We start from the raw sequence: 57416 nt of genomic DNA on the forward strand, positions 1-57416 counted from the left end.
CGGCGGCACGGTGATGGAGCTGCGCTACGCCAAGGCGGTGGAGCTGACGCAAATCCGCCATGAAGTGGATGCACTCAAGTACGGCGAGGCACAGGTGCAGGCGCTGGGCACCACCCGCGACGTGATGGTGCGCCTGCCCAACATCAAGACCAAGACCAGCGCCCAGCTCTCCAACGAAGTGATCGACACGCTGAAGAAGAACCGGCCCGACGTCGAGCTGCGCAAGGTGGAGTTCATCGGCCCTTCGGTGGGTGATGAACTGGTCAGCCATGGCCTGACCGCCATCACGCTGGTTTGCGTGGGCATCATGATTTACCTGGCCATCCGTTTCGAGTGGCGCTTTGCGGTGTCGGCGATCATTGCCAACATGCACGACGTGGTGATCATCCTGGGCTTCTTTGCATTTTTCCAGTGGGAGTTTACGTTGACCGTGCTGGCTGCGGTGCTGGCGGTGCTGGGTTACTCGGTCAACGAATCGGTGGTGGTATTCGACCGGATCCGCGAGAACTTCCGCAAGCCACAGATGCGCGGCAAGACCGTACCGGAAATCATCGACAACGCGATTACCGCCACCATGAGCCGTACCATCATCACCCACGGTTCCACCGAGGCGATGGTGCTGTCGATGCTGGTGTTCGGCGGCCCGGCGCTGCATGGTTTTGCCACTGCGCTGACCATCGGCATCCTGTTCGGCATCTATTCGTCGGTACTGGTGGCATCGCCATTGCTGCTGATGTTCGGCGTAACGCGCGAGAACATGATCAAACCGGTTGCCGTGAAGGAAGAAGCGGTCGTATAAGCCGGCAGGCATTGCCTGCAACGTTGCCGGCGCATGCTTCCCGGCACCGCCTGCAATGCCGCGGCACCGCTCATGCAACTGTTGATGCGCCGGCGAGTCATACGCCGGCGTTTTCTCGTCAATCGCCCTTCAACCCCTTTTCAGCCCAGGTAGACCGCAATGGATTTCATGACGATTGTTGATATTTTTCTGCACCTGGACACCCATCTGACCGAATGGGCTACCCAATACGGTACGCTGATCTACTTTCTGCTGTTTGCAGTCATCTTCTGCGAAACCGGGCTGGTGGTGATGCCGTTCCTGCCCGGTGATTCGCTGCTGTTCGTTGCCGGGCTCGTGGCCGCACTGGGCAAGATGGACCCGTTCATCGTCGCTGGCGCCATGGGCGCTGCGGCCGTCCTGGGTGACAGCACCAATTACCTGATCGGCCGCACGCTGGGGGAAAAGCTGTTTTCCAATCCCAACTCGAAAATCTTCCGCCGTGATTATCTTGAGCGCACACATGCCTTCTACGAAAAGCATGGTGGCAAGACGGTCACACTGGCGCGCTTCCTGCCTATCGTGCGTACCTTTGCCCCGTTTGTGGCCGGCGTGGGCGAAATGCCTTACCTGCGCTTCCTGGCGTTCTCGGTATTCGGCACCATCCTGTGGGTGGGCGGCCTGGTGACACTGGGCTATTACTTCGGTAACGTCGAATTCATCCGCAAGAACCTGTCGGTGCTGATCATTGCCATCATCGGCGTCTCGTTTATTCCGGTCATTGGTGCCGCACTGAAAGAGCGTTTCCGCAAACAACCCGCATGAGTCAGGCCAGCAACGAATCCTTCTATACCGACAAGGCGGCCATACGCGCCAGTTTCGACGCGGCCGCACACAGTTACGATGCGGCCGCGGTACTGCAGCGCGAAGTGGCCGACCGCATGGCCGAGCGGCTCGATTACATCAAGCTGCAGCCGCAGGCCATGCTCGATGCCGGCTGCGGCACCGGCTACATGGGCAAGCCATTGCAGGCGCGATATGGCAATGCGCAACTGATCGAGCTGGATCTGGCGCCGGCCATGTTGCAGGTGGCACGCGGCAAGCACGAGGGGGGCGGGCTCAAGGGCCTGTTCAACCGTTTGAGCGGCCGCCGCGCGGTGCAGGTGTGCGGCGATATCGAAGCGCTGCCACTGGCCAGTGCATCGGTCGATCTGGTGTGGTCCAGCCTGACCTTGCAGTGGTGCAATACGCCGGATGCGGCATTCCGCGAATTCCACCGCGTGCTCAAGCCCGGTGGCCTGCTGATGTTTTCCTCGCTGGGGCCCGATACGCTCAAGGAGCTGCGTGCGGCATTTGCCGGTGTGGATGGCTACAGCCACGTCAACCAGTTCATCGACATGCATGATCTGGGTGATGCGCTGGGGCACTGCGGCTTTTCCACGCCGGTGATGGACATGGAAATGCTGGCAATGACCTACGCCGACGTGCGCGGCGTGATGGACGACCTCAAGGGTATTGGTGCGCACAACCTCACGCATGGCCGCCGCCAGGGCATGATGGGCAAGACTGCCTGGCAACGCGTGCTGGCGCAGTACGAGCGCTTGCGCAATGCCGATGGCCTGCTGCCGTGCAGTTACGAAGTGGTTTACGGCCACGCGTGGAAGCCGGAAGCGCGGCCCGCCAAGGTGCTGGCCGATGGCAGCCAGGTAATCGAATTCCGCCCGCGGCCCAATACCTGACCGGCCAGCGATGAGCGCCACACGCTATTTCATCACCGGTACCGATACCGAGGTGGGCAAGACCGTTGCCACCTGCCAACTGCTGCGTGCACTGGCAGCACAGGGCTTGCGGGTGGCGGCGATGAAACCGGTGGCCTCCGGCTGTGAATGGCGCGATGGTGCGCTGTGGAACAGCGATGTGGCCGCGCATGCTGCCGCGGTGAACGTGTCTGTGCCGGCCGGCTGCGCCAGCCCTTACCGCTTCGAGCCTGCCATTTCACCCCACCTGGCGGCACGCGAAGCGGGTGTGGTGGTGGACATGCCGCATTTGCTTGCCTGCGCGGACCAGCTTGCCGGGCGCTGCGACGTATTGCTGATCGAAGGTGCCGGTGGCTGGTTTGCCCCGCTGAGCGACGAGGCCAGCATGGCTGATCTGGCCCGGCAACTGGCGGCGCCGGTGATTCTGGTTGTGGGCTTGCGGCTGGGCTGCATCAACCATGCATTGCTCAGCGCCGCAGCCATCCGCGCCAGTGGTTTGCCGCTGGCCGGCTGGATTGCCAACCATATCGACCCGGCCATGGCGCGGGTGGATGAGAACCTGAACTACCTGGCGTTGCATCTGAATGCGCCACTGCTTGCAGAAATCCCTTATGCTGCTGACGCAGCCGCCGGGCGGCTGCATGGGCACTTGGTCAGTCTGGTGGGCCAGGGCGCTTGCGCCATGCCCGATGGCGCGCCAAACTGACGATCAACGTGGTAGCAACCTTGACTGAATCCATGAAACGAAATGTGCGACGCTGGTGTTGTTTCTCGCTGCTGATATTGCTGGTTGCCTGCGCACGGCCGGTATTCCAGGGCACCGACCTGACCGGCGCCAATTTCGGCGGTGATTTCCAGCTGACCAGTCATACTGGCAAACCGGGTAAGTTGTCCGATTTCAAGGGCAAAGCAGTGGCGCTGTTTTTTGGCTACACGCATTGCCCGGATGTGTGCCCTACCACGATGAGCGAGCTGAAAGCCGCCATGCAACAGCTGGGCGACAAGGCTGGTCAGGTGCAGGTGCTGTTTGTGAGCGTGGATCCGGAACGGGATACGCAGGATGTGCTCAGCCACTATGTGCCGGCGTTCGATGGCCGCTTCATCGGTCTGACCGGCACCTTGCCCGAGGTGGAGAAAGTGGCCGAGCAATACAAGATCGTCATACAGAAGCAGGGCAGCGGCGCAAACTATACTGTGGATCACAGTGCCGGCACCTATCTGCTCGACAAGGAAGGCAAGTTGCGCGTGCTGGTGAATTACGGTGCGGGACCGCAAGCATTGGCAAACGATCTCAGCCTGCTGATCAACGAATAAGCATTTGAGCCCAAGCATGAGCGAGAACGTGCCCAGCCCCGCGCAGGCAAACGAACAAGCGGCACCCGCCAGCAGCCCGATACCGGAAGGTGCGGATATTGCCCCCTATCGGCTGGAAAACCCGCTGGAAGTAGGAGCGGTGTTGCGCCAACTGGCCAGCCGGGGCGATTTCATTACCGTGTACTTCAATGAAGGCCAGCGTTTTTTGCTGTCCCGCGTGCTGGAAGTGGATATCAAGGGCCGCACCTTCTGTTTTGACTGGGGTGGCCAGGAAGCCACCAATCGCGCCTTGCTGCAATCGGGCCGCAAGCTGTTCGTGGCGATGCCTGATGGCGTGAAAGTACAGTTTTCAGTCAACGATGTCTCGCAGCAGGATTTCGAGGGCAAGCCGGCATTCATGTCGCCGTTTCCCGCCGACCTGATCAAATTGCAGCGGCGCGAGTTCTTCCGGCTGGAAACGCCGCTGGGCAAACCCTACAAGGCCAGTTTCACCTTGCCTGATGGCAGCCGCCACGCCATCAACCTGCATGATCTGTCGCTGGGGGGCGTGGGTTTGTCGGCCAGTGCCAAGGATGGCGTGCTGATCGATCTGGGCCAGACCCTGCCGCAGGTGCAGATGGACCTGGGATCGGGCGGGGTGCTGGTGGCGGACCTGGAGGTACGTTCCAAACGTGCTTACCACACCAATCTGGGCGAGCAGTTTCACATCGGTTGCCGCTTCGTCAATCTGTCACGCGCGGCGGAAGCCAACTTGCAACGCCTGATGGCGCAGCTGGAGCGCGAGCGCAAGGCGCTGACAGGCTGAGGCCAGCCGCCCATGACAGCCGCAACGCCGCCAGTGCTGGCGGCGTTGTCGTTTGCGCGTGCGTCATGCCTTGCTGGCGGCGAGGAAGGCTTCCGCAGTTGGCCAGCGCAGCTGCAGCCGCAATTCGGCCTTGATGCGCCGGTTATCCAATCGGCGTGATTCATTCAGATAACTGAGCAGGCCGGGCGAGATCACATGCTGCGCATCGGCCCGGCTGATGCGGGGCGGCCGTGGCAGCGCCAGGTGATCGGCCACCTGGTCGAACCAGTCGCCCATCCGGTGCGGAGCATCGTCACTGGCGTTGTACACCCGCAGCGGCTTGCCGCGGAACAGCGCCAGGCAGACCGCATGCGCCAGATCATCGGCATGGATGTGGTTGGAGTAGCTGTCCTCTGCCGCGGCAATTGCCGCTTCGCTGCGCTGGATGCGCGCCACCGGCAGGCGTTCTGCCGCGTAGATGCCGGGGGCGCGCAGCAGCGCCAGTTGCACCTGCTGGCGGCGTGCCCACGCGCGCAGCGTGCGCTCCGCACTGGCGCGGCGGCGCGCGCGATCGGTATCGGGCGCGGTGTTGCGGGTTTCCTGTACCCAGCTGCCATGGCAGTTGCCATAGACGCCACTCGTCCCTATATACACGGCACGGGCCGGATGCACGCTGGCACCGCGGCGGGCCGGGGTGGATGCGTGTGGTAAAATCGCCTGTTGGCTGGCACGCCTGAGTGCCAGTGCCGCCAGCAGGCGACGGGTGCGCAGGTCGGATGGCCCGTTGTTGGCGGGCGGGGCGCTATGCACCAGCCACTGCGCCACACCGGCAAGGCGGGCAAGGCCTGTACGCTGGTCCAGATCGGCTGCAACCGGCATTACGCCCAGCGCACGCAGTGCCGCCGCTGCCTCGGCAGAGCGGGCAGTGGCGTAGATGCGGAAGCGCTGTAGCAACCAGGGCAATGCGCGTTGCAGCACATCGCCACAGCCGACGATCAACAGCCGTGGCCGGCGGATATTGTTTTGTTTAATCACTGATTTGAATGCGATCGCGTTAATGTCCAAGCAACTTACCATTCAGCCCTCGGGCCAGCAAATCGTCATGGATGAGCATGAGTTCATCCTCGATGCGGCCGTGCGCAGCGGCTTCAGCATGCCCTATGGCTGCAAGAATGGCGCCTGTGGCGCCTGCAAGGGGCAGGTGCTGTCGGGCGAGGTCGAGCACGGGCCACATGCGGATTCGGCCTTGTCGCGTACCGAGATGGAGCGCGGCATGGCGTTGTTCTGCTGCGCGAAGCCACTGGGTGACGTGGTGATCGAATGCCGCGAGATCGCTGCCACCAAGGATATCCAGATCAAGACGCTGCCATGCCGGGTAGAGAAAATCGACAAGGTATCGCACGATGTAGCGGTGCTGTCGCTCAAGCTGCCGGCCACCGAGCGGCTGCAGTTCCTGGCCGGGCAATACATCGATATCCACACCAAGGATGGCAAGAAGCGCAGTTTCTCGATCGCCAATGCGCCGCATGATGGCGAGCACCTGCAGCTGCATATCCGCCATGTGCCCGGCGGCGCGTTCTCCGAATACATCTGGAACCAGATGAAGGAGCGCGAAATCTTCCGCTTTACCGGCCCGCTGGGTTCGTTCTTCCTGCGCGAGGACAGCGACAAACCGATCATTTTCATCGCCACCGGCACCGGCTTTGCACCGGTGAAAGGCATCATCGAGCACGCCATTCACAAGGGCATACAGCGCGAGATGATCCTGTACTGGGGGGCGCGCAACCTGTCCGAGCTGTATATGCCGCACCTGGCAGCGCAATGGCAGACCGCAAATCCCAATATCACCTTCATCCCGGTACTATCCGATCCGTTGCCGGAAGACCAGTGGCAGGGCCGCACCGGCTTCGTGCACGAGGCGGTGCTGGATGACTTTGCCAACCTGTCCGGCTGGCAGGTGTATGCGTGTGGTGCGCCGGTGATGGTGGAGGCAGCGTACAAGCATTTCGTTGCGCGGCGCCTGCCGGAGGACGAGTTCTTCTCGGATGCGTTCTTCACCGCCAAAGATCTGGGCAAGAAGTAAACACATGGCGGCAAGCAGGGTACTGATCGTTGAGGACGACGCCGAAATCGCCGCCAATCTGTACGACTATCTGGCTGCGCGCGGTTACGAGGTCGATGCCGCGCCCACCGGCCTGGTGGCGCTGCATCTGCTGGAAACACAGCTGTTTGATGCGGTGGTGCTGGACGTAGGGTTGCCGGGCATGGACGGCTTGACGCTGGCGCAACGCCTGCGCCGCGATGCGCGCATTGCCATCCCCATCCTGATGCTGACCGCCCGCGATACGCTGGACGACAAGCTGGCCGGCTTTGAAGCCGGCGCCGATGATTACCTGGTCAAGCCGTTTGCATTGCGCGAAGTGGAAGTGCGCATTGCCGCGCTGGTGAAGCGCGCGCAGGGACGCGTGGTGGAGCAGTGCTTGCGCCTGGGATCGCTGGAGTACGATCCGGTCAGCGGCAATGCGCAATGGCAGCAGCAGCCGTTGCGGCTGCCGCCCAAGGCGATGCAGTTGCTGACCTTGCTGCTGGCGCAGCCGGGGCGCCTGTTTAGCCGCGAAGAGCTTGAAAGCGCCATCTGGGGCGAGGTGCAGGACAACAGTGATGCACTGCGCAGCCAGTTGTCCTTGCTGCGCCGTGCGCTGGCACTGCCGGATGGGCGTAGTCCGCTGGAAACCGTGCATGGTCGTGGCTACAAGCTGGTGGCGCTTGATTAGGCGGTTTGGGCCGGAACGGCGGCGCAGCATGCGCTGGCGGCTGGCATGGTCGTTTACCATCCTCACTGCAGTGGCGGTGCTGGTGCTGGCAGTGGCGGTCTTCTGGGCCAGCGAAGAGCTCGAGGAAGACCTGATCGACGAGATCGTCAATACGGCGCTGGAAGACGTGATCCGCCACCCGCAATCGCCGCCGGCGCTGCCGCCACACATGCAGCTGTTCCATGCGCCGGTTGGCGTGGCACCTGCCGGCTTGCCGGCGGAAGTTTTCACCATGCACCCGGGCAATCATGAGTGGTTCAATGCTGAAACGGAGTTTCACCTGGGCATCCGCGATCAGGGTGGCCAACGTTTCTATCTGCTATACGACACACGCGAGCACGAGGCGCGGCTGGCCTGGTTGCTGACGTCGCTGGTAGTGGGCGTGCTGGTGCTAAGTGTGCTGGCACTGTGGTTTGGCCAGTGGCTGGCTGGCGTGCTGCTGCAACCGCTGGCACGGCTGACGCAGGGCGTGCGCGAAGATCACCCGCAGCCATTCAGTGCAGCAGGGCAGGATGAGGAAGTGGCCCTGCTGGCAGAAGCGCTGGATCGTTACCGGCTGCATAACCGCAACCTGATCGCCCGCGAGCGCGAGTTCACCGCCAATGTCAGCCATGAGCTGCGCACGCCGTTGACGCGTATCCGCACCAGTGCCGAGCTGCTGGCCGATGCGCCGGCGGTCGCCGAGCGCGCGCTACGCATCATCGCCGGCGTGGATGCGCTGGAGCGGCGGTTGCAAGGATTGCTGTTCCTGGCGCGCGAGGGTGCGGCGCCGCATCCGCAGCCCGTGCAACTGCAAGTGCTGGTGGCGCAACTGCTGGGGCCGCACCAAGCGGTGGCAGCCGCTCGTGGCCTGCTGATCAGCAACCGCGTGCCGGCAGACGTGCAACTGCATGCCGACCCGGCGTTGCTGGCGATGGTGATCGACAACCTGCTGGGCAACGCGGTGCGCTACACGCCTGATGGCGAAATCGTCATCGATTGCGCCGATGGTGTGCTGAGTGTGCAGGATAGCGGCGAAGGCATTCCGCCAGAGCAACTGCCACATGTGTTCGAGCGCCATTACCGTGCCAGCCGGCAGCACGATGGCAGTGGCCTGGGGCTGGCCATCGTGGAGCGGGTAGCCAGCCTCTGCGGTTGGCGTTGCGCCATAGACAGCACACCCGGCGTTGGTACCACGGTGCGCGTGCACTTCACCCCGCAGCAGTAGCGGTGATGGCCTGCCGCAGATGAGGTGCGGTACCTGTAGCGCGAGTTCGCAGCCCTGCTGGCGCTGGTTCAGCGCATTATCGGGGCCTCACAAAAACGTCACAGATTCCTCCCGCTTCGCTCACAAGCCCCTCTTTACGCTGTGCCCTTTGCTGATGTCTGCATGGGGTATTCGATGTTGTCGCGTCTTGCTGCATTGCTGCGCCGTTCACCGGCGGGAAGCAGGGTACTGCGGCCCGAGCTGGCTACGCTGCTCATCGCGGCGTTTTTCCTGCTGTGCTGCAATCTGCCGTTCTGGCGGCATCTGTTGGTGGTGGAGGCACCGGTGGGTACAGGTGATTGGGGGCTGCTGGCCGCGGGATTTGTGTTCCTGTTGCTGGTGCTGAATGCACTGCTCACCCTGCTGGCCTTCCCCTGTGTATTCCGGCCGGTGGTATCGGTGTTGCTGATTGCGACTGCGCTGGTGGCGTATTTCATGAACCAGTACGGCGTGATGATCGATGCGCACATGGTGCAGAGCGCGGTTGAAACCGACTTGGGCGAAACGCGCGATCTGCTGACTATCAAGATGCTGGTCTACCTGCTGCTGCTGGGTGTGCTGCCGGTATGGTTGCTGTGGCGCGCGCCGCTGCGCTGGCGCCCGGCACCGCGCGAATTGCTGGCCAAGCTGGTGGTGCTGCTGATCTCTGCGCTGCTGATTGTCGGCATTGCGCTGATGGCCTACCAGAACTTTGCCTCAGTGGCGCGTAACCACCGCGAGCTGCGCGATCTGCTCACCCCCACCAATTATCTGCAGGCTTCGGTACGCTTCCTGAAGCAGCGCTACAAGACTGCGCCTGCAGCGCTCACGCCAATCGGGCTGGATGCAAAAAGGCCCGCTGCCGGTGCAGCAGCGCGCCCATCGCTGACGGTGATCGTGGTGGGGGAAACTGCACGTGCCGATCATTTCTCACTCAACGGCTACCCGCGCGATACCAACCCGCTATTGCGCAAACAATCCGGCCTGATCAGCTTGGGCAATGTGCATTCCTGCGGGACAGAGACAGCGGTATCGGTGCCCTGCATGTTCTCCGGCATGACGCGCGCGCAGTACAGCGATGCGCAAGCACACAGCCAGCAGGGCTTGCTGGATGTGCTGCAACGCGCCGGGCTGGCGGTACGCTGGCGTGATAACCAGGCAGGCTGCAAAGGCGTGTGCGACCGGGTGCCGAACCAGAACGTCAGCAATGCGCCGGCGTCTGCACTATGCCCGGAAGGGGAGTGCCTGGACATGGCATTGCTGGCGGGGCTGGGAGATGACATCGACAAGCAGCAGCACGATGCCGTGCTGGTGCTGCACATGATGGGCAGCCATGGCCCGGCGTACTACAAGCGCTACCCGGCAGGCTTCGAGGTCTTCATGCCGGCGTGCCAGACCAGCCAGCTCGATCGCTGCACGCAGCAGCAACTGGTGAACGGTTTCGACAACTCGCTACGCTACACCGATCACGTGCTGTCCAGCTTGATCGACCTGTTGCGCAGCAAGGCTGCTACGCACGATACCGCGATGATCTATCTATCCGATCATGGCGAATCGCTGGGCGAGCACAACCTGTATCTGCACGGCACGCCTTATCTGATCGCGCCGGAAGAACAGAAACATGTGCCCATGCTGCTGTGGTTTTCCGATGGCTACCTGGCCGATTTCAGGCTGGATGCCGCATGCATGAATGCGCATCGCAACGATGCTTATAGCCACGACAATCTTTTTCACTCGGTGCTGGGTTTGCTGTCGGTGCAAACCGCCATTTACCAGCCCGGGCTCGATCTCTTTGCAGGATGCCGCCGATGATCCCGTGGTTGAAACGTATCGCCAGCCAGCAGGCCGCGCGCGGCCTGGGTGGCCGCTTCTGGTTGCTGCACCTTGGCATACCGCTGCTGGTGGCCCTGCTGATGATTTATGCCTATCCGGCCAGCCATCTCGATACCGTATTGATGGCGCCATACTTCGATGCGGCGAGCCGCCAGTTTCCCTGGCGGGATCAACCGCTGCTGGCATTCGGTATGCACACGGGGCTGAAAAGCCTGGTGGTGGCCATTGGCGTTGGCGTGGCGCTGCTGTGGGTGCTGTCGTGGCATGTTCTGCCGCTGGCCGCATGGCGACGTAGCCTGTTGTGGCTGGTGGCTGGGCTGGTCGCATCCACTACCGTGATCAGCATGCTCAAGTCGAACAGCGTGCATCATTGCCCGTGGGATGTGGTGGACTACGGCGGCTACGCGCCTAGGCTGGCGCTGTTTCAGTCCTTGCCCGCCAATATCAGCCCCGGCCGCTGCTTTCCGGGCGGGCATGCATCAGCCGGGTTCGCGCTGATGGCCTTTTACTTTGCACTGCGCGAACGCAAGCCCCGCCCCGCCCGGCGCGCGCTGCTTGCCGGCTTGGCGCTGGGCATGGTGATGGGTTGGTCGCAGATGATGCGCGGCGCACATTTCTTCTCGCACAATGTATGGTCAGCTTGGTGGGTATGGATGACTTTGCTGGCGCTGTATGCCGCCTGGCCGCCCAATCAAAGAAAAAGTTCACAAACTTGAAAAGACGGGTTATTATGCGTGCCTTCGCCGATGTAGCTCAGTTGGTAGAGCACCTGACTTGTAATCAGGGGGTCGCGAGTTCGATTCCTGCCGTCGGCACCAGTAAGATAAAAAGGCCCCAGACTTTGTCTGGGGCCTTTTTGTTTTTGCGGAAGGAGTTGGCCCGCTGAGCACCCGCGCGGGCCTCGTGCGGCGCTACAGGATTTCGTAGTCACGCCAGTCATTCTTACAAAGCCATCGCGCGGTACAATCGGGGGAAATCGTTGATTCCCTGACCTGGAGCATGAGCATGACCAAACTCTTCATTGAGGATATCCCTCTCGCTGGCAAGCGCGCACTGATCCGCGTGGACTTCAACGTGCCGGTCAAGAACGGCGTGGTCGAAAGCGACAAGCGCATCCGTGCCGCGTTGCCGACCATCCGTTACGCGCTGGCGCAAGGCGCATCGGTCGTGCTGATGAGCCACCTGGGCCGTCCGAACGGTGCACGCGTGGAGAAATACACGCTGGCACCGGTGGCCACCCGCCTGGCTGAGCTGCTGGGCAGCCCGGTGCAGTTCCTGAATGACTGTGTGGGCGCAGAAGTGGAAGCGGCCGTGGCCAAGCTGCAGGCTGGCGAAGTGGCACTGCTGGAAAACGTGCGCTTCCATATCGAGGAAGAAGGCAAGGCCAAGGATGCCGACGGTAACAGCGTGAAGGCTGATCCGGCCAAGGTCGAGGCATTCCGTGCTTCGCTGTCCAAGCTGGGTGATGTGTTCGTCAACGATGCATTCGGCACTGCGCACCGTGCGCATTCGTCGGTGGTGGGCGTGAACCTGCCGCGCGCAGCGGGCTACCTGCTGAAGAAAGAACTCGAATTCCTGGGCGACGCGGTCAACCAGCCGGTGCGCCCGCTGGTGGCCATCATTGGCGGCTCCAAGATTTCCGGCAAGATCGACGTGATCCAGGCATTGCTGCCCAAGGTTGACAAGCTGATCATCGGCGGCGGCATGGCGTTCACCTTCCTCAAGGCGCAAGGCCATGAAGTAGGCCAGTCGCTGTGCGAGAATGATCGCGTCGAGCTGGCACGCCAGTTGATCGCTGCCGCTGGCGACAAGCTGGAACTGCCATCCGACACCATGGTGACTCGCAAGCTCGATTTCGATGCGCGCACGCTGGACGGCCTGACCCAAGTGGCATCGACCGCCATCCCGGCGGATCAGGAAGGCGTGGATATCGGCGAGGCAACCCGCGCGCGCTACGCGGACATCATCCGCTCGGCCAAGACCGTACTGTGGAACGGCCCGATGGGCGTGTTCGAAATCGAAGCCAGCGCTGCAGGCACCTTTGCCGTGGCGCATGCATTGGTCGAGGCTACCGCCAATGGCGCCATCACCGTGGTGGGTGGCGGTGATTCGGTGGCTGCGGTGGAAAAGGCCGGCCTGGAAGACCAGGTCACCCACGTTTCCACCGGCGGTGGTGCATCGCTGGAATTCCTGGAAGGCAAGGCACTGCCGGGTGTGGAAGCGCTGTCGGACAAGTAATCAGCTGCTCCAGTAAAAAACCCCGCAATCGCTTGCGGGGTTTTTTGTGGGCGCCAGGCACCGCGCGCATGCCGGGGCAAGTGGTTCAGCCGTGGTGGCGCTCTTTCAGCGGTGCGATCAGGGCGGTGACCTCCGCCTGCAGCAGCGCTGCAAATTCATCGTGAAAGCGCATATGCATGCCGCGGGTTTCCGCATCGGTAATGCCGGCATCGAAGCGGAAGGCAATCTTCAGCAAACGCATCTGGTTTTCCAGCGCCTGCAGTTGCGGCAGATCGGCAACCGGTACCGCGTGCAGGCCCGGCGTGGCGGCCAGCTTGCGTGCCAGTCGCGCCAGGTGCAGCTCCGCCATTTCCTGCACCGGTGTGTCCTTGTCCACGCTGATGCTATCGATATACGGGCCGGTGCCGAAAAAGCTGCTGCTGCGGCTATCTGCAGTCAGCAGCAGCGTGCCGTCGCTCAATGTCGATAGCAGCCGCTTCAGCCGCACCGTTCTGGCAGTCTCGGCGGTGAATGCCGTGTGATGCTGCGGGTCTGACCAGAGCTGGCCCTGGCATTGCTGGTTCAGCGCGCGGGTATTGGCCGGGTTGTCGAATAGCGTGTTGAGCGTGAGCCCGGCGGCATGCAATTCCGGTGCGATTTCGGCAAACCATGGCGCAACACCATCCGGCAAATCGCTGGCCTGCAATGGCAACAGCGTGGTGGGCGTGAAATCGATGGTGGCGACGATGCGCTGCGCGGTTTGCTGCGCCACTGCGGCCAGCTCCTGATACTGCGCCGCGGACGGGCCTTGCTCGAATGCCTCGGCCTGGACGCGCAGCGTGTCGCTCAATGCCGCAAATTGCGGGTCGATCTCTTCGATGCCGGATGCCGCATCATTTTTGTAGCGGCTCTGCATCGCCTTCAACTGGTCGACGGCCTCCTGCATCTGGGCGAGCTGCGCGCCAAGCACCGCAGCCATGCCCTGCCTGTATAGCCCGGCCTGGGCGAGTGCCTCGTCGCGCTGTGCCTGCAGTTCGTCTGCGGTTTCTTCATCGGCGTCTTGCCACTGCAGATCGTACAGGTCGGCCAGCTGCGCATGGGCGGCGGCGGTTTCCGGGGCTTTGCCCTGTGCGGCCAGCAGCGCTGCCTTGCTTTCCAGCAGCGCTGCATCCGATGCGTCGGCCAGCAGCGCATCGATCCGCTGTAGCGCACGTTCCACCGTCAGGGCATGGTAGCGGTTGCCGGTCAGGTCTTCAAAATAGCCGGACGGGATGTCATCGCTGTTCACCGCGCAGGCGCTGGCCAGTGATGCCAGGTAGCGGGCCTCTGCCAGTTGCAGCGCGCGGCTGTGCGGGTGCTGCGCCAGTGCGGTGAGGATCAGCGTGTAGTGCTGCCACGGTTGCCACACCGGCAGGTCTTCCCATGTTGCCAGCAGCTGCAGCGCGAAGGCTTCGTCCGCTGCGTGTGTTTTCATCAGCCGCTGCAGGCTGGCAAGGGCTTCCTGCTGCAGTGCTGCGGTTTTTTCGTCGGCTTGCGGGTCGGTTTCGATGTCGATGCCCAGCTCGAACCCATCCTCGTTATTTTCATCCGCTGCGCTATCGTCTTCAGGTGCGTCACCGGCCAGCAGGTGTTCGGCAATGTGCGCGGCCGCGCGGTATTGCAGGCTGGCCAGCGCCAGTGCCAGATCGGCATCATCCGGCGCAATGGCTGCCGCGCTCAGCAGGTCCGTCCATGCGGCGACGCGATCATAGGCGGCCGCATGCAGTTGCGCGCGCAAACGGTACAAGGCGGCAGAATCCGGTTGCACGCTGATCTGCTGATCGAGCGCTGCAAGCGTGGCTTCAAAATCGGCTTCGTCCTGCAAGGCGAGGGCGACCTGTTCGGTCAGGGCAGCAAGTTCCATGGCGGCATCTGTATGGGAGTGAATCGATGGCTCGGGCAGGCCGCAGTTGCGGCGTGGGGTGAGGATCAACAAATGTGTCAGTGCATTCTCGTGCGGCAAATTCTAGTTACTTTGCTGACGCTTGGTTAAAGTTTTTATGTGCGTGCCATAAAGAGACGGCTGCAAGGCTCTTGGCGCGATGTAGCCAGCCTGCTGCGGTCGAGTGGGTTTTGGGGACAAGCACCAAGGCGCATGCCTGCGATCAAGCGGTTGCCACATCCTTGCCGCTGGCCAGCACGATGGCCGCCAGCACGCACAGCAGTGCGATGCCATGCGCGAGGGTGGGTTGCTCGTGCAGGAAGGCAATCGCGTAACTCACCGCCGCCACCGGCAATGCCGCGGTGAAGACGCCCGCCTGCTGTGCGGGTACATGGCGTATGCCCTTCATCCACAGCCAGAAAGACAGCACGCTGGCGGCCAGCCCGTACCAGAACACCATCAGCCAGGTGTGGGCGTCCACGCTGGCGTAGTCGAACTGCCATGCGGCAGTGGCGCCCAGCGGCAGCATCAGCAGCAGGCCGAGCAGATGCGTGTACGCGCAGATGTCGATGGCAGCCAGGTTTTGCGTGAGACGGCGCGACAGGATCACGTAAATGGATTCGCACACCACGGCGCCGGCCACCATCGCGTTGCCCAGCAGCGAGCCGGCGCCGGCGGTGCCACCGGTGCGTGATACGTTGATGATCACCATGCCCAGCACTGCCAGTGCCACGGCAATGACCGCGCGGCGGCCCGGTTTCTCGCGCAGCAGCAGCCACGACAGCACGATTACCACGGCCGGGATGGTGCTGGTGATCACGCCTGCCGCCAGCGCACTGGTGTGCGATACGCCATACAGCATCAGCAGCGTGAACAAGAAGGTGCCGAACAGCGCCTGCAGGAACAAGCCCAGCCACTGGCGGCGCGTCACCGTGCGCATGCGTGCCAGCCGGTAGCGCGGCAGCAGGATGCCCACGCCGACGATGAAACGCATCAGCGCGAACAAGGTCACCGGCACCACCATGACGATGGTTTTGCCGATACCCACATTGGCACCCACCAGCGCCATCGAGGCAATCAGATACAGCGTATAGCGGTTGAAAGTCATGGCAGGCCGGCGGAAACAGGGAAGGGCGCACGCCTGCTGCTGCAGGCGTGCCGGGCGGGGCAGTGAAGGCGTCAGCCGTGGGCTTGCGCGCTGCCTTCCAGATAGGCTGCGCGTACCTCCGGGCTGGCCAGCAATTCCTTGCCGGTGCCGGTGAGGACGATTTCGCCATGCTGCAGCACATAGCCACGATGCGCGACATTCAGCGCGTGGTGGGCATTCTGTTCCACCAGCAGGATGGTCATGCCATCGCGCTCGTTCAGCTCGCGGATGATGCGGAACACCTGCTTGATATACAGCGGCGCCAGGCCCAGCGAGGGTTCATCCAGCAGCAGCAATTGCGGCCGGCCCATCAGTGCGCGGCCGATGGCGAGCATCTGCTGCTCGCCGCCCGATAGCGTGCCGGCGCGCTGCAGCTGCCGTTGTTCAAGGATGGGAAACATGTCGAACACGCGGCGCGTATCGGCGTCGAAATGCGCCGGGTCGGCAAACGTGCTGCCCATCTGCAGGTTTTCCAGCACGGTCATGCGCGGGAAGATGCGCCGGCCCTCCGGTACCAGCGCAATGCCCTGGCGGGAGATATCGTGCGTGGGGACGCGGGTGATGTCATTGCCCTGGAATGCAATCTTGCCGGCCGATGCGGCAGGCTTGCCGAAAAGCGACATCATCAGCGTGGATTTGCCCGCGCCATTGGCGCCGATCAGCGTGACGATCTCGCCTTTCTGCACGTTGAGATCCACGCCGCGCAACGCATGGATGGCGCCGTAGTGGGCATGCACGCCGCTGTATTGCAGCATGGGGGTGGTGGTCATGCAGCCTCCTGATCGGTTTCATCTTCGCCCAGATAGGCCTTGATCACATCGGGGTCGTTCTGGATCTGCGCCGGATTGCCCTCGGCAATCTTGTTGCCGAAGTTCAGTACGCAGATATGGTCCGATACGCGCATCACCACGTTCATGTCGTGCTCAATCAGCAGCACGCCCTTGTTGTGCTCGCGCGAGAGGTACAACAGCAGCTCGTTCAGCTCCGCCGATTCGCGCGGGTTGAGGCCGGCAGCGGGCTCATCCAGGCACAGCAGCAATGGGTCCACGCATAGCGCGCGGGCAATCTCGATGCGGCGTTGCGTGCCATAGGAGAGGTTGCCAGCAGCGGTATCGGCGATATCCAGCAGCTTGAGCCGGGTCAGCCACATCAGCGCTTTCGCCAGTGCCGCTTCGCGCGCGCTTTTGTAGCCGGCCTGGCCAAACAGCCCGGCGATGGAAAAGCGCGATGCCCGTTGCAGCGCGTTGTGCTGCGCCACGATGAGGTTTTCCAGCACCGTCATGTTGGGGAACAGGCGGATGTTCTGGAAGGTACGCACCACGCCGGCCTTGCGGGCCACGTGGTAAGACGGCATCTGGTTGAGCAGCAGCGGGCCGTACTGCGGGTGGTGCATGCGCACGTTGCCGGTGGTGGGCTTGTAGAAGCCGGTCAGGCAGTTGAAGAACGTGGTCTTGCCGGCGCCGTTGGGGCCGATGATCGAGGTGATCTTGCCGGCCGGCACCGCCAGCGACAGGTCGTTCAGCGCGGTCAGCCCGCCAAAGCGCATGGTCAGGTGTTCCACTTCCAGCAGCAGCTTGCCGCCCTGATTGGCCGCCGGGGTGAGGGTATTGCTCATGGCTGCGCCTCCTTGTGCAGACGGACAGTGGGCGCGCGGCTGGCGATCAGCCCGCCTGGGCGCCACACCATGATGAGGATCATTGCGGCGCCGAACATCAGCATCCGGTATTCGGAGAAATCACGCCCCAGCTCGGGCAGCAGCACCAGCAGGATGGCGGCAACTACCACGCCCAGCTGGCTACCCATGCCACCCAGCACCACGATGGCGAGGATGGTGGCCGATTCGGAAAACACGAAGCTTTCCGGTGAGATGAAACCCTGGCGCGCGGCAAAGAACACGCCAGCGAAGCCGCCCAGCATGGCGCCGATGGCAAAGGCCGACAGCTTGATGTTGGTGACGTTCATGCCCAGCGCCTTGCAGGCCACTTCGTCCTCGCGCACGGCTTCCCACGCGATGCCCACCGGCAGCTTGCGCAGGCGCGCAATGAACAGGTTGGTCAGCAGTGCCAGCACCAGGATCACGTAGTAGAGGAAGATCACCCGGTGCTCGGGCGCATACTCGATGCCGAAGAACGATGCGAAGGTGGGGCCATCACCAGCCGGCGCAAATGGCAGGCCGAAGAAGGTGGGGCGCGGGATGGAGCCGATGCCGTTGGGGCCGCCGGAAAAATCCGTCCAGTTCACCAGAATCAGCCGGACGATTTCGCCAAAGCCCAGCGTGACGATGGCCAGGTAATCGCCACGCAGTCGCAAGGTGGGCCAGCCCAGCAGGATGCCGAAGCCGGCCGCCAGCGCACCGGCCACGGGCAACGTTTCCCAGAAGCCCCAGCCAAAGTGCGTGGACAACAGGCCGTAGGTATACGCCCCCACCGCATAGAAGGCCACGTAACCCAGGTCGAGCAGGCCAGCCAGCCCCACCACCACGTTCAGGCCCCAGCCCAGCATCACGTAGATCATGACCGTGGTGGCGGTATCGACCACGTAGCGGTTACCGGAGCACATGATGGGCAGCACGATGGAAAAGCCCAGTACCGCGTAGCCGGTCCATTTCAGCCATGGCCGGGTGGCGCGCACTGCCGGCCGTGCGCGTTCACGCCTGGCCTTGTTGATTTTCAGGTGATCAAGCGCAAACTGCAGCACCAACCGGCCTGTGAACATGGTGACCGCGAAGGCGATCAGCCACGGCCAGCGCGTGGCTACGGCCAGCACGCCGCCCACGTCCACCGTGTGCAGTGCGATCATCGGAATGCCCAGGAACAGCGATACCACGGCAACGCCGGTTGCATCCTTGAGCCGTGCGGTCATGCCGGGGCCGCTGTGATCGGGAATGAATGCGGTCATCACACTTTCTCCACTTCCGGACGGCCCAGCAGGCCGCTGGGGCGGAACATCAGCACCAGGATCAGGATGCCGAAGGTGGCCACATCCTTGTATTCGGGTGACAGGTAGGCACTCCAGAACGATTCGATCATGCCGATGATCAGGCCGCCCAGCATGGCGCCCGGCAGCGAGCCGATGCCGCCGAGCACCGCAGCGGTAAATGCCTTGATGCCGGCCACGAAGCCGATGGAGAAATCCACCACGCCGTAGTAAACGGTGACCATCACCCCGGCAACGGCAGCCAGCGCCGCGCCCAGCATGAAGGTATAGGAAATGGTGCGGTCCACATTGATGCCCAGCAGCGCCGTCATGGTCTGATCCTGCTCGCAGGCGCGCTGTTGCCGGCCGAACGAGGTCCGCGTGATCAGGTAGCTAAATACCGCCAGCAGGATGATGGTCACCGAAATGATCATGATCTGCGTATACGCCAGGTGCACGCTGAAGCCGTCATGCGTGAACAGCTCGAAGCCGCCCGGCATCATCGCGTGGATGGGTTTCACGCGCGCGCCCTGCGTGAGCTGCACCATGTTCTGCAGGAAGATCGACATGCCGATGGCGGAAATCAGCGGCGCCAGCCGGCTGGCCTTGCGCAGCGGCCGGTAGGCCACGCGTTCCACCGACCAGCCGTAGATGGCGGTAAAGAAAATCACCACCGCCAGCGTGATCAATATCGCCAGCGGTACCGCGCTGATACCCAGTGCGCCCAGCAGTGTCAGCACCGTGACGGCGATGATGGCCGCCACCATGTAGATATCGCCGTGGGCAAAATTGATCATGCCGATAATGCCGTACACCATCGTATAGCCCAGCGCGATCAGGCCGTACACGGCCCCCAGCGTCAGGCCATTGATGAGCTGTTGTATGAACTGTCCCATCGCTCTCTCCTTGAAGGACGATCCGGCTGCCACGCAGGCTTGCCTGCCATTGCGGCGCTTCCGGTCGCTTCTGTTATCAAGGGGCCTGCTGCTGCAGGCCCCGCTCTTCAGTTGTTTTCTGCCATCGACATCAGGCTGGCATTGCCGCCCGCTGCCGTGGTATCGACCGATACCGTGCGCTCGCACGCAAAGCGGTACAGGTAGTGCGGGCCGCCCGCCTTGGGGCCGGTGCCGGACAACCCCTCGCCACCGAATGGCTGCACGCCGACTACCGCGCCGATGATGTTGCGGTTCACGTAGGTGTTGCCCACGTGCAGGCGGCCGGTGATGCGGCGCACCGTACTGTCGATACGGCTGTGTATGCCCAGCGTGAGCCCATAGCCAGTGGCGGCAATGGCATCGCACACGGCATCGAGTCCGTCCGATTTCCAGCGGATCACGTGCAGGATGGGGCCGAACACTTCGCGCTCCAGCCGTGACAGGCTGTCGATCTCGTACGCGCGCGGCTCGAAGTAGGTGCCGTGCAGCACATCGGCAGCGCCCACATCGGTCAGCTCGCAGCGGTGGATCAGCTTGCCGAAACCATCGAGTGCGGCGGCGTGCCTGATCAGCAACTGGCGTGCTTCTTCATCGATCACCGGGCCGACATCGGTGCGGATATCGGCCGGATCGCCGATGCGCAGCTGCTGCATCGCGCCGCGCAGCATGCCGATCACCTTGTCGGCCACGTCGTCCTGGATGAACAGCACCCGCAACGCAGAGCAACGCTGGCCGGCCGAGTTGAAGGCGGATGCCAGCACATCGCGCACCACCTGTTCGGGCAGCGCGGATGAATCAGCGATCAATGCGTTCTGGCCGCCGGTTTCGGCAATCAGCGGCACGATGGGGCCGGGCTTGGTGACGAGTGCCTGCGCAGTCAGCCGCGCCACCTCGGTGGATCCCGTGAACGCCACGCCGCCACAGCGCGGGTGGTTGACCATGGCCGCGCCGACGTTGCCGGCGCCGGGCAGGAAGTGCAGCACATTGCCCGGTACGCCCGCCTCGTGCAGTAGTGCCACTGCCAATGCACCGCACAGCGGGGTCTGCTCGGCAGGCTTGGCCACGACCGCATTGCCGGCGGCCAGCGCCGCAGCAATCTGGCCGGTAAAGATGGCCAGCGGGAAATTCCACGGGCTGATGCAGACGAACACACCACGGCCATGCAGCGACAGCGTGTTCTGCTCGCCGGTCGGGCCGGGTAGCGTGATCGGCGCGGCAAATTTCTCCAGCGCCTGGGCGGCGTAGTAGCGCAGGAAGTCCACGGCCTCGCGCACTTCGGACAGCGCATCGGCCTGCGTGCGGCCGCCTTCGCGCACTACCAGCGCCACCAGTTCCAGCACGCGTGCTTCCATCAGGTCTGCGGCGCGGTTCAGCGCGGCTGCACGGGTGGCCGCCGGGGTTTTTTCCCAGCCGGGGAAGGCCGCTGCAGCGCTTTGCATGGCCTGGTCGACCTGCGCTGGCGTGGCATCGGCTACCTTGCCGACGATCTCGCGGTGGTTGGCCGGCGCCGGGACATCGGCAAACTGGCTGCCAAGAGCAACGCCGTCGATGACGGGCTGCGCGGTATAAACGGTGGTCTTGCTGCGGGCAATCGCTTCCGCCTGTGCGTGCAGCGTGGGGGTATCGAACATATCCAGTCCTTGGCTATTGGCGCGTGTGGCGCCAAACAGATCGCGTGGCAGCGCAATGCGCGGGTGGCGGCTGGCGCCTTGCATCACCAGCTCGGCCGCCCTGGCTACCGGGTCGGCCAGCAGTTGTGCAACCGGCATGCCGGCATCGGCAATGCGGCTGACGAAAGAAGTATTGGCGCCGTTTTCCAGCAGCCGCCGCACCAGGTAGGCCAGCAGGTCTTCGTGGCTGCCGACCGGGGCGTATACGCGGCATGCGCGGTGCCATTTGTCCGCGCCAACCACTTCGCGGTACAGCTCTTCGCCCATGCCGTGCAGGCGCTGGTATTCCCAGTGCGGGTTGTTGCTGCCGATGGCGGCAATGGCGGCCAGCGTGTGCGCGTTGTGGGTGGCAAACGCAGGGTAGAAAGCAATCGGGTCTGCCAGCAGGCGGCGTGCACAGGCTATGTACGAGGTATCGGTATTGAGCTTGCGGGTGAACACCGGGTAGTCGGATAGGCCACGTTCCTGCGCCATCTTGATTTCCGCATCCCAGTACGCGCCCTTCACCAACCGCACCATCAACTGGCGGCCGGCGCGGTGTGCAAGGTCTGCCAGCCAGTCCAGCACCGGCAGTGCACGCTTCTGGTACGCCTGCACCGCCAGGCCCAGGCCGTTCCAACCGGCCAGGTCGGCATCGAGCGCCAGTGCTTCGATCAGGTCGAGCGAAATTTCCAGCCGGTCCACTTCTTCGGCATCGATGGTGAAACCGATATTCAGCCCCTTGGCCTGCAACGCCAGCGTTTTCAGGCGGGGCAGCAGCTCATGCATCACGCGTTCCGCCTGCCACACCTCGTAGCGCGGGTGCAGCGCAGACAGCTTGATCGAGATCGACGGCGCCTCCAGCGCTGGCAGCCCGGCGCCGGCCTTGCCGATTTCGTTGATGGCGTTGGTGTAGGAATCGAAATACTTCTGCGCATCGGCAGCGGTGCGCGCGCCTTCGCCCAGCATGTCGTAGGAATGGCGGTAGCCGATTTTTTCGGCCGGCCGGGCGCGTTCCAGTGCTTCGTTGATGGTGCGCCCCATCACGAACTGCTTGCCAAGGATTTTCATCGCCGTGGCAACGGCCTGGCGGATCACCGGCTCGCCCACGCGGGCCAGCAGGCGGCGGAAAATGCTGGCGCCTTTGCCGTCTTCATCATCGTCGCCGTCGATGCCGACGATCTTGCCGGTGAGCATCAGCCCCCAGGTGGAGGCGTTGACGAACAGGCTTTGCGATGCGCCCAAGCGCTTTTCCCAATCGGCAGAGCCGATCTTGTCGCGGATCAGCAGGTCTATGGTGTCGGCGTCCGGGATGCGCAGCAGTGCTTCGGCCAGGCACATCAGCACGATGCCTTCGTGCGACGACAGATCGTAGGTATTCATGAACGCATCAATGCCACCACTGGACAGGCGCTGTTCGCGCACCGATTCAACCAGCGGGGTGGCAAGGCGGCTGATGGTGGCCTGCTCGGCGCCGGAAAATTGCGCGAGGGCGGCCAGCTCGGCCACGCAAGCGGCTTCGTCCATGCGCAGGCGTGAGCGGATGCGGCTGCGCAGTTCGGCCGCCGTGGCCGGTGGGCCAGATGGATCGATGGCAGGGGTGGGTTGCGTATTCATGGTTGCAAGCACTCGAAAGGGCAGCAGGATGGCTGCTGGCGATAAACCCGCGTTCTGTCCGGGTTGCCCGGAAGTGCTTCATCACGATGTGTGATGCACTGCCCAGCGCGATTGCGGGACAGCGCAGGCGGTAACGAAGTGCTTCCGGAGTGCATGCCGGGCGGGTAAACCCGGCATGCACGGCCGTACTGCAAGTAAACGAGCCTGGTGCTTACTTCACCACGTCGTACTTGTTGCCCTTCCACTGGTAAACCACGAAGCCGGGTGCTTTCAGATCGCCCTTGGCATCGAATGCCATCTTGCCGGTCACGGTATTGAACGTGCCGCCAGCCAGTGCCTTTTGCAGATCGGCGTATTTCACGCTCTTGGCCTGGGTAGCCGCTTGCTGGAACAGCTGCATGGCGGCATAGGCGAACAGCACGTAGCCATCCGGTTCCACCTTGGCATCGCGGAAGCGCTTCACCACGCTGGCGGCTTCCGGGTTGGCGCGCGCATCCGGTGCAAAGGTGAAGAACACGCTGTCGGCATTGCCACCGGCTGCGGTAACGAGTTCGTTGTTGCTCATGGTGTCGCCACCGACGACGGAGAGCTTGAGGCCCACTTGTTGCGCCTGGCGCAGGATCAGCGCCACCTCGGTGTGGTAACCGCCGTAGGCCAGTACTTCGATACCGGCAGCCTTCAGCTTGGAAACCAGTCCGGAATAATCCTTCTCGCCCGCGGTGATCGATTCGCGCAGCACCGGTTTCGCACCCTTGGCCTGCATGCCCTTGGCGGTTTCATCCGCCAGGCCCTTGCCGTAGGCACTCTTGTCGTCCACCACAGCCACTTTCTTGCCGGCGAACTTGCTGGCGATGAAGGCCCCGGCCACGCTGCCCTGCTGGTCGTCACGGCCCATGATGCGGAAAATATTTTTCAGGCCGCGCTCGGTCACCTTGGGGTTGGTGGACACGGTGGCCATGGGGATTTGTGCTTCGTTGTAGATATCCGAAGCCGGGATGGTCGAGCTGGAACACCAGTGGCCATGCATGAAGACGATCTTCTTGTTGACCATGGCATTGGCCACCGAGACCGCCTGCTTGGGGTCGCATGCATCGTCACCGATTTCCAGCTTCAGCTTCTGGCCCAGCACGCCGCCCTTGGCGTTGATGTCGGCTATGGCCATTTCGGCGCCGCGCTTGATCTGCTCGCCGGCGGATGCGTATTCACCGGTCATCGGGCCGGCAATGGCTACCGAGTAATCGGCATGCGCCTGCGCTGCAAAGAGCGCCGCCATACACAAGGCGGGCATGGCGAACTGTTGTTTCATCGACTTCATGACGACATCTCCTGATCTGATTTGGGTGGTGTACACCGCTGTTGACGCGTTCGGCTGTGCCCAAGGCACGCACCGGTTTGCCACTGCGTCGGTTCTAAACGGCCGGCCCGGTTGGGGCTGGCTGCCGGCATTGCTGGTTCTGATCTCTGTTGGCCGTTACGCCGCCCGGCGTGGCGGCTATTCGCTTTTGCTGGCCAGATGGTTGAGCGAGACCGCGGAGGATTCCTTCACCGCTTCCATCACCGTGTAGCTGTGGGTGACGCGAATGCCGGGGATGCCGCTGAGCACCTTGCCAAGGAAGGAGCGGTACGAGGCCATGTCGGGCACGCGGATTTTCAGCAGGTAATCGAAGCCGCCTGCCACCATGAAGCACTCCTGGATTTCCGGTACGCCCAGTACCGCCACGCGGAAATCCTCGAATGCGGCTTCCGAAGTACGGTCGAGCGCCACCTCGATGAACACCATCAACCCCAGCCCGACCTGCTCGGCAGAGAGCTGCGCCGCGTAGCTGCGGATCACACCGGTTTCTTCCAGCGAGCGCACGCGCTCCAGGCATGGCGTGGTGGACAGCCCCACCTGCTTCGCCAGTGCCACATTGGTCATGCGGCCCTGCTGTTGCAGCGCTTCAAGAATGGCGACATCGATCTGGTCAAGCTTGGCCATGCATTTTTCCGCTCTGGTTACCGGCCCCCCTGCATATGCCGGTGGGAGAATGTTCTGTGAGTCATTGAGCTGCAAAATGTGCAATGCACAATTTGTTATGTCTTGATTTCAAAATTACAGCAGAACAAAATTCTTCTATGTAGGTATTTTCCAGCATATGCGCCGTTTGTCGGTCGACGGGTATGACAGGGAACAGGCTTAGCCAGCATGCCCGGGTGGGGGCGCTTGCGTGGCATGTACCCACGACGATGCGGCCACGCCGCCCAGCAGCAGCACGATGGCAGCGATTTCCAGCGGGCGCGGCAACCGGCCCTCATGCAGAAAACCGTAGAGCAATGCAAAAACCGTTTCGAAGATGATCATCTGTCCGCCCAGCGTGAGTGGCAGGCGGCGGGTGGCGGCGTTCCATAGCCCGGTGCCGATCACGGACGGGCCGATCGCCAAGCCGATCATCATCAGCGTGAACACGCCCCAGCTGCGCGCGGGGGCCGCTGCTGATGCACCGGGCAGCAGCAAGGGCAGCGCGGCGATCAGCGCCAGCGCACCGGTGATCACGCCGGTCAGCAACGACCAGTCGTGGCTGCTCAGGTCCGGGCGTTTTGCCAGGTGGCGCGCATTGCCGACCGCGTAGGCACTCCATGCCACCAGTGCGCCGGCAGCAGCCAGCAGGCCGATGGCCTTGCTACCTGCATCCTGCGCAAGGTCGGCCGGCAGCGCGGCGGAAAAGACGTCATGGCTGGTGCATGCCACGCCGGCCACGATGGCCAGCAATGGCAGTGCAAGTTGGCGGATAGGGATGGCGTTGTGCCCGGTGACGCCTACCAGGGTAACCAGCACCGGCAGCATGCCGATCACCAGCGAAGTTGGCGCCACGCCCACGCGCTGTACGGCAACCGACAGCAGCAGGTAGTAAACCAGGTTGCCGGCAACGGACAGCCACAGCAGCGTGATCCAGTCGTGCCGCTGCAGTTGCGGCAGCACCCGTTTGAGTACCGGCAACAGCAGCAACAGCGATACCAGCCCGTACGCCACGTAGCGCCCGGTCATCAGTTCCAGCGGGCTGAAATCGGCAAGGATTTGCGGCACCAGGAACACGCCACCCCATACGGCGCCAGCCAGTGCGCCGCAGGTGATTCCCTTGATCATCTTTCCCGCCCTGCGGTCGGGTTGCAATGAGGCCGCAACATACGCCCGTCACGCACGCGGGGCTGTTGGCGTTTCCATCATTGCGGTTTTCCGTTATGCAGGTGGGGCGCGTAGGCAGCACTGGTTTAGTGCGTGCTGGTGGATCATCCTCTTGCGGCGGCGGATTACCATGCTGCTGGATCTATCGCATGCAAGGGGACCGGGCTGTTGCTCAGTCTCGACCCCCTGCGTTGCTAATTACTCGCCCGCATTGGCCTGCAAGCTGGCTTGCACCGGCTCAGGCAAGGCACTGTGCGCCGCATGCGCACGGCGCAAGGTCAGGAAGGCGATCAGGCCGGAAACAAAGGTCAGTGCAGCCAGTGCCAGCGTCATGTGGTGGAATGCATTGCCGTAAATCTGCAGCCAGCCGGCATGGCTGACGCCGGCCTGCAATGCCTGCGCTTGCGGGATATCGGCTGCGGCCAGCGCGTTGGCGATTTCCACTAGCGACGCCGCGTTGCCGAGCTGCCGCGCCAGGCCCGCTTGCAGCAGACCCACCAGGATGGCGCCCACCACCGCCAGCGACAGCGATTCACCCGCCACGCGCACGGTGGCGAAGAAGCCGGTGGCCATGCCGGCACGCTCCTTGGCTACCACGCTGATGGCCAGGTCATCCATCAGCCCCCACGGCAGGCCGGCGCCCACGCCGATCAGGAACATCGGCCAGATGAAATCGGCAGCAGGTGCGCCGGGGGCAACCGTAGCCAGCCACAGCAGCGCCAGCGCAGAGGTGGCAAAGCCCACCGCACATAGCGTGCTGGCTGCAAACCAGCGCGTGAGCAGTGCGCCGAGGAAGGGCACGAACAGCATGGGGGCAGACAGCGGTACCATCATCAGGCCGGCCTTGACCGGTTCGTAACCTTCGATGCCGATGAAGCGGATCGGCAGGATGATCAGCGGCACCACGAAGCTGAATGCGGTACCCAGCGGCAACGCCTGCGCGCCCAGGAAGCGCTGGTTGCGGAACAGGCTGAGATCCAGCATCGAGCGCGGGTGCAGTTTTTCTACCTGGATGAAAATGGCCAGGAACGCCGCCGCGCCGATCAGCAGGCCGATCACCAGCGGGCTGCCCCAGCCGCTTTGCGGGCCCTGCATGATGCCCAGCGTGAGCAGCAGCAACATCACGGTAAAGGTGATCGTGCCCCAGATATCCACGCCCTTGGCACCGGGATCCCGCGATTCCTGCATGCGTGGCACGCCAAAAATCAATACCAGCACGCTGAGCACGGTGCTGGTGAGGAAGATGCCGCGCCAGCCAAATTGCTCGATCACGAAGCCCGCCCACACCGGCCCCGCCGCCAGGCCAACGCCAAAGCTGGTGCCCAGCAGGCTGTATGCATGCGTGCGCGATTTGCCGTCGAATGCATGTGCCAGTGAGGCCGATCCGCCCGCCATGGCGGTGGCGGCGGCAATGCCCTGCAATGCGCGTAACGCGATCAGGCTGCCCAGGTCGGGGGCAAACACCTGCAGCAGCGACAGCAGGCCGAACGCAATAATGCCGTTGCGGAACATTTTCTTGCGGCCAAAGCGGTCTGCCAATGCGCCGGCGGCCATCACTGCGCTGCCAAAGGCCAGGATGAACCCGTTCACCACCCAGGCCAGCGTCAGCGCGCTGCCGCCCAGATCCTTGCTGATGGCGGGGATGGCGATCCCCGGTGCGGTAAAACTGAGCGGCATCATCATGCCGGCCAGGCAAACGGCGGCAAGTACCAGCCATTTGCCTGATGGGTTGGATTGGACGTGCGGCATCGGGGTCTCCGGTGGGGTGGGTGGACAAAACCGTTGTGCGGGTGTCCAATATCTGTATCGTTCGACACAAATATGATCGTGGCAGTCAAATCGGGGTGTCAACCATTTTCTGTGATGATCGTTACAAAAATGCGATGCGCAAAATGGCTGAACCGGGGCAAGGCCGCAGCGCAGCTTGGTTTGCACAGGTCTTACGTATTTTTTTCTTTGCGAGGATGGAATGGCGGAAAGAGGGCGCCCGCGCTGCTTCGACCGGGCCGAGGCATTGCACCGGGCCATGGATGTGTTCTGGAAATACGGCTATGAAGGCTCGTCGCTCGCCAACCTGACCGAGGCGATGGGCATCAACTCGCCCAGCCTTTACGCCGCCTTCGGCTCCAAGGAAGGGCTCTTCAAGGAGGCGCTGGATCAGTACGACCGTGAAGAAGGCGCCGCCATCCAGTCGGTACTGCAAAGCCAGCCGCATGTGCGCGATGCGGTGTCCGCCATGCTGGGTGCCAGTGCACTGTGCTTTTCGGAGCCCGGCCGCCCGGCCGGCTGCATGGTGTTGCTGTCTGCGGTGAACTGTACGCCGGAGAACGCCGGCGTATGGCAGCACCTGCACGAGCGCCGTGGCCGGTCTATGGCGATATTGCGCCAGCGCTTCGAGCGCGGCGTGGCCGACGGCGATCTGCCGGCCGATGCCGATATCGACGCACTGACCGCGTTCTATGCCGGCATCCGGCAGGGCATGTCGATGCAAGCGCTCGATGGCGCTGATCGCAGCGTGCTGCAGGGTTTGGCGCGCTCGGCCATGCTGGCGTGGGATGTGCTGGTGCAACCTGTGCCTGTTGCGGCCTCGCAGCACTGAGCCTGCGCAGCAACGCATAACGCTGCATAGCGGTGTTTGCTGACGCCACTCTGTTATTCGAAACATGCGCTTCGGAGAATCCCGGGCGCGTACAGCCCGGTCCTGCATATCGCCATGAATCCGGCTGCAACAGCGGTTTCCCTCGTTCCTGCCTGCTGACTTACCCCGCATAGCCCTCCCGCTGGCCTTGGTGTTGCTTAGTGCTGCCCGTTTTTTTCATCTATAAACAGGAAAGAAAAAGACATTGTTGTCTTGGTTGATTCTTTCTTGATTTAACTGTTCGTTGAAAACATGCGGATGCAGCCATGGGATGTGCCGCGAACGGCACGGGTGCGGCGCTGCGTGGCAGCGGTCACCAGAGCGCGGCATACCCGGCGCGGACGCGTATTGCAGTGAGGAGGTGCAATGCTGCATGGCGTGGAAGTACTGATCGTTGAAGATAGCCCCACGCAGGCAACGCTGTTGAGCGGCCTGCTGGAAACGCATGGTTGCGTGGTACGCACGGCCAACAACGGCTTGGTGGCGCTGGATCTGGTGGCCGAGCGCCGCCCCACGCTGATCATCAGCGATGTGGTGATGCCGCGCATGGACGGCTACGAGCTATGCCGCCACCTCAAGCTCGACCCGGCATCGCAGGGCATTCCCATCCTGCTGGTCACCAGCCTGTCCGACGCGCGCGACGTGGTGCGCGGCCTGGCCTGTGGCGCGGATGGCTTCATCCTCAAGCCCTACGAAGAAAAATACCTGATCGCGCGCGTGCGTTACTTTCTGGCCAACCAGGAGGTACGCCATAACGATGCCGCCAACCGGGGCGTGGAAGTGGTGCTGGGGGGCGAGCGCCACCTGATCACCGCGCACCGCCAGCAAATCCTGGACTTGCTCATTTCCACCTATGAGCAGGGCATACAGCTCAACAGCCAGTTGCGCACCAAGCACAGCGAGCTGATGCAGTCGTACTCGCTGCTCGACAGCCTGTTCCATTTTTCCACCAGCCTGACCGACAAGCAGAACGAACATGAAGTGATCGAGAAAGCGCTGGCCACCCTGATCCGCTTTCCGCACCTGCGCAGCGGCTGGGCGCTGCTCTCGGAAGAAAATGCGCTGCCCGGCGAATACCGGCTGGCCGGTATCTGCGGTGATCTGGCCGAAAGCACGCTGCAGAAGCTGCAGCAGCCCGATTGCCCGTGCGGGCACGTGCAGCCCAATGACGATGCCCATTCCGCATTCAATGTGACCAGCTGTGAGGTATTGCCGGGGGATCAGCAGCACGCATGCGTGCCGATTCGTGTCGGCAACGACATCCTGGGTTTTCTCAATGTGGTGCGCGATGACGCTGGCGCGTGGCAGGATGCAGAGCTGGAAGCGCTGACCACGCTGGGGCAGCAATTTGCCACCAGCCTGGCGCGCGTGCGCTTTTTCAAGCGGCTGGATAACCTCGTCAACGAGCGTACTGCTGCATTGCGTATCGAAGTTGCCGAGCGCGAGCGTGCCGAGGTGGCATTGCGCCACAGCGAGGCGCTGATCGGCCAGGTGCTCAATACCCTGCCGGTGGGCATCTGGGTGACCGATGCACGCGGTGGGCTGATGCTGCACAACCCGGAGGCCGTACGGATCTGGGGCGGCAGCATTCCCCAGCTGGAGGTCGACAAGACGGTAACGCCCCCTCAGGTGGAAGCAGGCGATGCGCTGTCGGCGCTGCGCTATGCATTGCATTCGGCGCTGACGGTGGGCAAAACCACGCTGCACGAAACGTTGCAGGTGGTGGCACTGGATGGCGAGGCACGCAAGGTGCTGAGTTCGGTAGTGCCGCTTACCGATGAGCGCCAGCATATCCAGGGCGCCATCCTGGTGATGCAGGATGTGACCGCGCAGCAGGTGGTGGACCTGGAGCTGCGGCTGCGCGAGCGGGCGATCGCAGCCAGCGTCAGCGCGATTGCCATTACCGATAACCTCGATCCGCAGCAGCCGCTGATCTACGTGAACCAGGCGTTCGAGCGCATCACCGGCTACACGCGGGATCAGGTGCTGGGGCGCAATTGTCGCTTCCTGCAAGGCGATGATCATGATCAGCCAGGCTTGCTGGCAATCCGGCGGGCTGTTGCACAGGGCATCGAGGGCAAAGCGGTGCTGCGCAACTACCGGCGCGATGGTTCCATGTTCTGGAACGACCTGCGCGTGGCGCCATCGTTCGATGGTGAAGGCAATGTCAGCCACTTTGTCGGCGTACTCAGCGATATATCCGATATCAAGCGCTACCAGGATGAACTCGAGCATCAGAACAACTTCGATACGCTGACCGCATTGCCCAACCGCACGCTGCTGCTCGATCGCATCCAGCAGGCGGCCGTGCAGGCCAACCGCAAGCACGAGCAGTTTGCGGTGGCCTTCCTCGATCTGGATAACTTCAAGTACGTGAACGATAGCCTGGGCCACTCGGTGGGGGACCGGCTGCTGGTGGAAGTGGCCAACCGCATCCAGACCTGTGTGCGTGAATTCGATACTGTTGCCCGCCTGGGGGGCGACGAATTCGTGCTGCTGCTGCCCGAGGCGCAGCGCACCGAAGATGTGGAAGGCGTATTGCAGCGCATCCGCCAGAGCCTGGCGGAGCCGGTCGAGCTGGCGGGCGACGTCAAGGTGTATGCCAGCGCCAGCGTGGGCTACTGCTTCTACCCGGGTGATGGCGAAAAGGCCGAAGACCTGCTGCGCAACGCAGATACCGCGATGTACCGGGCCAAGGAGCAGGGCAAGAGCCAGGCTAGCCGCTTCGAATTGCCGATGAACGAATCGATCCAGCGGCGCGTGGCGCTGGAGCGCGACCTGCGCCATGCCATTGCCAATGCCGAGCTGGAAATGTACTACCAGCCGCAACTGGAGCTGTCGTCGTCCACGCTATGCGGCTTCGAGGCGCTGATCCGCTGGTCGGTCAACGGCCAATTCATTCCCACCATCGAGTTCATCCGCGTGGCGGAGGAAACTGGGCTGATCAAGGAGCTCGATTACTACGTGATCGAGACCGTGATGCGCCAGGTGGCCACGTGGCTGCAGGCCGGGTACGACCCGGGCGAGGTGGCGATCAATGTATCGGCGCTCAGCATGCAGGACCCGGCCATCGTCGAGTTCGTGACCGGTGCGCTGGCCCGCCACGCCATTCCGGAAGGCCGCATCAAGCTCGAAGTGACCGAAGGCCTGCTGATGAAGAATGTCGACGTGGCGCTGAAGATCATGCAGGACCTGAAAACGGCCGGCATACGCTGGTCCATTGATGATTTCGGCACCGGTTATTCGGCGCTCAGCTACCTGCGCCGCTATCCGTTCAGCCAGCTCAAGATCGACAAGAGCTTCATCGATGATGTGCATCTGAACGTCGAAAACGCGTCGATGACGCGCGCCACCATCAGCATGGCGCATTCGCTGGGCATCAGCGTGGTGGCCGAGGGCGTCGAAACCGTCGAGCAACTGAGCTTCCTGCTGCAGGCCGGGTGCGAGCAGATACAGGGCTATTATTATTCGCCGCCGCTGCCGGTCAGCAGCTGCGCGCAACTGCTGGCGCATGATGGCAGCCTGCAATTGCCCAAGGTGGTACTCAACCGCAATCCGCGTACGCTGCTGGTGCTCGATACCGATCTGCGCGTGCATTCCTACCTGTTCCGTGATCTGAGCGAGCAGGGCTACCACATCCTCAATGTGGACAGCACCGAGGCGGCGCTCAATGTGCTCGCCATCAACGAAGTGGGCGTGATCATGGTGGACCCCAGCCAGCGCAGCAGCGCGGATGCGGACCTGCTCAGCCGCCTGAAGCGGCTGCACCCGAACGTGGTACGCGTGGCGATGAGCAGCTATATCGATGTGGAAACGGTATTGCAGGCGATCAACGAGGGGGCCGTCTTCCGTTACCTGACCAAGCCATGGCAACCCGAGCAGCTCAAACACCAGCTCAGGGATGCGTTCCGCCAGTTCGATCTGCAACTGCAGACAGGCTGACACGGCAAACGGGATGAGCGGCGCTGGTTGCTACATGCAGCTGGGTGCTTGTGCCACCGCCAGCCAGGCGTGGATTGCAGCGTGGAAATGAAACAGGGGCAGCCTGCCGGGCTGCCCCTGTTTCGTTCTTCACTGTGACGGCTGCCGTTCAGGGTGCCGGGGCAGGTGCTGGCGCAGCTGGCACCGATATTGACGGCGACAGGGACAAGGACAGCGAGTTCGGCCCGGTATCGAAGGTGGATAGCCGCTCGCTCACTTGCTGCAGTGTGCTGCTGTCGTCATCGGCAAACGAGGTCTTGAGCAGGATCACCAGTTCCTGCTTGGTGGAGCTGGTGGCATCGTTGCTGAATAGCGCCCCCAGTAGCGGTACCTGGCCGAGGCCCGGCACCTCGTTGCGGTTGCGTGATGAGGTGCGGCTCATCAGGCCGCCGATGGCGATCACCTGGCCCAGGCTGGCGCGCACCACGCTATCCGTTTCCTTGATCGAGCTCGACGCCAGCGGCAGCGTGAAGGTGCCGGCAGCACCCAGATCGATCTGCTTGTTGACGGTACTGACGTCGCTGACCGATGGATGGATGTGCAGGATCACATGGCCTTCGCCGTCGATGGTGGGCGTGACATCGAGCGCCACGCCGGAAAAGAACGGCTGCGTGGTGAAAGATGGCGAATAGGTGGTGGTGACGCCATTGCTGGTGTTGTTGGTGGTTACGCCGGTCACGAAGAATTCATCACGCCCCACCTTGAGGACGGCCTGCTGGTTGTTGAGCGTGGCGATGCGCGGGCTGGACAATACTTCCACCGATCCCTGGCTGCCCAGAATTTGCAGCATCGCGCTGAAGTCCGTGGTTTGCAACGCCATGGCAAACAGGCCGCTGGCAGTACGGCCCTGTGCACCCGTCAACCCGCCACCCAGCGCCAATGCCTGCGTGGCGTTCACCGTATCTACGCCGGGAAACTTCAGCGCGTTGCCATTCACCCCCACGCCAAAGCCGAACGGGTGGCCGTTGATGGCGCCCAGCGCATTCCAGTTGATGCCGCTCTGGAAACCGTCGCTCAACTGCACTTCGAGGATTTTGGCCTCCAGCACCACCTGCCGGATCATGCTGCCCTGGACGATTCGCATGTAATCCTCCACTGCGCGGATTTCTTCGGGCATCGCGCGGATCAGCAGCACATTGGCATCCGGGTTGACGACCACGCTGCGCCCCTCACCGGGCGGTACCAGCGTGGCCAGCGATGCGGTAAGGCCTTCCCAGAAATTGTTCTTCTTGCTGGTGCGGATGCGCGTGCTGTTGACGATGGTTTCGCTGGCGGTACCGGTGCTGGAATTGGCTGCGTTGTTGTCGGTGATCGAGCCGGAAATCACCCGCACTTCCGATTCGCCATTACGTACCGATGTGGGCACGTTGATCTGGAAAATGCGCGTGCGCAGGCCGGGCGACAGCACCGTCACGCGGTTACCATCGATGCGGTAGTCGTAACCATACAGATCACGCAATGCCTGCATCACCTCGGGTACGCTCACGTTCTTGAGCTGCAGGGTAACGGTACCCTTCAGATCGGGGTGCGCGATCATGTTGTACGGCGTATCGGCCACCATGCCCATCAGTACCTGCTGGATGGGGGCGTTGTTGACCACCAGATCGAAGCGCGGCGAGGCGATTTCGCGTGCTGGTGCCGGGCGTGGCGCGGCTTCCACTACCGGGGCAGGTGGCGGCACAGCAGCGGCGCGGCTGGCTGCGGCCGCAGTGGCTTCTGCCACGGCCTGGCGAATTTCGCTGAGATTGGCTTGCCGGTCCGCGGTGGAAGCGCACCCTGCCAGGCAGAGGGCGGCTAGACTGATGATCTTGTTCATGGCGCGGGTTCCCCGGTTATCGTTGGTCTGGCTCGCGTTGGTTTGCTGGCCGCTGCTGCGGCACGTTTGATCTTTACCGGCGGGGTGATCGCCAGGTATTCGCGCTGGCCGTCACGCTGCAAGGTGACACCGGCCAGGTCGATGGCGGTTACGGTGGCGCCTTCCATGCGGTCACCCACGATCAGCGGGCGGTCGTTGATCCACGCGGTGCGCTGCGTGCCGCGCAGCCTGATAAGCGTCAGCACCAGCGGTGCGCGCTGCATCGCCGCGCTGCTGGCACTGCTGGCGGGGGCTGCTGCGGCCGGCATGCGCATCGGGTCGGTTTCGGCATGCGCTGCCGGCATGCACGGCAGGACCAGCGCGAGCAGTACGAGGCGGGCCAGCCACCGGGGCATCACAGATCCAGCCATTGTTCGTCCTCGCTCAGTGAGGAAAACGTCAGCGTGGCGCGCGCGGGGCCGCGCCCGTCGCTGTCGAGGCGGATTTCCTGCCAGAAGATCGGCCAGTCGCTCTGCTCCAGCGCACGCAGGTAGTTGCGTACCACGAAGTAATCCCCCTGCAGCGTCATTCGCTGGCTGTGCTGCCACAGCGCATTCTGTTCGTTGGCCAGCGGGTCCAGCTTGGCAGGGGGCAGCGTTTCCATGCTGACCAGCGTCAGCTTGGGTTCTGCACTGATCAGGCCCCGCAGCATTTCGGCAGTCTTGTAGGGCGGAATGAACTTCTTGCGCAGCTCGGCAAGCTCCGCAGTGCGCGCGGCGATGTCGCTCTCCATTTTCCGGATGTCGGCTTTCACCAGCCCGCTTTGCATGTCGATCTCCAGGCTGCGCAGGTTGTCGTAATAGATGAGTTCCTCGCTGACCCCACCCAGTGCCTTCTGCAAGCGGGCCCGCTCTTTCTGCACCGGCCGCAGCAACAGGTTGTCGCCCAGCAGCACCAGCACCATCACCGCAACGCCCAGCATCAGCAGCCGCTGGCGCATGGTCTGCGCGTCGATGTAGTAGCTGAGCTTGGCCCATTGCGTGCGCAGGAAGGGCGTCATCACTTCTTCTCCTTGCCAGGGCCGCTATCGACGTTCTGCAGCTCGAAGCGGATGGCATTGCTGCCAGCCACGCTGCCCAGTTGCAAGGCGCCGAATTGCTGGCCGGTGAACACGCGTTGCTGCTTGAGAGCGTCCAGATAGGCTGGGATCAGCGGTGCCGACAGCGCCTGGCCTTCCAGCGACAGTTTGTCGGCCTTGATATCGATGACGGTCAGCCACACGCCGCTGATCTGTGCGCCGGCAAAACCATCCAGATAGGCGGAAAACGATCGGGAGCTCGACTGGAACTTGCTCATGGTCATCTGCCGTTCGAGCAGCGTCTTGTTGACCTCGGCAAGGTGGTTGGCCACTTGCTGGTTTTCCGCCGTTTCACCGGTCTTGCCGCTTTCGGCATTGCGGTTGGCGGCAAGCTTGGCCTTGCTCTCTTCGAGCACCTGCAGTTGCTGCGTCAGCCGGTAGACCTGGTAACGTGCAGTGCCCCACGCCAGCAGGCCCGATACGGTCAGTATCGCCAGTGTCAGGCCGATGAAGTTCGCGCCGAAGATCTTGGTCTTCTTGCGGAACAGCGGATTGAACAGGTTGATCTGCTGGGTCATCGCAAGTCGTCCGTCACGCGCAGTGCCGCGCCAATCAGCGGCAGCAGCGCCATCTGCTGCACCGGATCGGGCAGCTGTTCTTCCAGTCCGTCGATCAGTGTTGCCGGGTGTGCCAGTTCGATGGGCAGGTCCAGCGTGCGCTCCAGCCCGGCGACGAGATCCGCGCTGTCCTCGGCCGATAGGATGGCCAGGTGGCTGAGCGACAGTTCGCTGAAGTGCCGGTCCACATGGTCGAGCGTGCGGACGATTTCGCGCACGGTGCGGTCCACGTAGCTGTCGTGGTCGCTGGCAATGCCATAGCGGCCGCTGCCGGTTTCCAGGTTGCGCCACATGAAGAGTTCGCCGTGGTGAACCACCAGCAACAGGCCCTGGCCGTTGCCGAACCACACCATGCCCACCGCCTGGCCCGGTTTCTCCAGCAATGCCGCCACATTGCGCAGCCCCAGTTCGGGGATATCGATCACGTCCAGCGGGATGCTGGCGTCGCGCAGCACCTTGATGCGGGACTGGATCGCATCGTTGTTGGCAGCCACCACCATCAGCATGGGCGTGCGTACCACCTCGCGGGAAATGGGGATATCGATCACGTCGATGGTGATGTCATCGATATGCCGGTCCAGCATGTCCTTGATGCGCCATTTCACTGCGGTGCGCAATTCATCCGGGGCGGCATTGGGGGTGTCGATTTGCAGCAGCCGGTATTGGCCGGGATCAAGCAGCGTGGTGACTTTATCCTTGCCGGTGCGCAATTGCTGCAGATCTGCGGCATTCAATGTGGAGAAAGCGGTCATCCGCGGCTTTTTGCCCAGCATCGATATGCTGAGCGCCGTGTATTCCTGCATACCGAAGCCGATTGCAGTCCAATTCAGATGGCGGCTGCGGCGCTGTATCAATTTCAGCATTCTGTGCAGTATGGTCATCGTGGCAATCCCTGCGCATGGGCCATCAGTAATTTTCCCTCAGGTAAATCATGGGCTGCCGGCTTGCATACAGGCCGAATGCCGCCCGTGCCCATGGCATCAGGCTGGCATTGAAATTACCCGCGGCCAGAATGCCTTTTAGATAGGAAAACCCGTTGGCAGCAAGGTCTATGGTGATGTCCACGCTGCCTTTCACCGTGCCTGCCGGGCGCAGTAGCGACAACGCCACCTTGCCCTGGATTGCCCGCGCCGGCGCGGTACCGAAATTGATATGCGATGCGCCCATATTGCCGGCATTGAGCCCACCGGTGTAATTGCCAAGGCTGGCTACGCCAATGCCGGATGGCAATACCACCGTGCAATTGTCATCACGGTTTTGCGTAAAGCCGTTATTCCAGCTTTCCAGTATTGCCGGCACCGGCAAATCGAGCTGATCCGAACCCAGTGCATTGGATAATTTCAATCGGCCATAGCGCAATATGGTGCTGCCCAGACTGGCGTGATTGGCGCTGCCACTGCTTTGCGTATCGATATTGAGTGCACTGCTGGCCAGTGCTGTCATGTCACTGTCGCCGGGTGCAGTACCAATATAGCTGTTCAGGTACGGTCCGTCCGGATTTGCTGCCCGGGCAATTTTCAGTGTGGGGCTCACGTTGGCTACGCCGGAAGACCAGTTGACGGTTTGCGCGGTGACGGTCAGCCGGCTGTTCAGCGGCTGCACGCTGCCGCCGGCGATATTGGCTGCTGCCAGCCCCAACGAAGTGGTGCTGACCAGCTTGGCAAAGCCCAGCGTGCTGTCGTAGTTGCGGGTGGTCTGGTTGGCGGCAGCTTGCGCGGTCAGCTGGAACTGTGCGGACAGCGGTTCATCCAGATAGGTAAAGGTGGATGCCGGGCTGCAGCTCAGGTCGGCCCGGTTGGTCAATGTTGGCGTGCCCATGGCAAAGTGGTGCGGCGCAAAGCGGCCCAGATTGGCCGACGGCGTCTGTACCGAGCCATCGCCGCTACCCAGGTCCCCCAGCGTGAAGTAACCCAGGCCGGATGCATTGGCCACGTGCGGCACCAGTTGCATGATGCCCACCTCGTTCCAAACCAGGTCCGTCAATGTGACGGCGCCACCGCTGAAACCGCTGTTGAGGTAATAGCCGCCGAACTGGCTGCTGCCGCTGGCCGGCAGCACCGCAGGGTTGGTGCCGGCTGCCGGCGCTACCAGGGTGGATGTCAGCACCACACCTTGCGCCGGGGTTTCCTTGCCGAAATTGGGTGTGGCCTGGCCGGCGAAGTTTTTCGCCGTCACCGTCATGGTCAGCGCATCGCCAGCGCGGGCGAACAGCGCGGATGAAGGCCCGGTGGGGTTGCTGGGCGGGCTGCTGTTATCGCTGGTGCGCTTGATGTTGCTCAGCGCCAGCGTATAGGGCTTGGTATAGAAGCTGGCGCTGCCGGTGAGGCTCAATCCCAGGTCCGCAGTGGCGACGCTGCCCACATAGCTCGTGTTCAGCCCCACTTGGCCCACATCCGGATAATTGAGCTGGATCTGCGCCTGCCCGCTGGCGTTGAAGGTCAGCAGCACGGGCGTGCCGGGGGAAATGCCCAGCAGCGTATTGGTGGTGGCCGCGCCGTTGGGATTGGCAATCAGCGTAAGCGCCCTGGTGCCGCTGGCCGGGTTGAGATAGCTGCTCCAGAACGACACCGTGCGGGTGACATTGGCCAGGGCCGGTATGCACTGCTTGCTGGCGGGATCGCTGCCCAACGCAGCCACGGTGATGGTGGCGGAGTTGATGCCCGATACCAGATTGGGCAGCACATAAGTGGGCGGGTTGAACACCAGCCCCGAGTTGTAGATCTGTATGGTGCAGGTGCCGTTGCCCCCGGTGGGGCAGGTGGTAGCACCCACTGCAGTGGGATTGGACGACAGCACCGATAAGGTATAGCTACCAGGTATCAGTGGCTGGAATGCATAGGTGCCGGTGCCATTGGAGAGCGTTTGCGACGACGCACTGCCCCAGGCGCTGGCAGGGCCGAGCGTGACCGATACCGAGCCGCTGTAGAGGCTGGTGCACGCGGTATCCATGCACGCCTTGACGGTGATGTTCTGCGGCTGGCAGGTAATGCCGGTGGTGGGCGGGTTCAGCTCGAAGTGATCGATGGTGACGGGCACCACTGCAGGCCTGAGCACCACTTGCTGGGCAACGTTGGCGGTGACGCTGACCGCCAGCGTGGTGACCGCCGGGCAAGTACCGGCAGCGCCCATGACATTGCCGCCGTTGACGATGGTGACACCCAGCACCGGGTTGGTGGTGGTGGACGCGTACGGAAACAGCCCCACGCCGATGGTTAGCCCCAGTGCGCCGGTATTGAAGCCGAACAGGCCCACCTGCATGGCGCCGACCGGGCACGATGCCACCGCGGGCGCAGTGGCCAGCAGCAAGACGCCCCCCTGACCGCTATGGCCAAAGATCGGGGAGCTGGTGCTGACGCCACGGAAGTTGATCATGCTGCCCGCCACCCAGGTGGGGATGGACACGCCAAAGCTGTACGACGCGCTTTCGGTGCCGGTGGCCACGCGGTAGTACAGTGCCTGCGTCATGCCGGCGCCGAGCAGCGTTGCGGTTTCGCTGCGGATCAGTGTCCAGCCCGCTGGCGGCGTAATGGTTTCGCTCGCCTTGGATGCGCTGATCTGCACCAGCAATACATCATTGGCCAGCGTGCCGGCCGGCACCGCTATCGAGAGCGAGGCCGTGGTGCCATTGGCACCGATCGCGGTGGTAGCGGCGACTTCGGTAATGGCCGCCCGCAGCGGATTGGCCACCAGCAGCAACAATGCCAGCAGCATGCACCGCAACAGGTTTCCGCGTGGGCTCATGCGCAGGCCCCCCCGCTGGTGTCGAGGCATTTGGCCACCGTGGCGGAAATCTGCCTTTCCACATAGTTGGGGCTGCGCTGTGCCGGGCCGCAGGTGGCGGTGATGCCCAGATTGCACGCGGTGGCAGTCAGCTGGTACACGGTGATGGTATTGCCGGCCTGGTTATGCGTGCTGCGTGTGCATTGCACATTGATCACGAAGTCGGCCAGCAACCCGCCCACGCTGATGCTGGCGCTGGTGCAGCTATCGCTGGTCAGCGCCTGGAAGGCCGCGTATTCGATGCCGGCCCGTGCCGCCTGGTAGGCGCGGCTACCCTGGAAATCGAGCGTGGCGCTTTGCTGCGATGTGGTCGACAACGTCATCACGAAGGCACCCAGCGCGCTCAGCACTACCAGCAGGAACAAGGCGCTGATCAGCGCAAAGCCGTTACGGCACATTGCTGACATGCACCGCGTTGTAGAGGCTGACCGATTCGCCACCGCGCGTCAGTGTCAGCTGCAGTGTGGCAACGCCATTGCGCTGCGCTGCGCCAACCGGATCCGGATCGTACTGGAAGCTGCAGGCGCTGACGTTGCTGGCCAGCAGCGCTGCAGTCCCTGTTGCCGGCTGCACCAGCGGTTGCGTGGTCTGTATCGTGTAGTTGCGCCACATCCTGAGCGTACCGGTGCCGTTGCCGGCGCTGTCGGCCGCGCCGGGCGTGCACGAAAAGGTCAGCGCGCCGCTGATCACCTGGAAACGTGCACCGGGGGACGACAGCGGGAAGGTTGTTGCATCGAAGGTGATATGGGTTTCGTCGGCCAGCGCACCGGCCGATACCGTGCGGATCAGGCTGCGGTTCTGCCCCGCATACGCATCTTGCGGGCCGAAACCCAGGTTGAAGATCACCAGTTGATCCTGATTGGGCACGATGGCGGTATTGCCGCTGGCGGGCAGGCTGCCCAGGGTATCGAATGCGCTGTCGCCCTCGAAGCGGAGCGGATCACCAGTGCCGGCACTGCTGCTCTGGTCGCGGTACATGCCGCCGTTGCGGGTTTGCAGTATTTCCAGCAGTACGGTGCTGCCGCTGCTGGCAAGGCGGATGCTGTTGGGCAGGGCCAGATGCAGATCGCGGCTGATGCGGCGCATGCTGGCGTCGGCAGTGGCTACCAGCTCTGCGCGCTGCCGGTTCAACAGGTAGGCGCGGATGGGGCCATCCAGAAAGATGGCCACTGTGGCGGAAATGATCGCCAGTATGGTCAGCGCCATGATCATCTCGACCAGCGAAAAACCGTGCTGCAAGCGGGGCAGGGGGCGACGGGGCGTGAGCAGCTTGCGGCTATGCATAATTGAACCGGTAGCCGGTCAGCCGCGTGCTGGCGCCGGCCCCGTCCGTCACCGTGACGGTGATCACCCAGATATTGGCCGGGGTGACCCCGCCGATGGCCGCAGCCGGTGCCTGCACCGTTACCGCCAGCGTATAGGCGCTGAGGCCGGGCAAGGCGGTGCCGTTGAGATCCCTGATGCCGGTGATGGTATAGCCGTTGTACGCGGCCACGTGATCGAACAGGCTGCGGCTAGTGCCGCTGTAGGGCGTGGATGATGCGGCAAATGGCTGCAGCTCGATTTCTTCCAGTAGCGACTCGGCAATCATCAACGCCTGCTTGCGCAGCATCGGGTCGCCGCTGGCGCGGACTGCCACTGCATAAACCTGTGTGACGCCGGCCACCGCGATGCCGACGATCAGGATGAAGAAAATCAGCTCGAACAGGGTGAAGCCGCGCTGCCGGAGGCAGGACGGGCGAACCGGCAGACAGGGCGCGTTCGCCCGGGTACTGGCTGGATAAATCTGGAAGCCGGGTGCGGCAGCGCGGGTCTCCCCGCTGGTCAGCGGGGTGGATTGCGCAGGGCGGCTGGCTGTATCAGTGCACATAGCCGGTATCCGCTTCGATGGTGATGATCTGCCCCACGTCGCCCACCAGGCTGAGCGTCATGGGGCTGGCCAGCGTCGCGGCGCCCAGCGCATCGAAGGCAAAGTTGCCGCTGCCGGCGATGCTCACGCTGCCGGGCGCACTGACGATATACGGGCTTTTGCCATCCGCTCCGGTCGCTGGCAACGTGCACGCCGCATCCAGGCAAAAACGCACCTGGTTGCCACTTACCTGCACGTAGACGGGCGCGCGCTGGGCAATGGCAGTTTCACGCGCAAAGCGCAGGCTGGCTATCAACTGATCGGCAAAGCCACGCACGGTGAACTGCTGCGTGTTGAACATGCGGGGTGCCAGCATGGCCAGCAAGATGGCCATGACCGACATCACGATGATCAACTCCACCAGCGTGAAGCCCCCATGCCGCAGCGGGCGGCATGGTACAGGCGCTGGCAGTGTGCGGGCTGCCGATATCATGCCGGCTCACTGTATGACCGTCAGCACCACACTGCCGTTGTTGCCGTTGGCGGTGACTGTGCAAGTGAATTGCGAGCCCACCGTGGTCGGAATCGTGGCAGGAGGGGTCATCACGTAGCCGGCAGGTTGCGTCGCTGCGCCAGTGCCGATCAGCTTCCACGCATCGTCACAATTGGCCACTGCCACGCCGCGCCGTGATGCCACGGCCACGCCATTGGCAACGTCGATGCTGCGTGCACCATAGTTGATGGTATTGCCGGAGTTGATGGCGGCTACCGTACCGGCCAGCGACGATTTGTTGGCATCGCCGGACAGATCGAAAAACCGCGGCAGCGCCACGGCGGCCAGGATGCCCAGAATCACGATCACCATTACCAGTTCCAGCAAGGTGAAACCAACTTGTCGCCTGTCCATTTCTGCTTCCCCTGTTCAGAAAAATGCCCTAGCGCTCCGGTATTTGCTTACCCGTATATGACGCTAATTTTATTGATAATGGAATTGCCGGGAAAAAGCTACCGATGCGAACCATTTTGTCGGTAGCTGCCCGGCTCTTTTGAAGGGGCGGTTTCCGCCGCTTACTGACCGCCATGCATGGCTACCTTGCCCAGATCCCAGATCGGCAGGAACACCCCCAGCGCCAGCACCAGCACCACCCCGGCCAGCATCATGATCATCAAGGGCTCGATGCGCGCCCCCAGCGTGGCCACGCCATAGTCCACCTCGCGCTCGTACATGTCGGCAATCTCGGCCAGCAGCTCGTCCAGTTCGCCGGTTTCCTCGCCGATGGCGATCATCTGCAGCACCGCAGGGGTGAATACCCCGGCGGTGGTGGCCGCTTGGGTGACGCTCTCTGCGCGCTCTATGCCCAGGCGCATCTGGTCGATGCGCAGCGCGATGTAGTCGTTGTCCACCACGCGGCTGACAACGCCCACGCCCTGCAACACCGGCACCCCGCTTTTCATGGTGATGGCAAGGCCCCGCGCAAAGCGCGACATGGTGGCCTTGTGCACGATCTCGCCCACCACCGGCAGCCGGAGCTTGAGCTTGTGCCAGCGGTAGCGGCCACCCTGTGTTTTCAGGTAGTAACCGATGCCCAATACCAGCGCGACGAAGGCAATGCCGATGGCGGCACCGTATTCGACGGTAAAGTCCGAGATGCCGATCAGTACCTTGGTCAGCAGCGGCAACTCGGCATTGAAGCCCTTGTAGACCTTGGCAAAGGCCGGGATCACGAATACGTTGATGGTGGCAATGGCGATCATCACGCCCACCAGCACGAAGCTGGGGTAACGCAGCGCGGAGGAAATCTGCCGGCGCGTGCTGTGCTCGAACTCCAGGTAGCGGAACAGCCGCAGGAAAATTTCATCCAGCCGTCCGGTGAGCTCCCCTACCTGAATCAGGCTGACAAAAAACACCGAAAACACGTCTGGCCGCTGGCGCATGGCCTGCGAGAGCTCACGCCCTTCATCCAGGCCGTTGCGCAACGCCTGGATCACCTTGGCCAGTGCCGGGTTGGCGCTGGACTGCTGCAGTGCGGCCAGCGAGCGCATGATGGGAATGCCGGCCTTGAGCATGGCGTGCATCTGGCGGGTGAACAGCAGCATGTCTTCAGTGCTGATGCGCTCCAGCCGCAACAGCGCGCGTAGCGTGTTGCCATTCTGCTCGCTGCGGTCTTCCTCGATCATCACCGGCACGATGCCGTTGTTGATCAGTTGCGTGGCAAGGCTGGTTTCGCTGCGCGCCTGCTGTTTGCCGGTGACGAGCTCGCCGCGCAGGTTGCGCCCGCGGTATTTGTAGGTGAGCACCGGCTTATTCCTCCAGCAGGTTGTTGAGGCGGATCACTTCCTGCACCGTGGTGCGGCCCGTTTCCATCAGCCGCACCGCCTGATCGAACAGGCTGGTGCCGCGGATCTGCTGCTGCGCTTCGTTGATGAAGGGCTGTGTTTGCCCCTGGCTGATCAGCGCTGCCAGCGTGCTGTTCATTTCCAGCATCTCGTAGATGCCCACGCGGCCCGAGTAACCGGTGTTATGGCAATGGCTGCAGCCGGCACCATGCTTCAGTTGCAACTGCGCTACGGCATCGCCCAGCGTCTGCTTCAGCCATTCCTGCTCTACCGGCGTGGGCTTGGCGCGCTCCTTGCAGTGATCGCAGATCAGTTTTACCAGCCGCTGCGCGATCACCGCTTGCAGCGATACGCCCACCAGGTAGGGCGGAATGCCCATGTCGATCAACCGTACCGGCGTGCTGGCCGCATTGCGGGTGTGCAGCGTGGTCAGCACCATGTGGCCGGTCATGGCGGCGCGCATGCCCACTTGCGCGGTTTCCTGGTCGCGCATTTCGCCCACCAGGATCACGTCCGGGTCTTGCCGCAGTACCGAGCGCAGCACGCGCGCAAAGCTGAGCTCGATCTTGTCATTGACCTGGATCTGCGTGATGTCGGGCAGCCGGTATTCGATCGGGTCTTCCACGGTGACGATCTTGCTGCGCACGTCGTTGATCTCGCTCACCGCTGCGTACAGCGTGCTGGTCTTGCCACTGCCGGTGGGGCCGGTGACCACCAGCATGCCGCTGCTGCGCCCCAGCAGCGTGCGCAGCTTGCGCAGGATGGCTTCGGGCATGCCCAGCTTGTCCAGCCGCAGCGCATGGCCGGCCTGGCTGAGCAGCCGCATTACCACCGATTCGCCATAGGGCGTGGGCATGGTGGAAATCCGCACATCCAGCGGCCCCTGCTTGACCTCGATCTGGAAGCGCCCGTCTTGCGGCAGGCGGCGCTCGGAGATATCCAGCCCGGCAATCAATTTCAGCCGCTGTGCCAGCGCGGCGGCAATGCGGATATCGCCAACGGTTTGCAGCTGCAGCTCGCCATTGATGCGGAAGCGGATGTTGATGCTGCTTTCCTGCGGCTCGATATGCACGTCCGATGCCTGCACCTGGCTGGCATCTTCAAACAGCGACTGCACCAGCCGTGCCACCGGCGCATCTTCCTGCGTGCGCGCCAGTTCCACCACCGGCGTCGCCGCGTCGACATCGCCCAGATCCTGCTCCAGCGCGCGTGCATGGCCGCTGATTTCCTCGGTGCGCCGGTACACATGATCCAGCGCGGGGATCAGCTCGTTTTCCATCACGATGGCAACGGAGATTTCCTGCTTGAGTGTGCTGGAGATTTCATCATAAAGATAAATATCGCTGGGGTCGCACATGCCCACCAGCAGGTGATCAGAGCGCTCTTCCAGCAACAGCGCCCGTGCGCGGCGCGCCAGCGCTTCGGGCAGCCGGCGGGACAAAGACGGGTTCAGATCATAGTGGGCCAGGCTGATGAAGGGGATGTTCAGCTGCACTGCCATGGCCTGGCAGATGTCCTGCTCGCTGGCATAGCCATTCTCGATCAGCACCTTGCCCAGCCGGCGGCCGGTGGCATGCTGCTCGTCCAGCACCTGCTTGAGCTGATCCTGCGAAATCACCCGATGCTGGATCAACACCTCACCCAGCCTTAGCTTGCCGTGCTTGGCCACGCTCACCCCCCTTGTGCTTGCCGGGTAGCACGGCACCACTGCAGTGCCTATGACCACCCTCTATCAACTTACAAGAAAATAACCAAAATGGAATTGGTTTCTTCATCCGGTTGATATGACGGGTAATTTTTCTTGTTGCAGGAATGAGGGTGTCGCCGCTGTCTGTTGCGCTACATCGCGTGCAGCCACTGGCGCATTTTCAAGCCGGTCTGCGCGGCTGTGCAGAGCGGCGGTCTGGCGCGCGGTTTTTTGCCATACCTGGCATCCCAACCGGAACGATGCAGTTTTGGCGAAGGCTGAACGCATCGATGAACAGGTTGATTGGGCAACCCGAGGCCGGGAATTCCGAGACGGGAATGGGCCGAATCCGGCGTAGGCCGCCGCTGACCGGACAGGCGATGGAGGCGAACACAAGGCCATCCCAGAGTAGATGCACCGTGTCCTGGCGCTGTTTTGCCTGGCCACTCAGGCGAATGTGCGCTGCATCACAAACGGAAAAATACCGGCTTCCGCAGCGTTGATCCTGCGTGATGCATCACCAAGTGACAGGAGACGGCGATGAAAACAGCACCGCATCCGTGCGGATATCAACCCGGGGGTGTTGCTTGCCGCCTGCATTCCCACTTGGAAAGGAGAGGGTAATGAACATGCCAGATCGTTTCCGGCCCACGGCCGGTCATCCGCAGTGCGGCATGGCTGACCTTGCCAGCCGTTGCCAGATGCCGCAGATGGCAATTCTTTGTAAGTTAGTGGCGAGCCGTCACTATACGAACCACTTATATACACGTCAACATTAGGTAATGAGTGACATGTATCGCAGTCAATTCCGTTTGCCATGGGCGTTGTACGAAACGCTGAAAGCCGCCGCCGACAAGGAAAACCGGTCGTTGAACCGGGAGGTGGTGGTGCGCCTGCAGGAAAGCTTCCAGCCCGGGGCGTTCGATACGCTGGTGCGTATCGAAGAAACCCAGCGCCACCAGACCGAGGCCCTGGTGGCCGTGATTTCTTACCTGCTGGAAGTGGATGGTGTATCGCTGGCTATCGTGCGGAAGAAGCTGCTCGATAGCTTGCCTCATGCCACACCCTTTCCACCGGTGCCTTGATGGGTGACCGGGTGACGCGTACCTGTTTCTCTTGCTGCGACAGGACAGTTCGCCCGGAAGCCTCTTTGCGCCTTGATCGGCGTGACGGTGTACTCGCGCAAACGGTTGGGCGCATGCGGGTTACGGCGCAATCGATCAAGTAGAGTATGTCCAAGCGTGCTGTTGGCAAGCCTGCAAAGCAGGTGCTGATCAATGCAGAGCGGGTAAGGCTGCCCACAACAGAAAACCCCGCCAGTCATCGCATTGCGGGGTTTTCATTTCTGGCTGGACGCGGTGTTTGACCTGCGTCGATGACAAGAATCGGGCTCCGACAGGCATGGCGCACTGTCAACCGGCTCGGCTGCGTACACTCGCCATGTTGGCAAAAATGTTGTCGACAACCAGACGCCGGTCTTTGACGCCGAAGTAAGAGTGGCCCACTCCAATCAGTTCGTGATTGCCCGGGTGGTGAGCCTTGTCGGATGCGGAAAGGCTGGCTTCCGCGACCAGACCTTCGCTCCACTTCCCGGCCGCACCAACCGTATCGGTGAAGCACCTCTGAACGGCCGCATCAATGTCTTCAATATCGAGCATCATTACCATTCGACCGACAGCCAGCGCATACCCATAGAGCAGCATGCCGAGCACTGCGACGTCCAGCGTTTCGTTCGTCCAGCGTTTGTCGTCAACTACAGCTTGTGATAGCCCGCTCACCTGTGAAGCGAGTTCGTTCTGATTCATTGCTGGCCCCCGGCGCCTGACAGCTTAATAGACTGATGCCTTTGCCAGTCTAGCCACAGTCGTGCAGCCAGTAAAAAATCATTTGTATTCAACTGAAACAACCGAAGCCCTGACTTGCGTCACGGCCACGGATACAAATTGTTGGCGATGGATGGGGCATCATCCGTCGCTTTTGGGCGAAGTACGCACCGAGCCCAAGGAAAAGCCGATCACCTCATCAATGCGGCCGCGCCACAGCAGGCCCGCATCGGGAATCGCGCCGGCATTGTCAACGAAGCGTGCGTTCTTCAAATGGATGAACGCGTGGCGCGTCATGCCGGCCTGATCAGTGTTGTTTTCCGTGGGGCCATAAACCGTTTCGCCGTGGCCGGCGAAGTGGCTCGCCAGCTGTGCGCCGATCTGGTTGCCGTCAGCAGCAGGCGCAGTCGCAAACATGTCACCGATAGCAGCGAAATACTCCTTGCCGCTGATCAGATCACCACTGACCAGACCGCCGCCCAGCGTAAGCGTTACCGGCACCCGCAGCGCCGTGGTGTTGACCATGCGCACGATGGTTTGCAGGAACCAGTCGCCGTTCTGTGATGCGGCATGCGTAACGTCATCCAGTGGCGGTGTGCCGGGTTTGATCTGGGTCATGGTCGGTGGCTCCTTCAATGCGGATGAACCAAGGATGGTCGTCGATTGCCAGGAAGTCATCGGTCGCATTACCAAAGCTGCCAAGTACACTGCACTCTTTGGCAATGACCGTTGGATATCTCCTGGAGTTCATCTTTATCCAGCATGATTTGCCGGAATGCGCTGGCATCGGGGCCGCTGAGCCCGCCTTCATTTCAATCGGCAATGCGCGCCGGATCTACCGCGCGCGGGGCTACTGGCGCTGTGGAATGGCAACTGCGTAGACCTGAGTGCAAGGGATGCAACTGCAAAGGATTGTTCCGATGCTATGACGTTGCGCCAGTCGGTATCGGGTAAGAGGCGCGATTGCGCGCGGCTTGGGTATATCGGGGCAGATCTTCGATTCGGTATACCTAAGCGTGTACCTAAAATCGCTGACTGCCCATGGACAATAACGGACTACGGCGGACGTGAAAAACCCCGCAAGCCTAAGCTTTGCGGGGTTTTCTGGGCTTCCTTGAACTTGTTCAGGAAGCCTGATTGGTGCCCAGGGTCGGACTCGAACCGACACGTATTTCTACGGGGGATTTTGAATCCCCTGCGTCTACCGATTTCGCCACCCGGGCGGTAGAGGGCGGATTATGCGGCACCACCGTGCTGATGACAAGTGTCAGTCATCCTGCGCGGCGTTTTTCAGGGTCAGTGCGCGTTCGTACAGCGCATTGCGCGGTGCGCCGGTGATCGCTTGGGCCAGCGCTACGGCCTGCTTGACCGGCAGCTCGGCCACCAGCGGGGCCAGTACCTTGTCGTGCTCGTCGGCTTCGTCCAGCGGGGCGGGCGGGGCGGCGTCCAGCACCAGCACGAATTCGCCGCGTTGCTGGTTGCTGTCTGCTGCGACGAAGGCGACGATTTCATCCAGCGTGCCACGGCGGATGGTTTCAAAGGTTTTGGTCAGCTCGCGTGCCAGCGCAATCTGCCGGGTGGCGCCGAATACATCACGGATATCGGCCAGGCATTCCACGATGCGGTGTGGCGCTTCGTAGATCACCACCAGGTAGGGCAGCACGGCGAGTTCGGCCAGCGCATCGCGGCGCTGCTTGGTCTTGGGGGGCAGAAAGCCGTAGAACAGCGAATGCGCACAGACAAAGCCGCTGGCAGACAGCGCGGTAGTCAATGCGGATGCGCCGGGCACCGGCACCACGGTGATGCCGGCGGCGTGCGCGGCGGCGGCCAGCTGTGCGCCGGGATCCGAAATGCCGGGGGTGCCGGCGTCCGATACTTGGGCGATGATTTCGCCGGCCTGCAGCCGTGCCACCAGTTTTTCCGCCATCGCATGTTCGTTGTGCTCGCGCAGGCTGACCATGGGTTTGCTGATGCCGAAGTGCTTGAGCAGCAAGCCGGTAACGCGGGTATCTTCGGCGGCGATGACGTCGGCTGCAGCCAGGATATCCAGCGCGCGCGGCGTGAGGTCCCTTAGATTACCGATGGGGGTGGCCACCACATATAATGTGGACTTGGCAGGGATATAAGGGTCGGTATGCATATTCGGATTCCACGGGGCTGGCGGGCGCTACTATACGGCGCTGCGCTCACCTTCGTCAGCTTGTGTAGCACAGCAGTGCGGGCAGAAAACGCTGCAAGCGGCGTGGCTGCTGCCGTTGTGGCCGAGCCCGCTGCTGCCGCAGCCGACAGCGGGCAGCGTTTTATCGCCTTGCTGCTGCCATTGAACAGCAAGGCGTTCAAGCCGGCGGTCACGCAGCTGAAGACCGGTGTGCTGGCGGCTGAAAAAGCCTATGGCGATGGCAGCGAGCCGCCGGTGCGTGTATTCGACAGCGGCGAAAAAGACGAAGACGTGCTGGCGCAATATAACAAGGCCGTCAACGAGGGCGCCGCTGCGGTGATCGGGCCGCTGACGCGCAGCGCGGTCAACTATCTGGCCGACAACGGCAGCTTCCCGGTGCCGGTGGTGGCGCTCAACAGCTTTGATGAGCAGACGCTGCGCCGCCCCAACCTGTACAGCTTCAGCCTGTCGGTGGAGCAGGAGGCCGCGTCGCTGGCGCGCCAGCTGGCGGCAGACGGCGTGCATAACCCCGCAGTACTGGTCGGCGCGGGCACGCTCAACCAGCGCATGCATGCGGGCTTTGCCACCGCATGGCTGGATGCCTTGGGGAGCGATCCGCTGGTGGTGGAAGTGGGCGACAGCGTGGCCGGCTATGCCGCGCTGAAAACCCGGCTGGCGGGTGAGGGCGTGGATGCCATCTTCCTGGCCACCAATGTGCGGCAGGCGCGCAAGCTGCGCCCCTACCTGGGCAGCGAAGTACCGATCTATGCGTCTTCGCAGATCAATGCCGGCACCATGGCCAATACCGCGCTGGTGGACCTGACCGGCGTGCGCTACCTGGAAATGCCCTGGCTGGCCAACCCGGATGATCCGATCTACGCGGTGTTTCCGCGCGTACGCACCAACTCGGCCGATCTGGAGCGCCTGTTTGCACTGGGCATCGATGCGTGGCGCGTGGCCGTAGCGCTGAGCACCACCGACGGCAATGTGGCCATCGATGGCCTGAGTGGCACGCTGAGCATCGGCGCCGGTGGCGTGGTGCAGCGGGACATGCAGTTCAAGACCATCAGCCTGCCGGGCAAGACCCCGCTGCCGGTTGCGGATACCCACCTGCCTTGATGCGGGGCCAGGATGCGGAAAGCCGCGCTGCCGTCTTCCTGCAGCAGCAGGGGCTGGTGGTGGTGGCGCGCAACTGGCGCTGCAAGGCGGGCGAGCTGGACCTGATCTGCCGCGATGGCAAGACGCTGGTTTTTGTGGAGGTCCGGCAGCGCAGCAGTGGTACTTTTGGTGGGGCCGCCGCCAGTATCACCGCGGCGAAACGCGCTAAACTCTGGGCCGCAGCACAGTCCTACCTGATGACCGTGCGGCCCACACCGCCATGCCGCTTCGATGCCGTGTGCATCGAAGGCGAGCGCATCGACTGGTGGAAAAACTGCATTGAAGGATAAGGTGCCTGCGTTGCTGCCAAGGGCGGCAAGCGGCCTGGCCGTTGCCGCGCAATGCGCGGCACCCAGGCCGGATGATCACGGATACCGGGCCGCCCGCGCATTGTGACTGCGGGCAAGCCACAGCAAGGATGACTGGATGGAATTGAAGCAACGCGTGCGCCAGCACTTCGAGGACAGCATTGCCGCCAAGCAGGCCGCGATGGAGCGCCTGACGCCGGCGATTGCCGCAGCAGCAGAAAAGCTGGTGCAGGTACTGATCACCGACGGCAAGATACTGGCCTGCGGTAACGGGGGCTCTGCCGCCGATGCACAGCATTTTGCCGCAGAAATGGTTGGCCGTTTCGAGCGTGAGCGCCCGGGCTTGGCGGCCATTTCGCTCAGTACCGATACCTCGGCGATTACCGCTATCGCCAACGATTACGACTACGACATGGTGTTCTCCAAGCAGGTGAGCGCCATCGGCCGCTCCGGCGATGTGCTGCTGGCCATTTCCACCTCGGGCAATTCGCCCAACGTGGTCTCGGCCATCCATGCCGCGCACGAGCGGCAGATGTCGGTGATTGCACTGACCGGCCGCGAAGGCGGGCAGATCGGTGAAATCCTCGGTGGCGAGGACATCCACCTGTGCGTGCCGGCGCAGCGCACCGCGCGTATCCAGGAAGTACACATTACCGCCATCCACGCGCTGTGCGATGCGGTTGACTATCTGTTGCTGGGAGGCGAATAAATGATGAAGAAACTGCTGTTGGCAGCCATGCTGGCTGCCGGCCTGAGCGCATGTGTGCCGGTACTGGTGGCAGGCGGCGTGGCCGTGGGTGCATGGATCGGTTCCGACCCGCGCAAGAGCGATACGCAGGCGGAAGATTTCCAGATGGCCGCCCGCGTGGCCAACAAGGTATTCGACACCTATAAGGAAAAAGCGCACGTAAACGTGAACGTGTTTGCCGGCCACATGCTGCTGACGGGCGAAGTCCCCGATGAAGCCGCCCGTGCGCTGGTATTGCAGGCCGCCCGCAACGAGGCAGGGCTGAAAAAGTTGTACGATGAGCTGGTAATTGCGTCGCCATCGGGCGTGACCGATCGTGCCAACGATACCCAGCTGACTACACGCGTGAAGGCCGCTGTACTTAATCAGGCTGGCGATGCAAACGCCATCCACATCCTGGTGACTACCGAGCGCAAGACGGTGTACCTGATGGGCATCACCACGCCGGATCTGGCCAACCGCGCTGCCACCGCAGCAGCGGGCATCAGTGGTGTTACGCAGGTGGTGAAGCTGATCCAGTACACGCCAGCTAGCAATCCGGGCTGAAGCACAGCCGCGGTTGCCATTGAAAAAGGGCGTTCCCGGGAACGCCCTTTTTTGCGGCCATCGCAGCTGCTTGCCGTGGCTGCCCGGCCGTTTACAGTAACGGCGCCAGGTCTTTGGCCACCATGGCGGCGATGGCGGGCTGCGCTTGTGCGGTAGGATGCAGCTGGTCGGCCTGGAACCAGTCTGCATGGTTGATGGCGGGCGCCAGCAGAAAGGGCGTCAGGCCGGTTTTCTGTTCTTTGGCAATTTCGCCATACATGCCGGCAAAGCGTTTGGTGTAGTCGGGGCCGAAATTGGGCGGCAGCTGCATGCCGATGAGATGCACTTTTGCACCGGCAGCCCTTGCCTGTTTCACCATCGCCACAAGATTAGCCTTGGCCTTGTCGAGTGGCAGCCCGCGCAGGCCATCGTTGGGGCCAAGCTCGATCACCACCCAGCCGGGCTTATGCTGTTTGAGTGCCTGCGGGAACCTCGTCAGCCCGCCGGCGGTCGTTTCACCTGACACACTGGCGTTGATCACCTGGATATTCTTGCCTTGGCCATCGAGTATCTTGCCCAGATGTACCGGCCACGCCTGCGCGGCAGGCAAGCCGTAACCGGCCGAAAGGCTGTCACCGAATACCAGCAACACCGGCTTTTCCGCAGACCATGCGCATTGCGCCAGCACCAGGCCAGCAACTCCGACCAACCAGAACAAGAACCGCTTCATGACCGATACATCTCCTTTGCTACGTACTGAAAACCTGGGCAAGCACGTGGTGGTTGCCGATGGTGAACTGGACATCCTGGCCGGCGTATCGTTCAGCCTGGCCCCCGGCAGCAGCCTTGCCATCGTTGGTGCATCCGGCTCGGGCAAATCCACGTTGCTGGCCTTGCTAGCCGGGCTCGATACCCCGTCACGCGGTGAAGTGTGGCTGGCTGGCGAGGCGTTGTCCAAACAGGATGAAGATGGCCGCGCCCGTTTGCGTGCCCGCTATGCCGGTTTCGTGTTCCAGTCGTTCCAGTTGCTGCCCGAGCTGACCGCGCTGGAGAACGTGATGCTGCCGCTGGAGCTGCATGCGGGCAAAGGCCAGCCGCGCAAGGCGCTGGAGGCCACCGCGCGCGAATGGCTGCAGCGTGTGGGGCTGGCCAGCCGTGTGGATCACACGCCGCGTACGCTGTCGGGCGGCGAGCAGCAGCGGGTGGCATTGGCGCGCGCGTTTGCCGCCAGGCCGCAATTGCTGTTTGCCGATGAGCCGACCGGCAGCCTGGATACCCACACCGGCGAGCAGGTGGCTGATCTGCTGTTCGAGCTGAACCGCGAAACCGGGACCACGCTGGTGCTGGTTACCCACGACAACCAGTTGGCTGCACGCTGCGGGGCAAGGCTGCGGCTGGCCGCCGGCCGCGTCACCGAACAGGAAAACCTGTGATGCTGGCGCTCAGGCAGTTCTTGCGCGGGCTGCGCGCCGGCCACTACCGCACCTTGCTGGCCGCATTGATCGTCACCATTGCCGCGCTCACCGCGGTGGGCCTGTTTGCCGAGCGCATGTCGCGGCTGATGAATACCGAATCCAACAACCTGCTGGCGGCCGATGCCGTACTGACGGCCGATCATGCAATACCTGCCGCCACCGTGGCAACGTCCGAACAGCGCGGGTTGCAGCTGGCGCATATTGCCGCGTTCCCCAGCATGGCGGGCGCGGGCGATGCCGCCGTGCTGGCCAGCGTGAAGGCGGTGGCCGGGCCATACCCGTTACGCGGCAAGCTGGTATTGAGCGTGCCGGGCGCCGGTGGCGCGGTGCGGTCCATCAATGCATCCGGCCCGCCGCCTGCCGCACAGGTATGGCTGGACCCACGCTTGGCAACGCGGCTGCAACTGAAAGTGGGCGATAGCCTGCGGCTGGGCAGCAGCAACTTCACCGTGGCCGCGCTGATCGACAAGGAGCCGGATGCGGCAGTGGATTTTGCCAGCCTGCAGCCGCGGCTGATCATGAACGCTGCAGACTTGCCGGCCACCGGGCTGATCGGCTTTGGCAGCCGGGTGAAATACCGTTTGCTGGCGGCCGGCAAGCCGCAGGATGTTGCTGCGTGGAAGAAAGCGATTACACCCCGGCTGGGCCGCGGCGAGCGGCTGGAAGACGTGCGCGAGGCACAGCCGCAGGTAAAGGTGGCGCTGGAGCGGGCAGAGAGCTTCCTGCGGCTGGTTACGCTGCTGGCTGCCACGCTCTCCGCCGTGGCCATCCTGCTGGCTGCGCGCCGCCATGCCAGCAGCCGGGCCGATGCGGTGGCGCTGTTCGTCACGCTGGGTGCCAATCGCCGGCAAATCCGCACTTTGTTGCTGGGCGAGCTGCTGTTGCTGTTCTTTACTGCTGCGCTGGCTGGCGGGGCGGTGGGCTGGGGCGCGCAGGAGATCCTGGCGTGGGCCATCCGCGATCAGTTGCCGTCGGCGCTATCCAGCGGTACGGCGCTGCCGTGGCTATCCGCCAGCCTGTTCGGATTTGTGCTGCTGGTGGGGGTGGCCGGGCCGTCGTTGCTGCAACTGGCCGCCACGCCACCGCTGAAGGTGTTGCGGCGCGAGCTGATGGCGCCACCGCGGCTGTGGCTATCGCTGCTGCTGTCCGGCGGTGCCGCGCTGGCGCTGTTGTGGTGGGTGGCCGGCACGCTGCAGCTGGCCGCATTGGTGGCCGGCGGTATCGTCGCTGCCTTGCTGGTTGCCGGGGTGATCGGCTGGTTGCTGGTAAGGGCATGGGCCAGCTTCGCGCAGGACTTTGCCGCGCGCATCGCCGTACGGCAGTTGCTGCGCCGGCGCTGGCTGGCCGCCGCCCAGCTGGCGGCGCTGACCGTGGGTTTGCTGGGTGTGTGGCTGCTGACCTCGGTAGAAGGTGATTTGCTGTCTGCGTGGCAAAACAAGCTGCCGGCCAATGCGCCCAACCAGTTTGCCATCAACATCCAGCCGGATCAGGCGCAGGATTTCAAGGCCGCGCTGCAAGGCATGGGTGTGGAGGCACCGGTATTGCAGCCGATGATACGCGGCCGCTGGGTGGCATTGAATGGCAAGCCCATCCTGGCCGAGCATTTTGCCGAGGATCGCGCACGCCGGCTGTCCGAGCGGGAATTCAATCTGTCGTGGGGTGAGGCATTGCGTGCGGACAATCGCTTGACTGCCGGCGTGCCATTGAAGGCCAGCGAACCCGGTTTCTCGGTGGAAAGCGGGCTGGCAGAAACCCTGGGCATCAAGCTGGGTGACCGGCTGGATTTCGACGTGGCCGGCACACTCGTCAGCGCCAAGGTGGTCAACCTGCGCCAGGTGGATTGGGATTCGTTCCGGGTCAATTTCTTCGTGGTGGGCACCGCGGAATTGTTCAAGGATGCACCTACCAGCATGATCACCAGCTTCCATCTGCCATCCGGCAATGGCGAGCGCGTGGCCAAGTTGTCGCGGCAGTTCCCGAATATCACACTGATCGATGTGGGTGCGGTGCTGGCCGAGGTGCGCCGCGTGCTGAACCTGGTATCCGGCGCATTGCGGCTGGTGTTTGCATTCTGCCTGGCTGCCGGTATCACCGTGCTGCTGGCCGCACTGGAAACCACTGCGCCGGAGCGCCACCGCGAAATCGCCGTACTGCGCGCACTGGGTGCCACGCGCGGGCAGATCGGCGCAATCCTGTGGCGGGAAGGCGCCGCCATCGGCGCATCGGCAGGCCTCGTGGCCGGCGTGGCCGCCAGCATCTGCGGCTGGGCCATCGGCAAATACGTGCTGGAATTACCGGTTGCCATCAACTGGTTGCTGCCGGTGTACAGCACGCTGACCGGCCTGGCGCTGGCAGCATTGGTCACTGCATGGGAGCGCAGGCGTCTGGCCCGTGCCACCGCGCTGGAGCTGATCCGCGATCCGGGTTGAGTGCGTGGCGATTTGCCAGCGGGCATGAAAAAACGGCCACCAGTGCAACAGACTGGTGGCCGTTTTGCATGCCAACCCGGAATCAATCAGTGATGGCGTTAGTCGCCCAGCGTGGGCTCCCGCGTCAGCATCGCATCTACCGCGTGGCGGCGGGCTTTTTCCTTGCGCTCCAGCACGCGCTCGTCTTCTGCCAGTGCCTTGTACAGCGCCACGCACAGCCCCACCATGATCAGCGCAAACGGCAGTGCCGCCACGATGGAAAGCGTCTGTAGTGCCTTCAGGCCGCCGCTGAACAGCAGCACGATAGCCATGGCGCCAATCACCAGGCCCCACACCAGCTTGATCCAGGCCGGCGGGTTCTGCTTGCCGCGGGTGGATTGCATGGCCAGCACCAGGTTGGCGGAATCGGCCGAGGTGACAAAGAAGCTCACGATCAGCAGCAATGCCAGGATCGACAAGGTCTTGGCCAGCGGCAACGCTTCCAGCATGGCAAACAGTGTCTTGGAATAATCCTGCGTGTGCACGGCCAGCAGGTTCACGCCTTCCAGCAATTGCTGGTGGATGGCGGCGCCACCAAAGGCGGAGAACCACAGGAAGCTCACCAGGCTGGGCGCCAGCAGTACACCGACGATAAACTCGCGGATGGTACGGCCCTTGGAAACACGTGCAATGAACAAGCCCACGAACGGTGCCCAGGTAATCCACCATGCCCAGTAGAACAGCGTCCAGTCCGCCACCCACGAGCCCTTGCTGAAGGGGGTAAGGCGCAGGCTCATGTACGACAGGTTGTCGATATAGCCACCCAGCGTGGTGGTGAACGATTCAAAAATGAACAGCGTGGGCCCCAGCACGATTACTGCGGTCAGCAGCAGCAAGGCAATGGCCACATTCAGGTTGGACAGCCACTTGACGCCGCGCCCCACCCCCGTCATCGAGGAAATCAACGCCATCCCCATGGCTA

Annotated in this window: 51 protein-coding genes and 2 tRNA genes (2 of these 53 running past the window's edge); 22 read left to right on the plus strand and 31 right to left on the minus strand. The window is 62.8% G+C overall.

Features of this window, described 5'->3' with window-relative positions; all coding sequences use genetic code 11:
- From secF to IGB42_RS13560, 6 genes are all read left to right on the plus strand, one after another.
- On the plus strand, positions 1–799 hold the 3' portion of the coding sequence (secF, locus tag IGB42_RS13535) for a protein translocase subunit SecF (protein WP_159672477.1). It extends 137 nt beyond the left edge of the window; 799 of the gene's 936 nt are visible here — the last part of the coding sequence; the start codon falls outside the window, past its left edge; the stop codon is at positions 797–799.
- A gap of 168 nt (positions 800–967) precedes the next feature.
- Positions 968–1603 (plus strand): DedA family protein, encoded by a 636-nt coding sequence (locus tag IGB42_RS13540; protein WP_236822582.1) that lies wholly within the window; start codon positions 968–970, stop codon positions 1601–1603.
- Positions 1600–2517 (plus strand): malonyl-ACP O-methyltransferase BioC, encoded by a 918-nt coding sequence (gene bioC / locus IGB42_RS13545; RefSeq protein WP_159672481.1) that lies wholly within the window; start codon positions 1600–1602, stop codon positions 2515–2517. Before IGB42_RS13540 ends, bioC begins: the two co-directional genes overlap by 4 nt.
- Positions 2518–2527: 10 nt before the next feature.
- The gene (gene bioD, locus IGB42_RS13550) at positions 2528–3241 is read left to right on the plus strand and encodes a dethiobiotin synthase (RefSeq protein ID WP_159672483.1); all 714 of its coding nucleotides are present in this window, start codon (positions 2528–2530) and stop codon (positions 3239–3241) included.
- A gap of 32 nt (positions 3242–3273) precedes the next feature.
- Positions 3274–3849 (plus strand): SCO family protein, encoded by a 576-nt coding sequence (locus IGB42_RS13555; protein ID WP_159672485.1) that lies wholly within the window; start codon positions 3274–3276, stop codon positions 3847–3849.
- 16 nt (positions 3850–3865) lie between these two features.
- On the plus strand, positions 3866–4654 hold the full coding sequence (locus IGB42_RS13560; RefSeq protein ID WP_159672487.1) for a flagellar brake protein: 789 nt from the start codon (positions 3866–3868) through the stop codon (positions 4652–4654).
- 63 nt (positions 4655–4717) lie between these two features.
- On the opposite strand, the gene IGB42_RS13565 is transcribed toward IGB42_RS13560, so the two are convergent.
- Complete coding sequence (locus IGB42_RS13565) at positions 4718–5668, minus strand: NAD-dependent epimerase/dehydratase family protein (protein ID WP_201799936.1); 951 nt, start codon at positions 5666–5668, stop codon at positions 4718–4720.
- A gap of 22 nt (positions 5669–5690) precedes the next feature.
- On the opposite strand from IGB42_RS13565, the gene IGB42_RS13570 reads away from it, so the two are divergent.
- The 7 genes from IGB42_RS13570 (at position 5691) to pgk (ending at position 12742) form a co-directional block, all read left to right on the plus strand.
- Complete coding sequence (locus IGB42_RS13570) at positions 5691–6716, plus strand: CDP-6-deoxy-delta-3,4-glucoseen reductase (protein WP_159672489.1); 1026 nt, start codon at positions 5691–5693, stop codon at positions 6714–6716.
- Positions 6717–6720: 4 nt separating this feature from the next.
- Positions 6721–7407: a response regulator transcription factor gene (locus IGB42_RS13575; RefSeq protein WP_159672491.1), complete on the plus strand. Its 687-nt coding sequence runs from the start codon at positions 6721–6723 to the stop codon at positions 7405–7407.
- 28 nt (positions 7408–7435) lie between these two features.
- Positions 7436–8653 carry a cell wall metabolism sensor histidine kinase WalK gene (locus tag IGB42_RS13580; protein WP_159672493.1) on the plus strand — a complete coding sequence of 406 codons (1218 nt, stop codon included), beginning with the start codon at positions 7436–7438 and terminating at the stop codon, positions 8651–8653.
- Between the two features lie 174 nt (positions 8654–8827).
- A complete protein-coding gene (locus IGB42_RS13585) occupies positions 8828–10483 on the plus strand; it encodes a phosphoethanolamine transferase (RefSeq protein ID WP_159672495.1) in 1656 nt (551 codons plus the stop codon).
- Positions 10480–11220, plus strand: a complete 741-nt coding sequence (locus IGB42_RS13590; RefSeq protein WP_159672497.1) for a phosphatase PAP2 family protein — start codon at positions 10480–10482, stop codon at positions 11218–11220. The genes IGB42_RS13585 and IGB42_RS13590 overlap by 4 nt, the downstream gene beginning before the upstream one ends.
- Positions 11221–11246: 26 nt before the next feature.
- Positions 11247–11322, plus strand: a tRNA-Thr gene (locus IGB42_RS13595).
- Positions 11323–11503: 181 nt separating this feature from the next.
- Positions 11504–12742: a phosphoglycerate kinase gene (gene pgk, locus IGB42_RS13600; protein WP_374705053.1), complete on the plus strand. Its 1239-nt coding sequence runs from the start codon at positions 11504–11506 to the stop codon at positions 12740–12742.
- An 85-nt stretch (positions 12743–12827) separates the two neighbouring features.
- Here pgk and IGB42_RS13605 read toward each other — a convergent pair whose 3' ends face one another.
- From IGB42_RS13605 to IGB42_RS13655, 11 genes are all read right to left on the minus strand, one after another.
- Positions 12828–14624, minus strand: a complete 1797-nt coding sequence (locus IGB42_RS13605) for a hypothetical protein (protein ID WP_159672501.1) — start codon at positions 14622–14624, stop codon at positions 12828–12830.
- 241 nt (positions 14625–14865) lie between these two features.
- Positions 14866–15750 (minus strand): DMT family transporter, encoded by an 885-nt coding sequence (locus IGB42_RS13610; RefSeq protein WP_159672503.1) that lies wholly within the window; start codon positions 15748–15750, stop codon positions 14866–14868.
- A 71-nt stretch (positions 15751–15821) separates the two neighbouring features.
- Positions 15822–16544 carry an ABC transporter ATP-binding protein gene (locus IGB42_RS13615; protein WP_159672689.1) on the minus strand — a complete coding sequence of 241 codons (723 nt, stop codon included), beginning with the start codon at positions 16542–16544 and terminating at the stop codon, positions 15822–15824.
- 11 nt (positions 16545–16555) lie between these two features.
- Positions 16556–17404, minus strand: a complete 849-nt coding sequence (locus tag IGB42_RS13620; RefSeq protein WP_159672505.1) for an ABC transporter ATP-binding protein — start codon at positions 17402–17404, stop codon at positions 16556–16558.
- Entirely contained in the window at positions 17401–18687 is a 1287-nt protein-coding gene (gene livM / locus IGB42_RS13625) for a high-affinity branched-chain amino acid ABC transporter permease LivM (protein ID WP_159672507.1), read from the minus strand. Before livM ends, IGB42_RS13620 begins: the two co-directional genes overlap by 4 nt.
- Positions 18687–19601 carry a branched-chain amino acid ABC transporter permease LivH gene (locus IGB42_RS13630; RefSeq protein ID WP_159672509.1) on the minus strand — a complete coding sequence of 305 codons (915 nt, stop codon included), beginning with the start codon at positions 19599–19601 and terminating at the stop codon, positions 18687–18689. Before IGB42_RS13630 ends, livM begins: the two co-directional genes overlap by 1 nt.
- A 107-nt stretch (positions 19602–19708) precedes the next feature.
- Entirely contained in the window at positions 19709–22906 is a 3198-nt protein-coding gene (putA, locus tag IGB42_RS13635) for a bifunctional proline dehydrogenase/L-glutamate gamma-semialdehyde dehydrogenase PutA (protein WP_159672511.1), read from the minus strand.
- 211 nt (positions 22907–23117) lie between these two features.
- The gene (locus IGB42_RS13640; RefSeq protein WP_201799937.1) at positions 23118–24221 is read right to left on the minus strand and encodes a branched-chain amino acid ABC transporter substrate-binding protein; all 1104 of its coding nucleotides are present in this window, start codon (positions 24219–24221) and stop codon (positions 23118–23120) included.
- A gap of 177 nt (positions 24222–24398) precedes the next feature.
- Positions 24399–24884, minus strand: a complete 486-nt coding sequence (locus tag IGB42_RS13645) for an Lrp/AsnC ligand binding domain-containing protein (protein WP_159672513.1) — start codon at positions 24882–24884, stop codon at positions 24399–24401.
- Positions 24885–25082: 198 nt separating this feature from the next.
- Positions 25083–26030, minus strand: coding sequence for a DMT family transporter (locus IGB42_RS13650; protein WP_159672515.1), 948 nt, complete (start codon positions 26028–26030; stop codon positions 25083–25085).
- A gap of 237 nt (positions 26031–26267) precedes the next feature.
- On the minus strand, positions 26268–27818 hold the full coding sequence (locus tag IGB42_RS13655; RefSeq protein ID WP_159672517.1) for an MFS transporter: 1551 nt from the start codon (positions 27816–27818) through the stop codon (positions 26268–26270).
- 220 nt (positions 27819–28038) lie between these two features.
- On the opposite strand from IGB42_RS13655, the gene IGB42_RS13660 reads away from it, so the two are divergent.
- Positions 28039–28668, plus strand: coding sequence for a TetR/AcrR family transcriptional regulator (locus tag IGB42_RS13660; RefSeq protein WP_159672519.1), 630 nt, complete (start codon positions 28039–28041; stop codon positions 28666–28668).
- 405 nt (positions 28669–29073) lie between these two features.
- Positions 29074–32649 carry an EAL domain-containing protein gene (locus IGB42_RS13665; protein WP_159672521.1) on the plus strand — a complete coding sequence of 1192 codons (3576 nt, stop codon included), beginning with the start codon at positions 29074–29076 and terminating at the stop codon, positions 32647–32649.
- A gap of 148 nt (positions 32650–32797) precedes the next feature.
- Here IGB42_RS13665 and mshL read toward each other — a convergent pair whose 3' ends face one another.
- From mshL to IGB42_RS13730, 13 genes are all read right to left on the minus strand, one after another.
- Positions 32798–34504, minus strand: coding sequence for a pilus (MSHA type) biogenesis protein MshL (gene mshL / locus IGB42_RS13670; protein WP_159672523.1), 1707 nt, complete (start codon positions 34502–34504; stop codon positions 32798–32800).
- Entirely contained in the window at positions 34501–34899 is a 399-nt protein-coding gene (locus tag IGB42_RS13675; protein ID WP_159672525.1) for a hypothetical protein, read from the minus strand. Before IGB42_RS13675 ends, mshL begins: the two co-directional genes overlap by 4 nt.
- Entirely contained in the window at positions 34899–35543 is a 645-nt protein-coding gene (locus IGB42_RS13680; RefSeq protein WP_159672527.1) for a hypothetical protein, read from the minus strand. The genes IGB42_RS13675 and IGB42_RS13680 overlap by 1 nt, the downstream gene beginning before the upstream one ends.
- Complete coding sequence (locus tag IGB42_RS13685) at positions 35543–36139, minus strand: PilN domain-containing protein (RefSeq protein ID WP_159672529.1); 597 nt, start codon at positions 36137–36139, stop codon at positions 35543–35545. The genes IGB42_RS13680 and IGB42_RS13685 overlap by 1 nt, the downstream gene beginning before the upstream one ends.
- Positions 36136–36930, minus strand: coding sequence for a hypothetical protein (locus IGB42_RS13690; protein WP_159672531.1), 795 nt, complete (start codon positions 36928–36930; stop codon positions 36136–36138). Before IGB42_RS13690 ends, IGB42_RS13685 begins: the two co-directional genes overlap by 4 nt.
- A 154-nt stretch (positions 36931–37084) precedes the next feature.
- Positions 37085–39919: a DUF6701 domain-containing protein gene (locus IGB42_RS13695; protein WP_159672533.1), complete on the minus strand. Its 2835-nt coding sequence runs from the start codon at positions 39917–39919 to the stop codon at positions 37085–37087.
- Positions 39916–40356: a PilX N-terminal domain-containing pilus assembly protein gene (locus IGB42_RS13700; RefSeq protein ID WP_159672535.1), complete on the minus strand. Its 441-nt coding sequence runs from the start codon at positions 40354–40356 to the stop codon at positions 39916–39918. Before IGB42_RS13700 ends, IGB42_RS13695 begins: the two co-directional genes overlap by 4 nt.
- Positions 40346–41242 carry a type II secretion system protein J gene (locus tag IGB42_RS13705; RefSeq protein ID WP_159672537.1) on the minus strand — a complete coding sequence of 299 codons (897 nt, stop codon included), beginning with the start codon at positions 41240–41242 and terminating at the stop codon, positions 40346–40348. The genes IGB42_RS13700 and IGB42_RS13705 overlap by 11 nt, the downstream gene beginning before the upstream one ends.
- On the minus strand, positions 41235–41828 hold the full coding sequence (locus tag IGB42_RS13710) for a prepilin-type N-terminal cleavage/methylation domain-containing protein (protein ID WP_159672539.1): 594 nt from the start codon (positions 41826–41828) through the stop codon (positions 41235–41237). Before IGB42_RS13710 ends, IGB42_RS13705 begins: the two co-directional genes overlap by 8 nt.
- A complete protein-coding gene (locus IGB42_RS13715) occupies positions 41818–42300 on the minus strand; it encodes a GspH/FimT family pseudopilin (RefSeq protein WP_159672541.1) in 483 nt (160 codons plus the stop codon). Before IGB42_RS13715 ends, IGB42_RS13710 begins: the two co-directional genes overlap by 11 nt.
- Before the next feature lie 6 nt (positions 42301–42306).
- The gene (locus IGB42_RS22555) at positions 42307–42714 is read right to left on the minus strand and encodes a prepilin-type N-terminal cleavage/methylation domain-containing protein (RefSeq protein WP_159672543.1); all 408 of its coding nucleotides are present in this window, start codon (positions 42712–42714) and stop codon (positions 42307–42309) included.
- Between the two features lie 161 nt (positions 42715–42875).
- The gene (locus IGB42_RS13725) at positions 42876–44105 is read right to left on the minus strand and encodes a type II secretion system F family protein (RefSeq protein ID WP_159672545.1); all 1230 of its coding nucleotides are present in this window, start codon (positions 44103–44105) and stop codon (positions 42876–42878) included.
- 4 nt (positions 44106–44109) lie between these two features.
- A complete protein-coding gene (locus tag IGB42_RS13730; protein ID WP_236822584.1) occupies positions 44110–45819 on the minus strand; it encodes a GspE/PulE family protein in 1710 nt (569 codons plus the stop codon).
- Positions 45820–46622: 803 nt separating this feature from the next.
- On the opposite strand from IGB42_RS13730, the gene IGB42_RS13735 reads away from it, so the two are divergent.
- Positions 46623–46916 carry an Arc family DNA-binding protein gene (locus tag IGB42_RS13735; RefSeq protein ID WP_201799938.1) on the plus strand — a complete coding sequence of 98 codons (294 nt, stop codon included), beginning with the start codon at positions 46623–46625 and terminating at the stop codon, positions 46914–46916.
- 327 nt (positions 46917–47243) lie between these two features.
- On the opposite strand, the gene IGB42_RS13740 is transcribed toward IGB42_RS13735, so the two are convergent.
- The 4 genes from IGB42_RS13740 to rsmI form a co-directional block, all read right to left on the minus strand.
- Complete coding sequence (locus IGB42_RS13740) at positions 47244–47636, minus strand: hypothetical protein (protein WP_159672549.1); 393 nt, start codon at positions 47634–47636, stop codon at positions 47244–47246.
- A gap of 159 nt (positions 47637–47795) precedes the next feature.
- Positions 47796–48272 carry a gas vesicle accessory protein GvpU gene (gvpU, locus tag IGB42_RS13745; protein WP_159672551.1) on the minus strand — a complete coding sequence of 159 codons (477 nt, stop codon included), beginning with the start codon at positions 48270–48272 and terminating at the stop codon, positions 47796–47798.
- Positions 48273–48792: 520 nt separating this feature from the next.
- A tRNA-Leu gene (locus tag IGB42_RS13750) sits at positions 48793–48877 on the minus strand.
- A gap of 44 nt (positions 48878–48921) precedes the next feature.
- Positions 48922–49794 carry a 16S rRNA (cytidine(1402)-2'-O)-methyltransferase gene (rsmI, locus tag IGB42_RS13755; RefSeq protein WP_159672553.1) on the minus strand — a complete coding sequence of 291 codons (873 nt, stop codon included), beginning with the start codon at positions 49792–49794 and terminating at the stop codon, positions 48922–48924.
- Between the two features lie 102 nt (positions 49795–49896).
- Here rsmI and IGB42_RS13760 point away from each other — a divergent pair, with 102 nt between their 5' ends.
- The 4 genes from IGB42_RS13760 to IGB42_RS13775 all read left to right on the plus strand — a co-directional run bounded on the left by IGB42_RS13760 (position 49897) and on the right by IGB42_RS13775 (position 52572).
- Positions 49897–50931 carry a penicillin-binding protein activator gene (locus tag IGB42_RS13760; protein WP_159672555.1) on the plus strand — a complete coding sequence of 345 codons (1035 nt, stop codon included), beginning with the start codon at positions 49897–49899 and terminating at the stop codon, positions 50929–50931.
- On the plus strand, positions 50931–51260 hold the full coding sequence (locus tag IGB42_RS13765; RefSeq protein WP_159672557.1) for a YraN family protein: 330 nt from the start codon (positions 50931–50933) through the stop codon (positions 51258–51260). The genes IGB42_RS13760 and IGB42_RS13765 overlap by 1 nt, the downstream gene beginning before the upstream one ends.
- A 136-nt stretch (positions 51261–51396) precedes the next feature.
- Positions 51397–51987 carry a phosphoheptose isomerase gene (locus IGB42_RS13770; protein WP_159672560.1) on the plus strand — a complete coding sequence of 197 codons (591 nt, stop codon included), beginning with the start codon at positions 51397–51399 and terminating at the stop codon, positions 51985–51987.
- On the plus strand, positions 51988–52572 hold the full coding sequence (locus IGB42_RS13775; RefSeq protein WP_159672562.1) for a BON domain-containing protein: 585 nt from the start codon (positions 51988–51990) through the stop codon (positions 52570–52572).
- Between the two features lie 91 nt (positions 52573–52663).
- Here IGB42_RS13775 and IGB42_RS13780 read toward each other — a convergent pair whose 3' ends face one another.
- Positions 52664–53281 (minus strand): arylesterase, encoded by a 618-nt coding sequence (locus tag IGB42_RS13780; protein WP_159672564.1) that lies wholly within the window; start codon positions 53279–53281, stop codon positions 52664–52666.
- Here IGB42_RS13780 and IGB42_RS13785 point away from each other — a divergent pair.
- The gene (locus tag IGB42_RS13785; protein ID WP_159672566.1) at positions 53280–53984 is read left to right on the plus strand and encodes an ABC transporter ATP-binding protein; all 705 of its coding nucleotides are present in this window, start codon (positions 53280–53282) and stop codon (positions 53982–53984) included. The genes IGB42_RS13780 and IGB42_RS13785 overlap by 2 nt on opposite strands.
- Complete coding sequence (locus IGB42_RS13790) at positions 53984–56455, plus strand: ABC transporter permease (protein ID WP_159672568.1); 2472 nt, start codon at positions 53984–53986, stop codon at positions 56453–56455. The genes IGB42_RS13785 and IGB42_RS13790 overlap by 1 nt, the downstream gene beginning before the upstream one ends.
- Before the next feature lie 98 nt (positions 56456–56553).
- Here IGB42_RS13790 and IGB42_RS13795 read toward each other — a convergent pair whose 3' ends face one another.
- Positions 56554–57416, minus strand: partial view of a BCCT family transporter gene (locus tag IGB42_RS13795; RefSeq protein WP_159672570.1) — the 3' portion only. It continues 673 nt past the right edge of the window; 863 of the gene's 1536 nt are visible here — the last part of the coding sequence; its start codon lies off the right edge, out of view; its stop codon occupies positions 56554–56556.

This window comes from Andreprevotia sp. IGB-42 (assembly GCF_009848685.1).
In the GTDB taxonomy this organism is placed as follows: domain Bacteria; phylum Pseudomonadota; class Gammaproteobacteria; order Burkholderiales; family Chitinibacteraceae; genus Andreprevotia.

Bases quoted from the DNA above. Each gene is read 5' to 3' on its own strand.
- IGB42_RS13780 (WP_159672564.1), bottom strand. From the start codon at position 53,281: ATGAAGCGGTTCTTGTTCTGGTTGGTCGGAGTTGCTGGCCTGGTGCTG.
- bioD (WP_159672483.1), top strand. From the start codon at position 2,528: ATGAGCGCCACACGCTATTTCATCACCGGTACCGATACCGAGGTGGGC.
- IGB42_RS13715 (WP_159672541.1), bottom strand. From the start codon at position 42,300: ATGATATCGGCAGCCCGCACACTGCCAGCGCCTGTACCATGCCGCCCG.
- bioC (WP_159672481.1), top strand. From the start codon at position 1,600: ATGAGTCAGGCCAGCAACGAATCCTTCTATACCGACAAGGCGGCCATA.
- IGB42_RS13680 (WP_159672527.1), bottom strand. From the start codon at position 35,543: ATGACGCCCTTCCTGCGCACGCAATGGGCCAAGCTCAGCTACTACATC.
- IGB42_RS13605 (WP_159672501.1), bottom strand. From the start codon at position 14,624: ATGGAACTTGCTGCCCTGACCGAACAGGTCGCCCTCGCCTTGCAGGAC.
- IGB42_RS13785 (WP_159672566.1), top strand. From the start codon at position 53,280: ATGACCGATACATCTCCTTTGCTACGTACTGAAAACCTGGGCAAGCAC.
- livM (WP_159672507.1), bottom strand. From the start codon at position 18,687: ATGACCGCATTCATTCCCGATCACAGCGGCCCCGGCATGACCGCACGG.
- IGB42_RS13765 (WP_159672557.1), top strand. From the start codon at position 50,931: ATGCGGGGCCAGGATGCGGAAAGCCGCGCTGCCGTCTTCCTGCAGCAG.
- IGB42_RS13630 (WP_159672509.1), bottom strand. From the start codon at position 19,601: ATGGGACAGTTCATACAACAGCTCATCAATGGCCTGACGCTGGGGGCC.
- pgk (WP_374705053.1), top strand. From the start codon at position 11,504: ATGAGCATGACCAAACTCTTCATTGAGGATATCCCTCTCGCTGGCAAG.
- IGB42_RS13700 (WP_159672535.1), bottom strand. From the start codon at position 40,356: ATGTGCCGTAACGGCTTTGCGCTGATCAGCGCCTTGTTCCTGCTGGTA.
- IGB42_RS13735 (WP_201799938.1), top strand. From the start codon at position 46,623: ATGTATCGCAGTCAATTCCGTTTGCCATGGGCGTTGTACGAAACGCTG.
- IGB42_RS13560 (WP_159672487.1), top strand. From the start codon at position 3,866: ATGAGCGAGAACGTGCCCAGCCCCGCGCAGGCAAACGAACAAGCGGCA.
- IGB42_RS13575 (WP_159672491.1), top strand. From the start codon at position 6,721: ATGGCGGCAAGCAGGGTACTGATCGTTGAGGACGACGCCGAAATCGCC.
- IGB42_RS13540 (WP_236822582.1), top strand. From the start codon at position 968: ATGACGATTGTTGATATTTTTCTGCACCTGGACACCCATCTGACCGAA.
- IGB42_RS13660 (WP_159672519.1), top strand. From the start codon at position 28,039: ATGGCGGAAAGAGGGCGCCCGCGCTGCTTCGACCGGGCCGAGGCATTG.
- IGB42_RS13645 (WP_159672513.1), bottom strand. From the start codon at position 24,884: ATGGCCAAGCTTGACCAGATCGATGTCGCCATTCTTGAAGCGCTGCAA.
- IGB42_RS13775 (WP_159672562.1), top strand. From the start codon at position 51,988: ATGATGAAGAAACTGCTGTTGGCAGCCATGCTGGCTGCCGGCCTGAGC.
- IGB42_RS13570 (WP_159672489.1), top strand. From the start codon at position 5,691: ATGTCCAAGCAACTTACCATTCAGCCCTCGGGCCAGCAAATCGTCATG.
- putA (WP_159672511.1), bottom strand. From the start codon at position 22,906: ATGAATACGCAACCCACCCCTGCCATCGATCCATCTGGCCCACCGGCC.
- IGB42_RS13695 (WP_159672533.1), bottom strand. From the start codon at position 39,919: ATGAGCCCACGCGGAAACCTGTTGCGGTGCATGCTGCTGGCATTGTTG.
- mshL (WP_159672523.1), bottom strand. From the start codon at position 34,504: ATGAACAAGATCATCAGTCTAGCCGCCCTCTGCCTGGCAGGGTGCGCT.
- IGB42_RS13590 (WP_159672497.1), top strand. From the start codon at position 10,480: ATGATCCCGTGGTTGAAACGTATCGCCAGCCAGCAGGCCGCGCGCGGC.
- IGB42_RS13620 (WP_159672505.1), bottom strand. From the start codon at position 17,404: ATGAGCAATACCCTCACCCCGGCGGCCAATCAGGGCGGCAAGCTGCTG.
- IGB42_RS13585 (WP_159672495.1), top strand. From the start codon at position 8,828: ATGTTGTCGCGTCTTGCTGCATTGCTGCGCCGTTCACCGGCGGGAAGC.
- IGB42_RS13555 (WP_159672485.1), top strand. From the start codon at position 3,274: ATGAAACGAAATGTGCGACGCTGGTGTTGTTTCTCGCTGCTGATATTG.
- IGB42_RS13770 (WP_159672560.1), top strand. From the start codon at position 51,397: ATGGAATTGAAGCAACGCGTGCGCCAGCACTTCGAGGACAGCATTGCC.
- IGB42_RS13615 (WP_159672689.1), bottom strand. From the start codon at position 16,544: ATGCTGCAATACAGCGGCGTGCATGCCCACTACGGCGCCATCCATGCG.
- IGB42_RS13665 (WP_159672521.1), top strand. From the start codon at position 29,074: ATGCTGCATGGCGTGGAAGTACTGATCGTTGAAGATAGCCCCACGCAG.
- IGB42_RS13655 (WP_159672517.1), bottom strand. From the start codon at position 27,818: ATGCCGCACGTCCAATCCAACCCATCAGGCAAATGGCTGGTACTTGCC.
- IGB42_RS13790 (WP_159672568.1), top strand. From the start codon at position 53,984: ATGCTGGCGCTCAGGCAGTTCTTGCGCGGGCTGCGCGCCGGCCACTAC.
- IGB42_RS13685 (WP_159672529.1), bottom strand. From the start codon at position 36,139: ATGACCCAGCAGATCAACCTGTTCAATCCGCTGTTCCGCAAGAAGACC.
- rsmI (WP_159672553.1), bottom strand. From the start codon at position 49,794: ATGCATACCGACCCTTATATCCCTGCCAAGTCCACATTATATGTGGTG.
- IGB42_RS13690 (WP_159672531.1), bottom strand. From the start codon at position 36,930: ATGACCGCTTTCTCCACATTGAATGCCGCAGATCTGCAGCAATTGCGC.
- IGB42_RS22555 (WP_159672543.1), bottom strand. From the start codon at position 42,714: ATGGACAGGCGACAAGTTGGTTTCACCTTGCTGGAACTGGTAATGGTG.
- IGB42_RS13610 (WP_159672503.1), bottom strand. From the start codon at position 15,750: ATGACTTTCAACCGCTATACGCTGTATCTGATTGCCTCGATGGCGCTG.
- IGB42_RS13650 (WP_159672515.1), bottom strand. From the start codon at position 26,030: ATGATCAAGGGAATCACCTGCGGCGCACTGGCTGGCGCCGTATGGGGT.
- IGB42_RS13705 (WP_159672537.1), bottom strand. From the start codon at position 41,242: ATGCATAGCCGCAAGCTGCTCACGCCCCGTCGCCCCCTGCCCCGCTTG.
- IGB42_RS13675 (WP_159672525.1), bottom strand. From the start codon at position 34,899: ATGCCCCGGTGGCTGGCCCGCCTCGTACTGCTCGCGCTGGTCCTGCCG.
- IGB42_RS13710 (WP_159672539.1), bottom strand. From the start codon at position 41,828: ATGTGCACTGATACAGCCAGCCGCCCTGCGCAATCCACCCCGCTGACC.
- IGB42_RS13740 (WP_159672549.1), bottom strand. From the start codon at position 47,636: ATGAATCAGAACGAACTCGCTTCACAGGTGAGCGGGCTATCACAAGCT.
- IGB42_RS13640 (WP_201799937.1), bottom strand. From the start codon at position 24,221: ATGAAGTCGATGAAACAACAGTTCGCCATGCCCGCCTTGTGTATGGCG.
- IGB42_RS13580 (WP_159672493.1), top strand. From the start codon at position 7,436: ATGCGCTGGCGGCTGGCATGGTCGTTTACCATCCTCACTGCAGTGGCG.
- gvpU (WP_159672551.1), bottom strand. From the start codon at position 48,272: ATGACCCAGATCAAACCCGGCACACCGCCACTGGATGACGTTACGCAT.